Annotated in this window: 52 protein-coding genes (2 of these 52 running past the window's edge); 26 read left to right on the forward strand and 26 right to left on the reverse strand. The window is 63.4% G+C overall.

The window, feature by feature from the left end:
- The 7 genes from pxpA to BMY91_RS06895 all read left to right on the forward strand — a co-directional run.
- Nucleotides 1-355, forward strand: the end of a protein-coding gene (gene pxpA / locus BMY91_RS06865) for a 5-oxoprolinase subunit PxpA (RefSeq protein ID WP_090820232.1). The gene continues 455 nt to the left of window position 1, outside the view; 355 of the gene's 810 nt are visible here — the last part of the coding sequence; the start codon falls outside the window, past its left edge; it ends in the stop codon at nt 353-355.
- 49 nt (nt 356-404) lie between these two features.
- Entirely contained in the window at nt 405-644 is a 240-nt protein-coding gene (locus BMY91_RS06870) for an acetyl-CoA carboxylase (protein WP_090820234.1), read from the forward strand.
- A 9-nt stretch (nt 645-653) separates the two neighbouring features.
- Nucleotides 654-2,006, forward strand: a complete 1,353-nt coding sequence (locus BMY91_RS06875; protein WP_090820236.1) for an acetyl-CoA carboxylase biotin carboxylase subunit — start codon at nt 654-656, stop codon at nt 2,004-2,006.
- A complete protein-coding gene (locus BMY91_RS06880) occupies nt 2,003-2,908 on the forward strand; it encodes a 5-oxoprolinase subunit B family protein (protein WP_090820237.1) in 906 nt (301 codons plus the stop codon). The genes BMY91_RS06875 and BMY91_RS06880 overlap by 4 nt, the downstream gene beginning before the upstream one ends.
- A complete protein-coding gene (locus BMY91_RS06885; protein WP_090820239.1) occupies nt 2,898-3,878 on the forward strand; it encodes a 5-oxoprolinase subunit C family protein in 981 nt (326 codons plus the stop codon). The genes BMY91_RS06880 and BMY91_RS06885 overlap by 11 nt, the downstream gene beginning before the upstream one ends.
- 113 nt (nt 3,879-3,991) lie before the next feature.
- Nucleotides 3,992-4,384 carry a DUF1622 domain-containing protein gene (locus BMY91_RS06890; protein WP_090820241.1) on the forward strand — a complete coding sequence of 131 codons (393 nt, stop codon included), beginning with the start codon at nt 3,992-3,994 and terminating at the stop codon, nt 4,382-4,384.
- On the forward strand, nt 4,381-5,397 hold the full coding sequence (locus tag BMY91_RS06895; RefSeq protein WP_090820243.1) for an alpha/beta hydrolase: 1,017 nt from the start codon (nt 4,381-4,383) through the stop codon (nt 5,395-5,397). The genes BMY91_RS06890 and BMY91_RS06895 overlap by 4 nt, the downstream gene beginning before the upstream one ends.
- Nucleotides 5,398-5,400: 3 nt before the next feature.
- Here the strand turns inward: BMY91_RS06895 and BMY91_RS06900 are convergent, their stop codons facing one another.
- Nucleotides 5,401-7,836 carry a Tex family protein gene (locus tag BMY91_RS06900; RefSeq protein WP_090820244.1) on the reverse strand — a complete coding sequence of 812 codons (2,436 nt, stop codon included), beginning with the start codon at nt 7,834-7,836 and terminating at the stop codon, nt 5,401-5,403.
- 87 nt (nt 7,837-7,923) lie between these two features.
- Here BMY91_RS06900 and BMY91_RS06905 point away from each other — a divergent pair, with 87 nt between their 5' ends.
- The gene (locus BMY91_RS06905) at nt 7,924-8,220 is read left to right on the forward strand and encodes a hypothetical protein (RefSeq protein ID WP_090820247.1); all 297 of its coding nucleotides are present in this window, start codon (nt 7,924-7,926) and stop codon (nt 8,218-8,220) included.
- A 43-nt stretch (nt 8,221-8,263) separates the two neighbouring features.
- Here BMY91_RS06905 and BMY91_RS06910 read toward each other — a convergent pair whose 3' ends face one another.
- Nucleotides 8,264-8,698 (reverse strand): CBS domain-containing protein, encoded by a 435-nt coding sequence (locus BMY91_RS06910; protein WP_090820248.1) that lies wholly within the window; start codon nt 8,696-8,698, stop codon nt 8,264-8,266.
- Nucleotides 8,699-9,045: 347 nt separating this feature from the next.
- Here BMY91_RS06910 and BMY91_RS06915 point away from each other — a divergent pair, with 347 nt between their 5' ends.
- The gene (locus BMY91_RS06915) at nt 9,046-11,277 is read left to right on the forward strand and encodes a hypothetical protein (RefSeq protein ID WP_090820250.1); all 2,232 of its coding nucleotides are present in this window, start codon (nt 9,046-9,048) and stop codon (nt 11,275-11,277) included.
- 96 nt (nt 11,278-11,373) lie between these two features.
- Here BMY91_RS06915 and BMY91_RS06920 read toward each other — a convergent pair whose 3' ends face one another.
- Complete coding sequence (locus tag BMY91_RS06920) at nt 11,374-11,826, reverse strand: nucleoside deaminase (protein WP_090820252.1); 453 nt, start codon at nt 11,824-11,826, stop codon at nt 11,374-11,376.
- A gap of 97 nt (nt 11,827-11,923) precedes the next feature.
- Between BMY91_RS06920 and BMY91_RS06925 the strand changes: the two genes are divergently transcribed.
- Complete coding sequence (locus tag BMY91_RS06925; protein WP_090820254.1) at nt 11,924-15,541, forward strand: TM0106 family RecB-like putative nuclease; 3,618 nt, start codon at nt 11,924-11,926, stop codon at nt 15,539-15,541.
- Here the strand turns inward: BMY91_RS06925 and BMY91_RS06930 are convergent.
- The 12 genes from BMY91_RS06930 to BMY91_RS06985 form a co-directional block, all read right to left on the reverse strand.
- Nucleotides 15,516-16,313 (reverse strand): triose-phosphate isomerase family protein, encoded by a 798-nt coding sequence (locus tag BMY91_RS06930; protein WP_090820256.1) that lies wholly within the window; start codon nt 16,311-16,313, stop codon nt 15,516-15,518. The two genes, BMY91_RS06925 and BMY91_RS06930, sit on opposite strands and share 26 nt — an antisense overlap.
- A 6-nt stretch (nt 16,314-16,319) precedes the next feature.
- A complete protein-coding gene (locus tag BMY91_RS06935; protein ID WP_090820258.1) occupies nt 16,320-17,669 on the reverse strand; it encodes an MFS transporter in 1,350 nt (449 codons plus the stop codon).
- 172 nt (nt 17,670-17,841) lie between these two features.
- Nucleotides 17,842-18,606: an SDR family NAD(P)-dependent oxidoreductase gene (locus BMY91_RS06940; RefSeq protein ID WP_090820260.1), complete on the reverse strand. Its 765-nt coding sequence runs from the start codon at nt 18,604-18,606 to the stop codon at nt 17,842-17,844.
- A gap of 20 nt (nt 18,607-18,626) precedes the next feature.
- Complete coding sequence (locus BMY91_RS06945) at nt 18,627-19,607, reverse strand: 3-hydroxyacyl-CoA dehydrogenase family protein (RefSeq protein WP_090820262.1); 981 nt, start codon at nt 19,605-19,607, stop codon at nt 18,627-18,629.
- Between the two features lie 2 nt (nt 19,608-19,609).
- Nucleotides 19,610-20,092, reverse strand: a complete 483-nt coding sequence (locus BMY91_RS06950) for a ribose-5-phosphate isomerase (protein WP_090820264.1) — start codon at nt 20,090-20,092, stop codon at nt 19,610-19,612.
- Nucleotides 20,089-21,843, reverse strand: coding sequence for a dihydroxyacetone kinase subunit DhaL (dhaL, locus tag BMY91_RS06955; protein ID WP_090820266.1), 1,755 nt, complete (start codon nt 21,841-21,843; stop codon nt 20,089-20,091). Before dhaL ends, BMY91_RS06950 begins: the two co-directional genes overlap by 4 nt.
- A 3-nt stretch (nt 21,844-21,846) precedes the next feature.
- On the reverse strand, nt 21,847-22,848 hold the full coding sequence (locus BMY91_RS06960; RefSeq protein WP_090820696.1) for a sugar phosphate isomerase/epimerase family protein: 1,002 nt from the start codon (nt 22,846-22,848) through the stop codon (nt 21,847-21,849).
- Between the two features lie 209 nt (nt 22,849-23,057).
- Nucleotides 23,058-23,756, reverse strand: a complete 699-nt coding sequence (locus BMY91_RS06965; protein ID WP_090820268.1) for a GntR family transcriptional regulator — start codon at nt 23,754-23,756, stop codon at nt 23,058-23,060.
- Between the two features lie 197 nt (nt 23,757-23,953).
- Nucleotides 23,954-25,024: an alkene reductase gene (locus tag BMY91_RS06970; RefSeq protein ID WP_090820270.1), complete on the reverse strand. Its 1,071-nt coding sequence runs from the start codon at nt 25,022-25,024 to the stop codon at nt 23,954-23,956.
- A 103-nt stretch (nt 25,025-25,127) separates the two neighbouring features.
- Nucleotides 25,128-25,751, reverse strand: coding sequence for an SIS domain-containing protein (locus tag BMY91_RS06975; RefSeq protein WP_256212624.1), 624 nt, complete (start codon nt 25,749-25,751; stop codon nt 25,128-25,130).
- 26 nt (nt 25,752-25,777) lie between these two features.
- Complete coding sequence (locus BMY91_RS06980; RefSeq protein ID WP_090820700.1) at nt 25,778-26,317, reverse strand: hypothetical protein; 540 nt, start codon at nt 26,315-26,317, stop codon at nt 25,778-25,780.
- Between the two features lie 110 nt (nt 26,318-26,427).
- Nucleotides 26,428-26,850 (reverse strand): hypothetical protein, encoded by a 423-nt coding sequence (locus BMY91_RS06985; RefSeq protein ID WP_090820272.1) that lies wholly within the window; start codon nt 26,848-26,850, stop codon nt 26,428-26,430.
- 209 nt (nt 26,851-27,059) lie between these two features.
- Here BMY91_RS06985 and BMY91_RS06990 point away from each other — a divergent pair, with 209 nt between their 5' ends.
- Complete coding sequence (locus BMY91_RS06990; protein ID WP_090820274.1) at nt 27,060-28,235, forward strand: zinc-dependent alcohol dehydrogenase; 1,176 nt, start codon at nt 27,060-27,062, stop codon at nt 28,233-28,235.
- 17 nt (nt 28,236-28,252) lie between these two features.
- On the opposite strand, the gene BMY91_RS06995 is transcribed toward BMY91_RS06990, so the two are convergent.
- Nucleotides 28,253-29,278 (reverse strand): SDR family oxidoreductase, encoded by a 1,026-nt coding sequence (locus BMY91_RS06995; RefSeq protein ID WP_090820276.1) that lies wholly within the window; start codon nt 29,276-29,278, stop codon nt 28,253-28,255.
- A 122-nt stretch (nt 29,279-29,400) separates the two neighbouring features.
- Between BMY91_RS06995 and BMY91_RS07000 the strand changes: the two genes are divergently transcribed.
- Entirely contained in the window at nt 29,401-29,586 is a 186-nt protein-coding gene (locus BMY91_RS07000; protein WP_018777112.1) for a CsbD family protein, read from the forward strand.
- Between the two features lie 144 nt (nt 29,587-29,730).
- On the opposite strand, the gene BMY91_RS07005 is transcribed toward BMY91_RS07000, so the two are convergent.
- Entirely contained in the window at nt 29,731-31,455 is a 1,725-nt protein-coding gene (locus tag BMY91_RS07005) for a purine-cytosine permease family protein (RefSeq protein WP_090820278.1), read from the reverse strand.
- 195 nt (nt 31,456-31,650) lie between these two features.
- On the opposite strand from BMY91_RS07005, the gene bioB reads away from it, so the two are divergent.
- Nucleotides 31,651-32,685 (forward strand): biotin synthase BioB, encoded by a 1,035-nt coding sequence (gene bioB, locus BMY91_RS07010; RefSeq protein WP_090820280.1) that lies wholly within the window; start codon nt 31,651-31,653, stop codon nt 32,683-32,685.
- Between the two features lie 286 nt (nt 32,686-32,971).
- The gene (locus BMY91_RS07020; RefSeq protein ID WP_090820282.1) at nt 32,972-33,451 is read left to right on the forward strand and encodes a very short patch repair endonuclease; all 480 of its coding nucleotides are present in this window, start codon (nt 32,972-32,974) and stop codon (nt 33,449-33,451) included.
- Here the strand turns inward: BMY91_RS07020 and BMY91_RS23095 are convergent.
- A complete protein-coding gene (locus BMY91_RS23095) occupies nt 33,409-33,582 on the reverse strand; it encodes a hypothetical protein (protein WP_177179863.1) in 174 nt (57 codons plus the stop codon). The two genes, BMY91_RS07020 and BMY91_RS23095, sit on opposite strands and share 43 nt — an antisense overlap.
- 205 nt (nt 33,583-33,787) lie before the next feature.
- Between BMY91_RS23095 and BMY91_RS07025 the strand changes: the two genes are divergently transcribed.
- From BMY91_RS07025 to fdxA, 10 genes are all read left to right on the forward strand, one after another.
- Complete coding sequence (locus tag BMY91_RS07025; RefSeq protein ID WP_090820284.1) at nt 33,788-34,168, forward strand: Hpt domain-containing protein; 381 nt, start codon at nt 33,788-33,790, stop codon at nt 34,166-34,168.
- Between the two features lie 90 nt (nt 34,169-34,258).
- Nucleotides 34,259-34,858 carry a helix-turn-helix domain-containing protein gene (locus BMY91_RS07030; protein ID WP_090820286.1) on the forward strand — a complete coding sequence of 200 codons (600 nt, stop codon included), beginning with the start codon at nt 34,259-34,261 and terminating at the stop codon, nt 34,856-34,858.
- 163 nt (nt 34,859-35,021) lie between these two features.
- Entirely contained in the window at nt 35,022-36,362 is a 1,341-nt protein-coding gene (locus tag BMY91_RS07035; protein WP_090820287.1) for an MFS transporter, read from the forward strand.
- Between the two features lie 10 nt (nt 36,363-36,372).
- Complete coding sequence (locus BMY91_RS07040; protein WP_090820291.1) at nt 36,373-37,755, forward strand: FAD-dependent oxidoreductase; 1,383 nt, start codon at nt 36,373-36,375, stop codon at nt 37,753-37,755.
- Nucleotides 37,752-39,032, forward strand: coding sequence for a CaiB/BaiF CoA transferase family protein (locus BMY91_RS07045; protein WP_090820293.1), 1,281 nt, complete (start codon nt 37,752-37,754; stop codon nt 39,030-39,032). Before BMY91_RS07040 ends, BMY91_RS07045 begins: the two co-directional genes overlap by 4 nt.
- The gene (locus BMY91_RS07050; protein WP_090820295.1) at nt 39,029-39,835 is read left to right on the forward strand and encodes an enoyl-CoA hydratase-related protein; all 807 of its coding nucleotides are present in this window, start codon (nt 39,029-39,031) and stop codon (nt 39,833-39,835) included. Before BMY91_RS07045 ends, BMY91_RS07050 begins: the two co-directional genes overlap by 4 nt.
- 63 nt (nt 39,836-39,898) lie before the next feature.
- Nucleotides 39,899-40,843, forward strand: coding sequence for a dihydrodipicolinate synthase family protein (locus BMY91_RS07055; RefSeq protein WP_090820297.1), 945 nt, complete (start codon nt 39,899-39,901; stop codon nt 40,841-40,843).
- Entirely contained in the window at nt 40,843-41,655 is an 813-nt protein-coding gene (locus BMY91_RS07060) for an SDR family oxidoreductase (protein ID WP_090820299.1), read from the forward strand. The genes BMY91_RS07055 and BMY91_RS07060 overlap by 1 nt, the downstream gene beginning before the upstream one ends.
- A 27-nt stretch (nt 41,656-41,682) precedes the next feature.
- A complete protein-coding gene (locus tag BMY91_RS07065; RefSeq protein WP_090820301.1) occupies nt 41,683-43,158 on the forward strand; it encodes an aldehyde dehydrogenase family protein in 1,476 nt (491 codons plus the stop codon).
- 6 nt (nt 43,159-43,164) lie between these two features.
- On the forward strand, nt 43,165-43,485 hold the full coding sequence (gene fdxA, locus BMY91_RS07070) for a ferredoxin (RefSeq protein WP_090820303.1): 321 nt from the start codon (nt 43,165-43,167) through the stop codon (nt 43,483-43,485).
- Here fdxA and BMY91_RS07075 read toward each other — a convergent pair.
- The gene (locus tag BMY91_RS07075) at nt 43,482-44,225 is read right to left on the reverse strand and encodes a response regulator transcription factor (RefSeq protein ID WP_090820305.1); all 744 of its coding nucleotides are present in this window, start codon (nt 44,223-44,225) and stop codon (nt 43,482-43,484) included. The two genes, fdxA and BMY91_RS07075, sit on opposite strands and share 4 nt — an antisense overlap.
- Nucleotides 44,226-44,324: 99 nt before the next feature.
- Here BMY91_RS07075 and BMY91_RS07080 point away from each other — a divergent pair, with 99 nt between their 5' ends.
- On the forward strand, nt 44,325-45,995 hold the full coding sequence (locus BMY91_RS07080; protein ID WP_090820307.1) for a sensor histidine kinase: 1,671 nt from the start codon (nt 44,325-44,327) through the stop codon (nt 45,993-45,995).
- 32 nt (nt 45,996-46,027) lie between these two features.
- On the opposite strand, the gene BMY91_RS07085 is transcribed toward BMY91_RS07080, so the two are convergent.
- From BMY91_RS07085 to BMY91_RS07095, 3 genes are all read right to left on the reverse strand, one after another.
- Nucleotides 46,028-46,273 (reverse strand): PLDc N-terminal domain-containing protein, encoded by a 246-nt coding sequence (locus BMY91_RS07085; RefSeq protein WP_090820309.1) that lies wholly within the window; start codon nt 46,271-46,273, stop codon nt 46,028-46,030.
- 35 nt (nt 46,274-46,308) lie between these two features.
- Nucleotides 46,309-47,517, reverse strand: coding sequence for a 5-methylcytosine restriction system specificity protein McrC (locus tag BMY91_RS07090; protein WP_090820311.1), 1,209 nt, complete (start codon nt 47,515-47,517; stop codon nt 46,309-46,311).
- A 73-nt stretch (nt 47,518-47,590) separates the two neighbouring features.
- A complete protein-coding gene (locus tag BMY91_RS07095; protein WP_090820313.1) occupies nt 47,591-49,825 on the reverse strand; it encodes an McrB family protein in 2,235 nt (744 codons plus the stop codon).
- 67 nt (nt 49,826-49,892) lie between these two features.
- Here BMY91_RS07095 and BMY91_RS07100 point away from each other — a divergent pair, with 67 nt between their 5' ends.
- Entirely contained in the window at nt 49,893-50,180 is a 288-nt protein-coding gene (locus BMY91_RS07100; protein ID WP_090820315.1) for a chorismate mutase, read from the forward strand.
- Between the two features lie 39 nt (nt 50,181-50,219).
- Here the strand turns inward: BMY91_RS07100 and BMY91_RS07105 are convergent, their stop codons facing one another.
- The 4 genes from BMY91_RS07105 to BMY91_RS07120 form a co-directional block, all read right to left on the reverse strand.
- Entirely contained in the window at nt 50,220-50,822 is a 603-nt protein-coding gene (locus tag BMY91_RS07105; protein WP_090820317.1) for a DUF1349 domain-containing protein, read from the reverse strand.
- An 88-nt stretch (nt 50,823-50,910) separates the two neighbouring features.
- Nucleotides 50,911-52,848 carry a DUF5107 domain-containing protein gene (locus BMY91_RS07110; protein ID WP_256212625.1) on the reverse strand — a complete coding sequence of 646 codons (1,938 nt, stop codon included), beginning with the start codon at nt 52,846-52,848 and terminating at the stop codon, nt 50,911-50,913.
- A 2-nt stretch (nt 52,849-52,850) separates the two neighbouring features.
- Entirely contained in the window at nt 52,851-55,889 is a 3,039-nt protein-coding gene (locus BMY91_RS07115; RefSeq protein WP_090820319.1) for a glycoside hydrolase domain-containing protein, read from the reverse strand.
- A 150-nt stretch (nt 55,890-56,039) separates the two neighbouring features.
- Nucleotides 56,040-56,629, reverse strand: the 3' portion of a protein-coding gene (locus BMY91_RS07120) for a copper homeostasis protein CutC (RefSeq protein ID WP_090820321.1). 169 nt of this gene lie beyond the right edge of the window; only the last 590 of its 759 coding nucleotides appear in the window; its start codon lies beyond the right edge, outside the window — the gene reads right to left on this strand; the stop codon is at nt 56,040-56,042.

Raw genomic sequence — 56,629 nt, forward strand, 5'->3', positions numbered from 1 at the left:
GGAACTCATGGCCGCGGCTGCAGGCACTGCCAAGCTGTTCGGCGTCCCGTTCTTCGGCCTCGCAGGGACGGCGCATGAGTCCGTGTGCAGGGCCATGGGCGTGAAGTTCATCCCCGAGTTGTACGTGGACCTCAACTACGGTCCGGCCGGTGAACTGTTGATTCAGCGCCGCCCCGAGCCCACCAACCCGGAGGCAGCAGCCAACCGCGTACAAAAAGCGCTCGACGGCGGTCCCGTCCTGGCCGTTGACGGCACCAAATTGGACATCACCTTCGGCAGCATCTGCGTCCACTCGGACGCACCCAATTCCGTTGCGGTGGCATCGGCTGTCCGAGCCGTCCTCGATGCCCGCTGATTTTCCTGTTTTTCACGATCCCCCACCCCCTGAAAGCGAGAACACCCCTATGGGAACCATCGTCTCCCCACTCCCCGGCATCTTTTACCGCAAGCCCGGCCCGGGCAAGCCGCCGTTCGCCAATGAAGGCGACACGATCGAGGTCGGACAGACCCTGGGCATCGTGGAAATCATGAAGCAATTCACCGAAATCCAGTCCGACGTCGCGGGCGTCCTCGAATCGTTCGAGGTAGCCGAGGGCGACATGGTCAACCCGGGCGACCCCATCGTCGTCGTACGCGAAGGATAGGCGACCATCATGAAGAAGCTGCTCATCGCCAACCGCGGCGAGATCGCTGTACGGATCATCAGGACGGCACGGGACATGGGGATCAGCACCGTGGTTATTGTCAGCGAACCCGATTCCACCTCCCTGGCCGCACGAACCGCCGACGAATTCGTTGTGGTTGGCCCCGCCCCAGCCCCTGCCAGCTACCTCAATCAAGACGCGATCATTGCCGCGGCGCTGGACACCGGCTGCGACGCTGTCCACCCCGGATACGGCTTTCTCTCCGAGAACTCTTCCTTTGCCCGCAAAGTAGCGGACGCAGGACTTATCTGGGTGGGACCCGATGCTGACGCCATCGACATGATGGGCAACAAATCACTGGCACGCGAGTCCGCCCACAAAGCCGGAGTTCCCGTACTGCGCGGTTCCGACGGTCCCCTGGATCCGGAAGCGGACGCCGTAGCCATCGCTGCCGGTATCGGTTACCCCCTGGTGGTCAAAGCATCCGCAGGCGGCGGGGGCCGTGGCATCCGGTTCGTCAACAGTGAAGAAGAGCTGCTGGAAACCATCGACATGGCCCGCGGCGAGGCAGCGTCCGTGTTTGGCGACCCCACCGTGTACTTGGAACGTTTTGTTGAGCACGCACGCCACGTGGAAGTCCAGGTTCTGGGCGACGGCACCAACTTCATCCACCTGGGAGACCGCGACTGCTCCATGCAGCGGCGCTCCCAGAAAGTCATTGAAGAAGCTCCCGCACCAGACCTCCCCGATTCCGTGCGGGAGACCATCCGGCAGTCCTCCGTGGAACTTGCCAGACAGTGTGGCTACCAAGGAGCGGGCACGGTGGAGTTCCTCTACGACCCCCGGAACCACGAGGCCGCCTTCATCGAGATGAACACCCGCATCCAGGTGGAGCACCCCATCACCGAACAGATCACCGGAGTGGACCTTGTCCGGGAGCAGCTGCTCATCGCCGGCACCGGTTCCATGTCCCTGACGCAGGAGGACATCACGTTCACGGGGCACGCCATTGAGTGCCGGATCAACGCCGAAGACCCGGGCAACAACTTCTTCCCGAGTCCCGGACGCCTGAATTCCATCGAATGGCCCACCGGCGACGGAATCCGGATGGATACCGGTGTGGACACCGGATCCGTGGTGAGCCCCTACTACGACTCCATGCTCGCCAAATTGATAGTCCACGCTGCCGATCGTGACGCCGCCATCGCGGCCACCCTGGACGCTTTGGATCACGTGCACATTGAAGGCGTCAAAACCACTGTCCCGGTGCACAAAATGCTGCTGGCCCGTCCCGAGTTCGCCGCAGTCACCCATCATTCCAAGTTCATCGAGTCCGCTCCCGAGCTGTTGGAGGCGAAATGACCACCCCAAGCCCTGTCCTGAAGGAAGCCCGCTACACGTGGGGCGGCGACGAGTTCCTGTTCGTCGAAGTGGACGAATCCATGAGCCTGGCGGCCAACTTCAAAGTCATGTCCATCGCCCGGAAATTGTCGGACGCGGCCTTGGCCGGCGTCGTCGATATTTGCCCTGCCAACGCCTCATTGCTGGTGCGGTTCAATCCTGACGTGCTGCCGCCGTCGAGCCTTGAATCTTCTGTTCGGAACATCGAACTCGAGCTGCAGAACCACGACGAACAGTCGCTGGAAACTCGGATCATCGAAGTCCCCGTCTGGTACGACGACCCCTTCACGGCGGAGGTAGCCCAGCGATTCCGTGAAGGCTTCCACCAAGAACCGGACGGCACGGACCTCGACTACGCCGCAAAGGTCAACGGCCTGCAGGATGCCGCCGAGTTCATCCGCCGCCACCACGAACAACCGTGGCTTGTGTCCATGGTGGGCTTCGTGGCCGGGCTGCCGTTCCTCTTCCAATTGGTGGAGCGGGAGAAACAACTGCAGGTGCCCAAGTACCTTAGCCCGCGTACGGACACGCCAAAGCTGACAGTGGGTCACGGTGGATGCTTCGCAGCCATTTACTCCGTCCGGGGCGCCGGCGGGTACCAGATGTTCGGCGTCGCGGCAGCCCCGATCTACGATCCCGCGCAGTCACTGGCGGACTTCGAGGACTTCATGGTGTTCTTCCGCCCCGGCGACATCGTCAAGTTCAAACCGGTCACCGAAGACGAGTACAACGCCATCCAGGCTCAGGTTGAGGACGGAACCTACCGCTACCGCCAAGTCCCCGTGACCTTCGACGCATCCAAGGCCCTGTCCGATCCGCGGGCCTACAACCAGGAACTCATGGAGGCACTCAATGGCATTTGAGATCAAGAATCCCGGCCTGGCCACCACCGTCCAGGACCAGGGCCGCGTGGGCTATTACAACGTGGGCATCCCGCAAAGCGGCTCCATGGACCAGTACTCGGCCGAACTCGGGAACGCCTTGGTGGGTAACCCGGCCACGGATGCCGTCCTGGAATGCACCTACCTTGGTCCTGTCCTGGTGTCGGACGCCGATGCCATCGTGGCGATCACAGGTGCCCCTGTGGAGGTCAAGGTCAATGGTGAAACCCAGCCCCAGTGGACACGCCTGCAGCTCAGCGCCGGTGACGAGCTGAGCTTCGGAGTTATCCAGGGCGGCACGCGCTACTACATAGCGGTCCGGGGCGGGATCGACGTCCCCGAAGTTCTGGGGAGCCGGTCCACCTACACCCTTGGCGGCATCGGCGGGCTCAACGGCAGGAAGCTGGAAGCCGGGGACGTGGTGCCGGTGGGAGCGCCAGACGGTGATCTTCCGGCCCTCGAAGTGATGCCGGAGCCTTTCCGGCCGACGTTCGCCAAGGAACAAACGGTTCGGATTGTGCTGGGCCTCTACGACCACAGACTCACGGACACCGGAAAGGCCAACCTCCTGAACGGCGAATGGAAAGTCACTCCCGTGGCCGATCGGATGGGCCTCCGGTACTCGGGGCCGGGCGTGGAATGGAAGGAGCGCGAGCAGCCATTCGGTGCCGGCTCCGATCCTTCCAACATCGTCGATGCCGGCTACGCTGTGGGCTCCATCCAGATTCCCGGCGGAACGCAGCCCATCATCCTGCACCGCGATGCCGTTTCCGGCGGCGGCTACGCCATGGTGGCAACGGTCATCAGCGCCGACATGGACTTGGTTGCCCGCGCGGCCCCCGGCACGGTCACCAGGTTTGTTGCCGTCAGCCAGGAGGAAGCGATCGTGGCACGCAAGGGGCGCGCCGAACTCAAAACCAAGGCCTGGGAGGCCGTGGGCGCCAAGCCCTGATCTCCCGCGCTGACTTCAAGCAGGTGTGGCCGGCCTCTGGGTCGGCCACACCTTGCTGCGTGGTGCCCTCGCTCTGTGAGACGGTAAGGGCACGCAGCTACGCAGGGAGGGCCATGGATTTCCAACACATCATCGAAGAAGTGGGCCGGTACATGGACGCCGCCGGTGTGGCTGTCATGGTGATCGGTGCCTTGGTTTCCCTACCGTTGGCCCTGCGGGGATACCAGCCCAAACGTGCCAGCGGCCTGGCGCCGTTCTCCCCTTACCGCTCCTACCGCCAACTGTTGGGACGGTCCATCCTTCTGGGCCTGGAGCTCCTGGTGGCCGCCGACATCATCCGGACCGTCGCGGTCACCCCCACCTTTGAAAGCGTTGGCGTCCTGGCCATCATCGTGCTGATCCGGACGTTCCTCAGCTTCTCCCTGGAGCTGGAAATCACCGGCCGCTGGCCCTGGCAGAAGGAAAAAGAGCCGGACGCCGGCCAGCCGCTACGATCGACTTCATGACGCAGCCATGGACTCCGGACATTCTTGGCGAGGGCTTTGAACAGCAAACGCTAAACCTCGACGACGGTGCTGCCGCCACCTTGGTGCGTTACCTAGGCACCGGCCCGCAATGGCTGGAGGCTCCGGAAGGTGAACGCCTCAACGCGGACGTCCTCTACGTACATGGCTGGTCCGACTATTTCTTCCAACGCCATCTGGCTGAGTTCTGGCACCGTACCGGTGCCCGCTTTTTCGCACTGGACCTGCACAACTACGGCCGCAGCCTGCGTCCCGGGTTGGTCCCGGGCCTGGTCACCAACCTCTCCGACTACGACGCCGACATCGCAGCAGCCCTGGAAGCCATGGGCCGCACAGGAGATTCCGCCGGGCGGCCGCTCATTCTGCTGGGCCACTCAACCGGCGGACTCACCCTGAGCCTGTGGGCACATCGTCATCCAGGCATTGCCTCGGCCCTGATCCTCAACAGCCCCTGGCTGGAATTCCAAGCAACTGAACTTGGCAGGCGGGCCATTGCGCCCCTGGTTGGACTCCACGCAAGGCTCCATCCGCTGGCGCCCCTGCCACCAGTGGACCCGGGCATCTACACCCGTGCCGTCTCCGCGGCGCTGGATGGCGAATGGGAATACAACCTCGAGTGGCGGCCCGACAGGGGTTTCCCGATCACTCCGGCGTTCCTTGACGCGGTGTTCCGGGGCCAAGCCACCGTGGCCGCCGGGCTGGGAATCGAGGTTCCAGTGCTGGTGCTGCTTTCGGACAAAAGCTACCTGCAGCCGAAGTGGTCGGCGGACGCACTCACTGCCGACGTCGCACTGAACGTTGATGCCGTGGCCCACCGCTCGCTGTCCTTGGCGGACACCGTCACAGTGAGCCGGCTGCCGAATGCGTTCCATGACATTTTCCTGTCACCAGAACCCATCCGGCGTGAAGCCTTCCAACGCATCGGCCGCTGGCTTCCCACAGCACTGCAACCATCGGATGCAGTGGCGTGGGAAGCCAGGACCGCGGGCTTATAGGAGCTACTTGCCGAGTCCGGCCCTGCGCAATGCCTCGGCCATGGCCGTGTTGGCGGGGGCCACCGGAGCTTGCTGGGGCTTGCCTTGCCGCGCGCCACCCTGGCGGCGATCCCCTTGACCTTGCCGTGGAGCGCCCTGCCCCGGCTGCCCGGAACGCTCTCCACCGCGCTGACCTTGCCGGCCACCCGAGTCCCGGCCACCTGAAGTACGACCGCCCGGGCCGCGGCCACCCGCGGTGCCGGGTTCGTCGTCGAGCCTCAACGTCAACGAGATGCGCTTGCGCTCAGGGTCCGCTTCAAGCACTTTGACCCGGACCACCTGACCGGACTTCACGATTTCCCGCGGGTCCGAAACGAACTTGTTGGACAGGGCAGAGACGTGGACCAGACCGTCCTGGTGTACTCCGACGTCAACGAACGCTCCGAATGCGGCCACGTTGGTGACCGTGCCTTCCAGGATCATGCCGGGCTTGAGGTCGGAGATCTTCTCGATGCCTTCGGAGAACGATGCCGCTTTGAACGCCGGGCGGGGGTCGCGGCCGGGTTTCTCCAGCTCCGACATGATGTCCTTGACGGTGGGCAACCCGAAAGTGCCGTCCACGAAGGCCTGCGGATCCAAGGCGGTGGCAGGCCCACCGCTGGCGGCGACCAGGATCTTGCGTGCCACCGAGTATGCCTCGGGGTGCACGCTGGAAGCGTCCAGGGGTTCGGCTCCCCCGGTGATCCGGAGGAAGCCTGCGCACTGTTCAAACGCCTTGGCTCCCAGCCGCGGCACTTTCTTGAGGTCGCTGCGTTTGGCGAACGGCCCATTCTCGTTCCTGTAAGCCACGATGTTCTCGCTGAGAAGGGGCCCGACGCCGGCCACCCGGCTGAGCAGCGCGGGCGAAGCGGTGTTCACGTCCACGCCCACGGCATTCACGCAGTCCTCCACCACGGCATCCAGCGAGCGGTCCAGCTTCGCTGCGGTGACATCGTGCTGGTACTGCCCCACGCCGATGGACTTCGGCTCGATCTTCACGAGCTCGGCCAGCGGATCCTGCAGGCGGCGGGCAATGGACACTGCACCCCGGAGAGACACATCCATGCCCGGGAGCTCGGATGCCGCCAGCGCAGAGGCGGAGTACACGGATGCTCCGGCCTCGGACACCACCAGCTTCTGGATGCCCTTGGAGCCGGCGGCCTCCAGGGACTTGATGAGCTCCGTGGCCAGCTTGTCCGTCTCGCGGGAGGCCGTTCCGTTGCCGATGGCGACGAGTTCCACGTTGTACTGCTTGGCCAGACGAGCCAACGTGGCCAAAGCCTCGTCCCACTTCCTGGCAGGTGCGTGCGGGTAGATGGTATCCGTGGTGACCACCTTGCCGGTGCCATCCACAACCGCCACCTTCACGCCCGTGCGGAGTCCCGGGTCCAGGCCGAGCGTGGCCCGGTTACCCGCAGGAGCGGCAAGCAGCACATCACGGAGATTGGCCGCGAAAACCCGCACAGCTTCGTCTTCCGCGTCAGCGAACATACGCCCGCGAAGGTCCGTGGTGAGGCGATCCAGAATGCGGCCGCGCCACGCCAGCTGGGCAGTCTGTGTCAGCCACGCATCCGCCGGACGCCCCTGGTTGGCAACCCCGAGGCACGCGGCCACAGCGTTCTCGTACTTGCCGCGAGCGGCGGCCAGGGCGTCGTCGTCGGCGGGGTCAGCTTCGGCGAGATCCAACTCAAGGACGCCGTCCTTTTCACCACGCAGCAAGGCGAGCACCCGGTGCGACGGCATTCCTGACGGCACCTGGGTGAACTCAAAGTAGTCCTTGAACTTCTGGCCCTCGGCTTCCATGCCCTTCTTGACCCGCGACACCATGCGCCCCTGCTTCCAGAGCCGCTCGCGCAAGTCCTCCGCGAGATCCGGATCCTGCCCGACCCGCTCCACCAGGATGGCACGCGCCCCTGCGAGCGCCATGGTGGCGTCCTCGATGGAGTGCTCGGCGTTGAGGTACTTGGCGGCTTCGGCGGCGGGGTCCAGTTGCGGGTTGGCGAGCAGGACATCGGCCAGCGGCTCAAGCCCGGCTTCGCGGGCGATCTGGGCCTTGGTGCGGCGCTTGGATTTGAAGGGCAGGTAAATGTCTTCCAGTCGCGCTTTGGTGTCAGCCCCGACGACGGCGGCTTCGAGTTCCGGGGTCAGCTTGCCCTGGGCGGCAATCGCCTCAAGGACGGACTTTCTCCGCTCCTCCAACTCACGCAGGTACCTGAGGCGTTCCTCAAGGTCGCGGAGCTGGGTGTCATCAAGCGTCCCGGTGACTTCCTTACGGTACCGGGCGATGAAGGGGACGGTGGATCCGGCGTCGAGCAGTTCCACTGCGGCCTTGACCTGCCATGCCTTGACGCCGAGTTCTTCGGCGATCTGGGCGTGGATGGCAGAGTCAGCTGACTGGTGTTGGAGATTTGAAGTCACCATGACAGTTTGCCTCACATGGCCGACAGTTTCAGCGGAACGTAGGGCGAAGGCCTATCCCGGGGGCGCTGTTAGTGCTGTAGTTGGACCATGCAGGAACTGCTCATCATCCTTCAGGACGGGTTCGTTTCCGATGACGTGACCGTGACCGTCAACGGCAAGGAAGCCGTCACTGAGCGTGGCATCTCCACCAAGATGCTGTTGGGAATGGCCGACGAAATCACGGTGGAACTGCCGGCCAAGGGCGCCACGGTGGGTGTGGAGGTCAGCAGCAGAAAACTCAGCGCCACGAAGAAGCTCGCGGGTAAACCGAAGAGCCTGATCGTCTCGATCGAAGACGGCGAACTCGTGTTGCGCGAAGGAACGGGCCGCGAGGCTTTCCTCTAAGGGAGGGCCTCGCGGCGGCTGGATTGGTTGCCGGTTTTGGGCCTCAGTGGGCCATGTGCTCCTTGGCCGAGATGTGCTCCACCATCTCGCCGAGGCGCTCTTCTGCATAGTGGTTGCGGGCAATATCGCCCTGGCTGATGATCCCTACCAGTTTGTGGTCGCTGATCACCGGCAAGCGGCGCACCTGATGCTCCTCCATCATGGTCACGGCCTCGTCAACGTTGGCGTCGGCGTCCACCCAGTAAGGCTTGCCGGTGGCCAGCTCACTGGCACGGACCTCGCGGGCATCCCTGCCTTCGGCCAAACACTTGACCACGATGTCGCGGTCTGTGATGAAGCCGGTGAGCTTGCCGTCGTGGCCACAAATGGGGAGTGAACCGCAGTCCAGGTCCCTCATGAGCATGGCGGCTTCCTGAAGAGTCTTGTCCTCTTCGATGCACTGGGCATTGGTTGTCATGAATTCACGTACGACACTCATGGATCCTCCTTCATCGATTTGGGGCATCGACGCGGGGCCTTCGGCAGGAGTCGTTCGGCTCCGGCGCCGATGATGCCAGCCTACGCCCGGCGGCAAGGGCTGACCAGACGCTGCGGGCCCTCCACGACCTCTGGAGGAAAAGAAACCGCTTGATTTCTCTGGATATAATCCATTCGCTGGAGTATCCTCAACGTGGGTTACACACGGCTTCTGGGCATTGGCCATTCCGACTCGTTTCGAGCATCCCCACGCGCACCCGCCCCGCCCTGAACCGTCATGCCGTCCATGCGCCACAGCGCGTGGACGAACGCATATTGACTGCTTGCAGAGCGAGAAAGAACACCCTCATGGACACCCCCAACGTCCCCAGTACCAGTAACCGCTACATCCCTGCCCCCGGGAACCCGGCTTCCCTTCCTCTTCCACCCCAGACCACGTCCTTTTCCTGGCCCTCTGAGGACTGGTGGCGCTGCTGGCGATCCGCAGCCCTGAGCGGCCGCTATGAAGGGAATCAAGCCACCAGCGGCCCGATCGGAAGCGCGCTGGACCTCCGCCTGGATGTCGATCCACGTCAGGGTGTGGAATCACCGGTCCTGAACAAAGTCAGCGGTGACCTCTACAGCACGCGCATGGTCAAGGTGGCGGGCGTGAACCAGTTCGTGAAAACGTACGTGGAATCGTGGATCGTGGATGCGCCCGTTATCACCACTACCCACTCCGACGCCCACATATCGGGTGCTGTCCGGTTCTGGAAGGGCGTGCATCCTGCCACCACCGTGGAGATCGTGGTGTCCTGGTCGCACGGAGCCATCACGGGCGCCGTGGCCACGTTCGCGGTGGGCGGTGTGGCTGGACCGCCGTACGCTTGCACCTACCGCTCGGACTGTTTCCGCGACGTCAACTTCGAATTCGACTACTGCGCCTCTGTGGACATCGAACCCAAAGTTCCCGTCTACAACAGCCACGCACACAACAACCGCCCGGCCGACCTTTCGGACCGGAACATCTCCATCGAGTCTACGTACAAGGACGCCGGGATCGCCGTCACTGTTGATCCAGTGCACACGGTGATTGACGACAGCGCCGCCGGCTTTGCTTCCTGGAACGTGGGCGAACTCCACGACGCCATGGAAACCTCGTTTGGCAAGTTCACTTCAGGTTGGCCGGCGTGGAACCTCTGGGGCATTCAGGCAGGCATTTTCGACAGCGCCGGAGTCGGCGGCATCATGTTTGACGCCGCTGCAGGCTTTGGCGGTGCAGGTCGCGGACCCGACCGCCAGGGTTTTGCTGTCTTCCGCAGCCACTCCTGGTTCACCAACCTGGTCTCCGACCCCACCACCCAGGACCAGGCGTGGGCCATGCGCCATTTCCTCTATACCTGGGTGCACGAGGCCGGGCACGCCTTCAACTTCCTGCACGCGTGGGACAAAGCCCGGCCGGACTCCTTGTCCTGGATGAACTACGACTGGAAATACGATCAGCGCAACGGCGCCGATACGTTCTGGGGCAACTTCCGCTTCAGGTTCGACGACGACGAACTCCTCCACATGCGCCACGGCGACCGCGCCGCAGTGATCATGGGCGGAGACCCGTGGGCCTCCGGCGGCCATCTCGAGTCCCCTCCTGGCGCAATGACCGTGTCCGGGCCGGGCAGTGACCTGGAGTTGACGCTCTCTGGCAAGGACTACTTCGACTACATGGAACCGGTGGCCCTTGAGTTCCGGCTGCGCAACACCAGCGACGCGCCGCTTCAGGTGGATGGCCGGCTGGATCCCCGGTACGGAAACACGTCCGTGTACGTTCAGAAGCCGGACGGGACCGTGATCCTGCACCAATCAGTGGTGTGCTTCTATGGCATCCCCGAACTTGTGACGTTGTCGCCGGCAGCTGACGGCACTGATGGCAGTGACAGGTACAGCCAGTTGGTCCAGTTGGCCTATGGCACCGGCGGCTTTGCCTTCGATGAGCCCGGCCAGTATTTGATCCGGGCCGTGTATTCCACGGACGGGATCGTCCAGGCTTCCAACACCCTGCCAGTGCGCATCGGCTTCCCGGTGACCAAGGAAGAGGACAGGTTCGCTCCGGACTTCTTCACCCGGGAAGTCGGCCTGACCCTTGCGTTCGAAGGGTCCATGTCGCCGTATCTCAGCAAGGGACTGGACACTCTCACCGAGGCAGCCGAGCGGTTCAGTGGTGAGCCTTTGGGCGTGAAGGCGGCTACCGCCGTCGCGCAGTCCGTGGGAGATGACTTTTACCGCCGCAAGGACGACAAAATGGTCAAGCACCACAGCGCTGACCCCCAGCGGGCACTTGCGCTGACGGATACCGGTTTGGCGGGTTACCAGCAGGGAGCGGGAGCCAGCAGCAACCTCGCGTATCGCGGCCTGGTGGAATTGCGCAGCGAACTGCACGCCAAGGCGAACAACACCGCGGCGGCAAAGTCCGAGGTGGAAACCCTCGCCAAGGATCTGGGCACCCGGGGCGCCAACGCCACAGTGCTTGCCCAGGTCAAGGAACTCATCCCAACAACTCCGGCGGCCCGTTCCCGCCGGTCGGCTCCGAGGAAGCCTGCCAAATAGCCGTCGGATGGCTCTTTGGTCTGCGGCTCCTCCGCAGCCGGCGACGGCGGCACCCCGCCCTTGGTGCCGCCGTCGCTCCCTAAGCTCCTGCCGCCTTTACTCGGCGATGTCCTCGGCCCACAGTTCCGGGTGTTCGTCCTGGAAGGTCCGCATCATGTCCACGCAACGGGGGTCGTCCAGGACCACTACGTCAACGCCTCGTGACCGCAGGAGGTCAAACTCGCCCGGGAACGTCTCCGCCTCGCCCACCACCACCCGCGGGATCTTGAACTGAATGATGGTTCCGGTACACATGGCGCATGGCGCCAGGGTTGTGAACAGCGTGGTGTCGCGGTAGCTTTTTTGCCGCCCGGCAGCCCTCAGCGCCGACATCTCGCCGTGGGCAATGGGGTCACCGTGCTGGACCCGCTCGTTGTGGCCGCTCGCGATGACCTCACCGCCGCGGGCCAAGGCGGCCCCAATGGGGATGCCGCCTTCGCTGAGGCTCTTTTGCGCGGCCTGGTATGCGGCTTCGAAGGCTGGATCTGCAATGCGGGCTGTTTCCGTCATGGGTGCAGTCTAAAGTGCCGGCGCCTTATATTGTCCGGGACCGCTGATAGCTTGGCTACAACGGTTTAACCACGGCACGGAAGGCAGGTGGGTCGCGGTGTTCTTTCTCGATCCGGAGACAGCAGGAGCCCCGCAGGACCTTGTCTTCTCCGCCAGCGACCTCGTTATTGCTGCCACCTGCGAGTACCAGCTGCTCCGGAAACTCGACGAAAAACTCGGCCGCACGCCAAAACCGGACTTCGCACCGGACGCCATGCTGGATCGCACAGCCGCCTTGGGCGATGTTCACGAGCATAAGGTTCTGGATGAATTTGTGGCCGAGTTCGGGCCGTGGGATCCGGCGACGGGAAAAGGCGTTTACGACGTCGTCCCCGCCGCAGCGATGGACCGCGCCACCCTGTCGGGCAAGCATGCGGAATCCATCAGCGCTTTGGGATCCGGTGCGGATGTCGTCTTCCAGGCAGCGTTCTTCGATGGACAGTTCCACGGCCGCTCCGACTTTCTGGTGAAACGCCCCGGCGGTCAGTACGCCGTCTTCGATACCAAGCTCGCCCGGCATGCCAAGGTCACGGCCCTGTTGCAGTTGGCGGCCTACGGAGATCAACTCATCCAGGCAGGGATCACACCGGACCCTACCGTCACCCTGGTCCTGGGCAACAGGGTCCTCAGCAACCATCCCCTCTCCCAGATCCTCCCTGTGTTCAGGGAACGCCGGGGGCGCTTCCTGGAGATGACCGCAGCGCATATTTCCGGAGCTTCGCCGATCGTTTGGGGCGATCCCCGCTACTCCGGGTGCGGCCGCTGCGATTACTGTGCTGAACAGGTCACGCTGCACCGGGACCTCCTCATGGTGGCCGGGATGCGCATCAGCCGCCGAAAGAAGCTGATGGAGGCCGGGATCACCACCATTGACCAACTGGCAGCTTCCCCAGCAGCAGGTGATCCAACGTCCCTGCGGCTTCGCGAGCAAGCCCGGCTGCAGACCGGAACGGGAACGCCTGACGGCACGGTGAAGTACACGGACAAATCCGGAGAAGCCAAGACCGTCAGCTACAACGTTTTGCCGGACAACACCCTCGGCAGGCTGCCCGTGCCGGATCCGGGCGACATCTTTTTTGACTTTGAGGGCGACCCCCTGTGGCAGGACCCTGCCACCGGCACTTGGGGGCTCGAGTACCTGTTCGGCGTCATCGAGAACCCCGTGGAACCGGGCGCCCACCCCGTATTCCGGCCCTTCTGGGCCCACTCCCGGGCTGAGGAAGGCCGGGCGTTCGTTGACTTCCTGGACTACGTGGACAAGCGCCGGGCACAGTATCCGGGCATGCACATTTACCACTACGCCGCCTATGAAAAGACGGCCTTGAGGAACTTGTCCCTGACGCACGTGGTGGGCGAAACCGCCGTCGACGACCTCCTGCGGCAAGGCGTGCTGGTGGACCTCTACGACACCGTCCGGCACAGCATCCGGGTCTCTGAGAACTCGTACAGCATCAAGAAGCTGGAACCCCTTTATATGGGACAGCACCTGCGCTCGGGCGAGGTCACCGACGCCGGCGCTTCCGTGGTTGCCTACGCGGACTTCTGCACTGCCCGGGATAACGGGGACGCCGGTGAAGCCGCTGTAATCCTGGAAGGCATCCGGGATTACAACGAGTACGACTGCCTGTCGACGCTGGAACTGCGTAACTGGCTCCTGGCCCGGGCAACAGAGCGCTCCATCGTTCCGGGCAGTGTGGCAGAGGACGTTGCCGCGTCGGAGGAACCGCAGCCCAAGTACGAGGCCGCGCCGGAGGAAACAGCGCTCCATGACTACCTGGCAGGGTTACCAGAGCAGGACCAGGCCTCGGCCGACGCCCGGGCTGTAGGAATTGTCGCGGCCGGTGTCGGGTACCACCGGCGCGAGGACAAGCAGCACTGGTGGGGTCACTTCGATCGTTTGGAAAAGCCGGTCTCACAGTGGGAGGACGGTCGCGACATCTTCACGGTGGAGCGTGCCGAGGTGCTCCAGGACTGGGCGAAACCCGGTCCGCGCAAGAATCCGGTTCGAATCTCCACGCTCATCGGCCGTTCCGGGGACGGCTCAGGATTGGAACCGGGCAAGAAGTATTTCCGTATGTTCGATTCCCCTCTGCCCCAGGCCTTGGCGGCCAAAGAGTCGTCCGTCCTGGGCCGCGCCGGTTGGAGCGGAACGGAGGTGGTGGAGGTTGGAGAGACGGACGACGCCGAGACGGTCACCATCTCCGAACGGCTCCCCCGCGGCGCCGCGGAATACAGCCAACTGCCGATGGCATTGACCCCTGACAGCCCCATTTCCACCGACGGCCAGCGGTCTGCTTTGGCTGCTTTGGCTACGAAGCTCAGCGCTGCACTACCTTCCTGGCCCCGGGATTGTGCCTTGGACTTGGTACGCCGGCAACCTCCGCAACTCCGCACGCTCCCGACCCTTCCAGCCGTCGGCGCCGGACCGGATGGCTACATTGATGCCATCACTGACGCTGTCATGGACTTGGACAGCTCCTACCTTGCCGTCCAGGGGCCTCCCGGCAGCGGCAAAACCCATGTCGGCTCCCACGTCATCGCACGTCTGGTCACAGCTGGGTGGAAAGTGGGCGTCGTGGCGCAGTCCCATGCTGTGGTGGAGAACATGCTGTGCGCTGCGATTCAGAAGGCCGGCGTCGATCCTCAACGGGTAGCCAAAGAGGTCAAACACGACGACCCTGTGCCATGGACGCAGTGCGGCAAAGGCGACGTCGAAGAGCTCTTGTCCCAGCCCGGTGGAGCCCTGATCGGCGGCACCGCGTGGACCGTGGTGGGCAGCTCGGTTCCCGCAGGATCCTTGGATCTCCTGGTCATCGATGAGGCCGGGCAGTTCTCATTGGCCAACACCATGGCAGTGAGCCGCGGTGCCCAGCGGCTGCTCCTCTTGGGTGATCCTCAGCAGCTACCCCAAGTCACGCAGGGAAAACACCCCGAACCCGTCGATGAGTCGGCACTCGGCTGGTTGTCCGCGGGATACAACACCCTGCCAGCAACGCTGGGATACTTCCTGGCGTCATCCTGGAGAATGCATCCGGATCTGTGCAGCGCGGTGTCAGCACTGTCCTATGACAACAGGCTCGAGGCAGCCCCGGCAGCGAAGGAACGCCATCTGGAAGGGGCCGCCCCGGGGATCTCCTGTGTCTATGTCCTGCACACCGGCAACTCCACCAACTCACCCGAGGAAGCCGAGGAGGTGGTTCACCAGGTCCAGGCCCACCTGGGTCTAGGGTGGCTGGATCCCTCCCAGCCCACTGATGCCCAGCGCACTGAAGGCCAGCCCACTGAAAGCCGGCCCCTTGAGGAAACCGACATCCTGGTGGTCGCCGCGTATAACGCGCAGGTCCAACTGATCAAGCACCACCTTCGTGCCGCTGGGCTTGGCCGGGTGCGTGTGGGTACCGTGGACAAGTTCCAAGGCCAGGAAGCGCCTGTGGTCATCGTGTCCATGGCAGCTTCCGCCGCAGGAGAAGTCCCACGCGGCATGGAGTTCCTGCTGTCCCGTAACCGCATCAACGTGGCGGTCTCGCGCGGGCAGTGGCGTGCCGTCGTCGTGCGTTCGCCCGAGCTGACCAACTATCTGCCGACGCATCCGGAAGGCCTGGAAAACCTGGGCGGCTTCGTGGCCCTCTGCCAGCGGAGTTTGTGTACAGCTAATGCCCTTGAGAAGCCGCTGTAGTGGCATCTGCTGTACAAAAACCCAGGGCTTCGTCCAGGACCCGTCCGAAGTTCGCGGCGTCATGGGCAAAGCGGCCCAGGAAAAGCCCGGACACCCCCTCCAGCTGCGGCAGCAGCCCGGGTTTGGCAGACCCCCCGTAGATGACGGGAATCCCGGCCACTCCGTGCGGTGCCAGCAATTCCCTCAACGCGGCCGCGACACGCGAAACATACCCTGCCGACGCCGGCTCCGGAGCGCCGATCGCCCACACAGGTTCGTAGGCGATGACCAACCGATGAGCAACCGACCAGTCGCCCGACACAGCTGCCTTGATCTGCCGGAACACCGTATGGGCCGCAGCCTGGGGTTCGCTGCTTTCCCGCTCCCCCACGCACAGCAGCGGGGTCAGTCCGGCGTCGACGGCGGCACGGACCTTCAGCGCAATCATCGCCTCGTCTTCGCCGAAGTATCGACGCCGCTCGGCATGGCCGATCTCCACCAGCCCAACCCCGAGCTCCGCAAGCAAGGACGGTGAAACCTCGCCGGTCCACGGACCGTCTGCCCAGCTACAGTTCTGGGCGCCCACCACAAGCGGCGTGCCGTCCACCAACCGCGCGGCTTCGGGCAACACCGGGAACGACGGGATCACAAACGGGACCACCCGCCCGGCCGCGAGGGCCGGACGGGCGTCCACTTCCACCAGCAACTGCTCCAACCATGCCAACGACTCCGCGTAGCCCATGTACATCTTGGTGCTGACCCCAACGAGCAGGGTGCCTGGAGCAGAAAGCATCACGGTTTACTTCCCCAGCAGTTCATCGGCCTTGTTGCTGAAGCGCTTGGTACCGAACATGAGCAGCGCCGCCACGAACGGCAGCACACCCAGCGCATAGACACCCATGGTTCCCGTGTCCGACGCCGTGACCTGATTGACCGTGGTGCGCAGGATCGGGGCAACGAATCCACCCAGGTTGCCCAGCGAGTTGATCAACCCGATTCCCGCAGCGGCGGCAGTTCCGGTGAGGAACGCCGTCGGGTATGACCAGCAAATGGGACCTGTGGACAGGAAACTGCACACCGCCAGGGTAATGAAGATGACGCCGAGCGCCGGCAACTGGTTGGCGCCCGCCCAAGCGGAGCCGAAGATGCAGAGGCCTGTGGAGATGAACAGAGCCGTTCCCCAACGGCGACGACGCGCCACGGTGTTCGCGGCCTTGCCAATGAAGTAACAGGCGAAGATGCCGAAGAACCACGGGATGGCTGCCAGGAGTCCGACGGCGATGCCCACCTTTTGGCCGGTCAGCTGCGCCACCTGCTGCGGCAAGTAGAACGTCACTCCGTAGACCGCTACCTGCAGGCAGAAGTAGATGACCGTGAAATACCAGACCCGGCCGTTGCGCATGGACGCCAGGACACCGCGGGGACCGGTCTCTTCCTTCACAGTGTCTTCCAACGCCATGACGTCGGACAGCGCAGTCTTTTCTTCCTTGGTCAGGAACTTGGCGTCCTGGGGGCTGTTGATGAGGAAGAAGTAGGCTGCCACACCGGCCAGGACGGCGAGCATGCCTTCGACGAAGAACATCACCTGCCAGCCTGCGACGCCGGGAACCTGGTCCCCGATATTGATGAGCCAACCGGACAGCGGCGCACCCATCATCTGGGAGAACGGCTGGGCCAGGTAGAAGATGGCGAACATCTTCACGCGGACCTTGTTGGGGAACCAGGCCGCAAGGAACATAATGACGCCGGGGAAGAGACCGGCTTCGGTTACACCCAGCAGGAACCGCAGGATGATGAACGACGTCTCACCCTGAACGAAGGCGAAGCACGCCGACACGATGCCCCAGGTAATGGCGATGCGGGCGAGCCACACCTTGGCGCCGAATTTGGTGAGCAGCAAGTTGCTGGGGATCTCGAACAGTGCGTAGCCGATGAAGAAGATACCGGCGCCCAAGGCGTAGGCTCCGGCGGTGATGCCTTTGTCCACTTCCAGCGCTGCTTCAGCGAAGCCAACGTTGGTGCGGTCCAGGAAGGCCACCACGTACAGGATGACGAGCATCGGCATAAGCCGCCGTGATGCTTTGGAAATTGCCGATTTGAGGACCGGCGTATCCAGCAACTCCTTAGTGGAATTGGTGGCAACAGACATTGAAACTCCTCTTTGAGTGACAGGAAATGACTAATGCAGTGCGATCAGCCGCGGTCTCCGCGGAAAGAATCAGCGCGGGAAGAAGATGAGCACCATGCCCACTGCGCAGGCGAGGATGCCCACGGCAAGGTAAATCTTGCGTTCTCGTGTCCAGGTCTTCATGAACAAGCGCCTAGTGCATGTACAGTCCGCCATCCACATTCAGCGTCTGGCCGGAGATGTATCCGGAGTCCTCGCTGATGAGGAAGGCGATGGCGGCCGCGATGTCACGGGTGGAACCCACCCGGTTCACCACAAGGTCCTTGGTGAGCTCATCCTTGCGTTCCTGGCTGAGCGTGCCGCCCATGATGTCGGTGTCGATGGGGCCGGGAGAGATGGCGTTGACGGTGATGTCGTACTCACCCAGCTCGCGGGCAGTTGCGCGGGTCAGTCCGATGACGCCGGCCTTGGCTACGGAGTAGGGAGTTTTGGAGAACGTGCCTCCGCCGCGCTGCGCGGAAACGGAGGAGATGTTCACAATGCGGCCGATCCGGTTCTTGACCATGGACTCTGCCACACGCCGGGTGGCGTAATGGACGCCGTTGAGGTTGATGTTCAGGACCCGGTCCCACTCTGCCGGTTCCAGTTCCAGGTAGCCGACGGGCGAGCTCACTCCGGCAACGTTGGCCAGTGCGACGATCTGCGGGAGCTCATTCTCGAGTTCGTCGATTGCGGCACGGACCTCGGATTCGCTGGCGACGTTGGCGCCTACGCCGTGGGCCTGCACGCCGTATTCAGCGGTGATTTCCTTGGCTGCGATCTTGCAGGCGGCGTCATCAAGATCGATGATGCCGATGTTCCAGCCTTGGGCGGCCAGGTAGTTGACGGTGGCTCGGCCGATGCCTCGTTCGGATACGGCGCCGGTGACGATTGCGGTGCGTTCTGCGGGGAAAGTCATGTGGTGTCTCCTGGAAAGAGTTAGTTGATGGGTGCCGGGCCGAGCTCTTCAATGAGCTTCTGCATGGCGACGTAGGCCTTGTTGCGGTAGGCGATGAGTTCCGGGGTGCGCTCGGCGGGGACGTTGAGGAAACCGGCGCCGGTCTTGGTGCCGAGCTTGCCCGCTTCCACCAGGTCCGAGAGGATCTTCGGCGTCGCGAATCGTTCCGGGAAGCCCGTTTGCAGCGACTTGTAGCAGAAGTTGTACACGTCCAAACCGGCCATATCCGCGATGGCGAACGGACCAAAGAAGGGCAAGCGGAAGCCGAACGTGGTACGCACCAGGGTGTCGACGTCGTCCGCTGTTGCGATGCCCTGCTCCACCAGCTGCGCTGCCTCGTGGAACAGCGCGTACTGCAGGCGGTTCAGCACGAAGCCGGTGACGTCCTTGACCACGGCGGTCTGCTTGCCGGCCGCGTGCACCAACTCGCGCGACGCTGCCACAGTTGCGGCAGAGGTTTCAGCGTGAGGGATGATCTCGACGCCGGGAATGAACGGCGACGGGTTGGAAAAATGCACACCCAGGAAGCGTTCCGGATGGGTGACAGCTTCAGCGAGGGACGCGATGGAAATGGTGGACGTGTTGGAACCGATCACGGCATCCGGGCGGGCCGCCGCGCTGATCCGGGCAAGGCTCTGGTGCTTGATCTCCAAAACCTCCGGAACACATTCCTCGATGAAGTCCGCGTCCGCTACGGCTTCCTCAATGTCCTTGGCAGCCCACAGGTTCTGCTTGAGGATCTCGGTGGACCCCTCGGGGAAAAGCCCATCCGCGATGAACTGATCCGACTCCACCAGCAGGCGGTCGTAGTTCTTCTGCGCCACCTCGGCAGAAACATCGGCAAGCGCAACACGCGCACCGCCAAGCGCCAGGACCTGCGCGATGCCGCCGCCCATGTAGCCGGAGCCGACGACGGCGATCTTCCGGGCTTGCGTGCTTTCGGTTGCTTCAGAAATGGTCATGATCAGACTGCCTTCGTATAGTCGGGCTCGTACGAGCAGATTGCGTCCACCTTGGCGGCGGAGGATGAGGTGTGGTCGAAGGTGTGGCCCAGCCACTCCCCTACGAGCTTCTTGGCCAGTTCCAAGCCAATCACCCGCTGGCCCAGTGTGAGGACCTGCGCGTTGTTGCTGAGCACAGACCGCTCCACGGAGTAGCTGTCGTGGGCGGTGACCGCGCGGATTCCAGGAACCTTGTTGGCTGCAATGGCCACTCCGAGTCCGGTTCCACAGATCAGGAGTGCCCTGTCCGCATCGCCTTCGGCCACCTTGCGGGCAGCATCGACGGCGACGTGCGGGTACGCGGTGGAGTCGTCCAAGCCAACGCCGACGTCGGTCACTGATGCCACGCGCGGGTCTGCCTCCAGCAACTCTTTCAAGGCGTTCTTGTATTCAACGCCGGCCTCGTCATTGCCGACGACGATGCGCCAACCTGGGGTGTTACTCATGCTTGGGCTCCGTTTCCGGCCGATGCCGCTGACGTAGCGGAGGCCAGTTGTGAATTGATGAACTGCGAAATCCTGGCGGTGATCAGACCAAAGGAGACTGCACCGGGATCGGGATGGCCGAGGCTCTTTTCCGCAAGGGGACGTGCCCGGCCTTTGAGGGGACGCAGATCCGCGGTCTTCGCGGCAGCGGACTCAGCTGCCGCAGCGGCAACTGCCAGCGCCCGGTCAACGGGAGCACCGGCGTCGAGCTCTGTCAGGAAGGTGTCCCGGAACGGCAGGAGCGCGTCCACCATGGTTTTGTCCCCGGGATCGGCTTTGCCCAGTTCGGTGATGGCGCGGACGAAGGCCTTCACCGCTGCTGCCGCGTCCTCTGAGGTGTAGGTATCGCGGTTGCCCAGCGACTGGCCGGCTGCGATGACAGCCGAACCCCACAGCGCTCCCGAGGTGCCACCGGCTTTCTCGCTCCAGGCCTCTCCCGCTGCCGCAAGGACACGGGCCACCGATGAACCGGGTGCAGCCAGGCCGGCCGCCGCAGCAGCGTCGACGCCGCGCCGCATGCCGATTCCGTGATCGCCGTCGCCTGCGATCGCATCCAGCTTGCCGAGCTCCTCTTCGTGGTCAACGACGACGTCCCGGACCTGGGCGAGGATGGCCACGGCGTGCCGCCCGAGTTCAACGGCGGCGGGGGTGGGCTGTTCGACGTCGGCGATTTCGGCGTCGTCGATTGCTGCCTCAGCCCGAGGTGCGCGGGGCGACATACTGCCCTTGCGGAACGCCGGAGTGTCAGCAGGCGCAGCCCAAAACTGTTCCAGTTCCTCGTCCAACCACAGCAGGGTCAGGGACAGCCCGGACATGTCCAGGCTGGTCACCAGCTCGCCGCACTCGGGTTCAACCACGGTGAGCCCGGCTGCAGTGAGGAGCTTCTCCACCTTGCCGAACAGCAGGAAGAGTTCGTCGTACTTCACGGTGCCCAAGCCATTGACGATTGCCACCACACGGTGGCCTGCATCCTCTGGCTTGTCGGCCAGAAGCTTGGAGACCAAGAGATCCGCCAGTTCGGAAGCAGTGGGCATGGGGTGCTCGGAAATGCCGGGTTCGCCGTGGATTCCCAGGCCCAGCGACATCTGACCCGCCGGCACGTGGAAGAGCGGATCCTTGGCGCCGGGGAGCGTGCAACCGTCAAAGGCCACGCCCAGCGAGCGCGTCCGGTAGTTGGTCTTGAAGGCCAGGCGCTCGACGTCGTCAAGGTCCAGTCCCGCCTCGGCGGCGGCGCCCGCAATCTTGAAAACGGTGAGGTCCCCCGCAATGCCGCGGCGTTTCCCCAGCTGGTCGATCGGAGCACTGGCGATGTCATCCGTGACGGTGACGGTGCGGGTTTCTATGCCCTCAGCGTTCAGCCGGAGCTGGGCCTGGCCGAAGTGAAGGACATCGCCGGCGTAGTTGCCGTAACTGAGCAGGACACCGCCACCGGCGTTTGCTGCCTTGGCTACGCGGTACACCTGCCCGGCAGCCGGGGAGGCGAACATGTTGCCGCATGCCGAACCCGTGGCCAAGCCTGGACCCACCAGCCCGGCAAAGGCCGGGTAGTGTCCCGAACCACCGCCAACCACCAGGGCCACTTGTCCGGAAGAGACTTCAGTGGAGCGAACCACGCCACCATCCACGCGGGCCACGTAGCCGCGGTTGGCAGCAACGAAGCCATCCAGCGCGTCATCGGCAAAATCTGCCGGATTGTCGAAAATCTGGGTCATTTCCTAGACTCCTGCAAATTCAGCTGCGGGCTGCTGCCGTCCCTGCGCAACCTGGCTCTTGCCCAGCACGTAGCCGTCCGTCTTCGGGAGGACGTGCCGGCGAAGGTAGTCCTGGTTGCTGGCGGTGACGCTCAGGCCGTCGCCTCCGTAGTGCTCAGTGCAGAGGATGCCCTGGAAGCCCACGGACAGCGCGAGCTTGAAGGCTTCGCGGTAATTGATGAGTCCGCTTTCCATCGGTGCCGGCATGGTGATGTAGCTGTCGCGGGCCACGTCTTCGTCGCGGATGTAGTTCTTCATGTGCCAGTAGTTGGAGTACGGCAGCGTCTTCGCCACCATCTCGCGCCAGTCCTCAATGGGCCGGTGCAGGCGGATCAGGTTTCCCAGGTCCGGGTTGAGGCCCACGTTGTCCAAACCGATGTCCTGCACCAGTTGAACTGAGGAATCAGCAGTGCCGAGGTACGTGTCCTCATACATTTCCAGGGAAACGAGAATGCCGGCATCTGCCGCATGTTGGCCGAGTTCACGGATGCGGGAGACGGCGTTGCCCCACGCTTCCTTGTCCCCCACCGGGTCCTTATAACCTTCAACGGTCCAGAACCACAGCTGCTTCTGCTGCTCCGGGGTGATGGCCTGGTGCAGACCGAAGGACACCACTTCGCAGCCGAGCTCGGCTGCCGCGTCAAGGGTGCGGTGGCTGTAGGCGAGGTTGTCCGCCCAATCAGTGGCGTGAATGACGCTGCGGCGGATGGCCGAGATCACGGGCACGCCAATGCCTACTTCATCAGCGGTCTGCTTGAACTCGGCCAGACGGTCCTTGCTGAGGTCACCCGGGCGGACCCAGCTGTCGGTGAGATCCGCGTTGGCGAAACCTGCGTCCTTCACTTCCTGCAGAACAGACGCCCAAACGGAAGCATCGGCGTCGTTAATGTGCTGCCCCGCAGCATCGGTGCCGGGGAACTGCAGGAGGGCCGCGGTGATGGGCCAATTCTCGGCGGTGTACGCCATGATGATCACTCCTTCGTGGAATCCTGTTTCCTATAGGATTTACGAACCAAACAAAGCTGTCAACCCTTTTCGCGAAACTTCCTAGATCCTATATGTCTTACATATGCATGTGAAGGGGGTCGCTGGAAGCACAAAACCCACCGGCATCGCCAGTGGGCCTTGATTTAGGTGGGTCCTGGGTTCAGGTGCGGCTCTGGTCCTCGGGGGCCTTAGTCTCCGGGGGCGTCGGCCATCGCCCGGCCGCGCACCTTCTCCACGTGCTCGGTCATCATGTCCGCGGCCTTCTCCGGATCGCCGCTGGCCATGGCGTCGAGAACGGCCTGGTGCTCGGCAATCGCCTGCTCTGCGTCGGTGATACCCACTCCCCCGAACAGCCGGAAACGCTGGATCTGCCCGCCTAGAGTGTTGTAGGCCGCGAGCAGGAACTGGTTGTTGGCCTGCGCGGCAATGAGTTGATGAAAACGTTCGTCTGCCTCGAGGTAGCTGCGATATTCGGCAAAGGTACCGCCCCTGGGCGCCGTCTTGAGATCTTCGACAGCCTGCTTCAGCGCGTCCAAGCCGTCAGGCGTCATGCGCGAACAAGCCAACCTGGCGTTGACGGGCTCAATGGAAAGGCGGGCTTCCATCAGCTCGGCGAAGTCTTCCCGGGTGAAGACGGGAGCTACCCGGTAGCCTTTCAACGCGACGCGCCGCACCATGCCAGTGTGCTCAAGCCGCGCCAACGCTTCCCGCACCGGAGTTGGCGAGACATCCAACTCCCGTGCCATTCCGTCAATGCTCACTGCGGCTCCAGGCTCCAACCGGCCGTCCATGAGCCACTCCAGCAGAGCCTCATAGACGTGGTCGGCCAACACCTGGCGGCTGACAGGGAAGCCAGCGCGGGCAGCGGACGGGGAAGGAGCAGGCATGGCACAAATCCTATAGGAACGCAGGCGCGTGGTGGGGGAAGCGCCCTTGTCACATTCCCCAACTAGCTCGCATTAGTGGTTGTTATCAGGGCTCAGAACAACCACTATTGCCAGCCAGTTGGGTGGCCACACGTTAAACCACGACGTCGGCACTCTGGTGAGTGCCGACGTCGTGAAATTACTGAGGTGCTGTGCGCCTAGTTGGCGTAGAACGGGTAATCCGTGTAGCCCTCGGCGCCGTCAGCGTAGAACGTGGCAGCGTTCGGCTCGTTGAGCGGCAGGCTGTCGCGCCAGCGACGGGCGAGGTCCGGGTTGGCGATGGCCGGGCGGCCAACCACCACAGCGTCGGCGAGGCCATCTTCAACAATGGCGAAGGCTTCCTCGCGCGTCGTGATCTCGCTGAAGCCCGTGTTCACCAGGAACGTTCCATTGAAACGGTCGCGGAGGCCCTGGACGAGGGCGCTCTTGGGGTCGTGGTGCAGGATGCTCAGGTACGCCAGGTTGAGCGGTGCAATGGTGTCCACCAGGACCTCGTAGGTCGCACGGACGTCGGCGGCATCGGTTTCTGCGATTCCCTGGACGTTGTGTTCCGGCGAAATCCTGATGCCGACGCGGTTGGCACCGAGGGCTTCAACCACCGCGTTGACGGTCTCGATCACAAAGCGGGCGCGGTTCTCCGGGGAGCCACCGTAGCTGTCCGTGCGGACGTTGGAGTTGGGGGCCAGGAATTCGTGCAGAAGGTAACCGTTGGCGGAGTGGAGTTCCACGCCGTCGAATCCTGCCTCAATGGCGTTCTTGGACGCGGTGACGATCTCCTGAATGACTCCCGGCAGTTCGTCGGTTCGGAGTTCGCGCGGCACGGGGTACGCCTGCTTGCCGCTGGGGGTGCGGACCTCACCGTCGATGGCGACGGCGCTGGGACCAACGATCTCGTGGCCACCCGTGATGTCTGAGTGCGAGACCCTGCCCCCGTGCATCACCTGGGCAAACATGCGGCCGCCCTCGGCGTGAACGGCGTCGGTGACCGTCTTCCAGCCGGCGATCTGGTCCTCGGTCACAAGCCCGGGCTGGCCCGGGTAGGACTGTCCCGCCGGCGTGGGATACGTTCCCTCGCTGACGATCAGTCCGAGGGAAGCCCGTTGGCGGTAATGCTCGGCAATCAAGGAACCCGGCACCCCTTTGTCACCAGCGCGGAGACGCGTCAGAGGTGCCATCACCAGTCGGTTGGAAAGTTCAAGCTCGCCGAGGGCCAAGGGGGAAAACAGCATGCGCAGTTCCTTTCAGAGTGAAACAGGTTCACCTTGGGCAACTGCATGGCGTCTGCAACTATTCCGGAAGAGGTGCAGATCACACGTCGTGTGAGTGCGCTGACTACTCCGGCTTACGCTCCTTCAGGGCGTCGTCGAAGCACTCGCACAGCGCCAGGACGGCAACGAGATGGGCTTCTTCGGCATGGGCCGGATCAGTGTTGACGCAAATGGCTTCATTGACCGATTGCGCCAGATCCTTGGATTCCTTCCCGGTGAGTGCCCACACACGGGCACCACCGGATTTCGCCGCGGCAGCAGCATTCCTGAGATCGTCGGTAATACCCTTCGCTGCCAGCAACACCACAATGTCTCCCCGGCGTACTTGTTCCGCGATCTGACCGGTGATGCCTCCAGCAGTGCCATCAGTTCCACTGGCACTTTTGGGGACATAGATGGCTTTGAAGCCGGAGCCGTCCCCGGGATCGTGGGCCGCGAGCTCAGAGGTGAACCGCTGGGCCTCGTGCGAGGACCCGTCACTCCCCGCGGCAAAGACAGTTCCACCGCGCAGCCTCACAAGCGCCAGCTCCTCCCCCCACTCGGCAAGCCTGGAAGATTCACGGCGCAGGGCCGCCACGGCCGGACCGATCTCGCCCAGGTGGCCCAACACCACGTCAACCGCGTGGCGGTTCGCCTTCGACTCAGCCGAGCGCACCACTTGCCCTGTCCGCCTCACCACGATGCTCACTTCCTGCCTCCGTTTCCTGCTCGAAGCTAGAGCTTCCTTTCACCGTCTTGCGCCGAACCATCATGAGATGAACCCTCACGCGGCGATCCGTTGCGCGCGGAACGGTCCCGCGTCAGGCGTTCCCCTTCAGCAGCATTCGGAGTGCCCGCATCTCCGGCACGATTCGTATCCCCGGCACGATCCTTGTCGCGGGCAGGGTTCGCATCCGCGGCACGGCCCCTGTCGCCGGCACGGGTATCAACGTGTGGATCAAGTTTGTCCGCGTGACGGAGATGCTCCTCGACGCGGTCGTGGGCTTCGCTGGCTTTCCCGGCGTGGCGTTCGGCTTCCTGCCGGAGGCGGTTGGCTTCCACTTCGGCCCGCAGCGCATCGGCTTCCGCCTGCGCAGATTCTGCTTTCGCCTGTTGGGCGCCGATGGCCTCTTCGGCCGCTTTCTCCCGCAGTTCTTCTGCCCGGTGGTGGTTCGCCTCGGCCTTCTTGCGGCGTCCTATGACCACCGCAACGATCACAGCAGCAATGACAACAACCGCCAACACGATGATCAATACCAGTTGTCCTGTATCCACGTGGATTTCCTCCCTGGTGAGCGGCTTCTCCGGGCGCCGCTCGTAGCCCATGCTGTGGCTTGCACTCGGGGCGTACCCCGATCAGGGCACCCCCAAACGATGGTGGTCTCTCATGCCGGCAGCTCCATACGGAAACCACACCGGCACTGAATCACGCGCGTCTTCAGGTAAACGTCCAGCAGGCCATCGTCCACCTCCTCGGTGGACATGGGGGCATAAACGCTCCGCGCCGAGGATTGTGCATACTGCATGGGTTCGCCGCAGTGGAAGTACTGTCCGCCAAATTGCAGCAAACCGGATCCGCTGCCCTTACGGTTCAGTGCCGCGGCGACATCCTGGAATGCGACAGTGCGCGTTGAGGACGCCCCGCATCCCCTGCAGGTGTAGGACACGGACACCAGCAGGTCTCCGGGATGGGGGTCAATGGATTCGATTGCTTCCAGATCCAGCTGATCGGAAGATCTGCATCCAGGGCACTGAAGGGGCTCGGCCTGGGGACGGGTTGCATCCCCTGGAAACAGAGGGTTTTTCATCAACGACAACGCGGACGCTCCTCGGTCAACTCTGCCCGAAACTCTCCCTTGCCCACCATGTTAACACCGTTGGTCAGATTGCTTACTAGTTTTTGCGGGCAGACTTTTACGTGGGCTGCGCAGCCTTGTGCCGTGGCACAGACTCTGGTTCGCTGGGATGGTCTCCTGCAGCGCGGGACAAACCCCAGCCGTAATGCAGGGAGAACACCATGAAAGCCGTGACATGGCAAGGCCGCCGCTCGCTCAGTGTCAATGACGTCCCTGACCCCACCATCCAGGAACCTACGGACGTGATAGTCCGGATTACCTCTACCGCAATCTGTGGTTCAGACCTTCACCTCTACGAGGTGCTGGGCCCGTATATGCACAAGGGCGACATCATCGGCCATGAACCCATGGGGATCGTGGAGGAAGTGGGCTCGGAAGTCCATCGCCTGAAAAAGGGCGACCGTGTGGTGATCCCGTTCAACATCTCCTGCGGCCACTGCTTCATGTGCAACCAGGGCCTGCAGTCGCAATGCGAAACCACCCAGGTCACGGCCAAGGGCTCCGGGGCGGCGCTGTTTGGCTACTCGGAGCTTTATGGATCCGTTCCCGGCGGGCAGGCCCAGTACTTGCGCGTTCCGTTCGCCGATTACGGCCCGATCAAAATCGATTCTGATTCCCCGGACGAAAGGTACCTGTTCCTCTCCGATATCCTGCCAACGGCTTGGCAGGCGGTGGAGTACGCCAACGTTCCTGAAGGCGGCACTTTGGCGGTACTCGGGCTCGGCCCCGTCGGCCAGTTCGCCGCAAGGATCGGCATCCACAAGGGATTCCGGGTGATCGGAGTGGACCCAGTCCCGGAGCGCAGGGCCATGGCTGAAACGCGCGGAGTGGAGACAATGGACTACAGCTCCCATGTGGCCGAGCAGATCCGTGAGGACACCCTGGGCAGGGGTCCGGACTCCGTAGTGGATGCAGTGGGCATGGAAGCTCACGGTTCCCCGGTGGCGTCCTTCCTCCACAAAGCGGTATCGCTGCTTCCCGACAAGCCGGCCCAAGCAGCCATGGAAACCATGAGCGTCGATCGGCTTGCCGCGCTGCACACGGCCGTGGCTCTGGTGCGGCGCGGCGGGACCATCTCCCTGAGCGGCGTGTACGGCGGCCAGGCCGATCCCATGCCCCTCATGACCATGTTCGACAAGCAAATCCAGCTACGAATGGGGCAATGCAATGTGCGCAGCTGGACTGACCAGCTGCTCCCCTTGGTAGAGGACGACGCCGATCCGCTGGGAGTCATGCATCTGGTCACCCATACCGGATCCCTTGATGAGGCTCCCGCCCTCTATGAGAAGTTCCAGAAGAAGCAGGATGGCTGCATCAAGGTTGTGCTCAAGCCCTGACCTCACTCCACAGCGCGTCAGGCCAGATGCTTGCCGCCGGTTACGCCAATGACCGAGCCGGAGATGTAGCTGGAATCTTCACTGGCCAGCAGTACGTAGGTGGCAGCGAGTTCGGCAGGTTGACCGGCTCGGCCCAACGGAGTGTCCTGCCCGAACGTCCGGATTTCTTCTGCGGGCTGGGTGGGTGGCTGCAACGGCGTCCACACTGGGCCGGGCGCCACTGCATTGACCCTTATTCCTTGCGGGCCCAGTGATTCTGCCAGCGAAAATGTCATGCTGTTGATGGCCGCGTTGCTTGCTGCGTAGTCGATCAGCCTCGGGCTGGGGTGGTAGCCCTGGATGGACGACGTGTTGATGATCGCAGCACCGGCCCGCAGGTACGGAAGCGCAGCTTTGGTGAGCCAGAACAGAGCGTAAACGTTGGTCTTGAAAGTCCGGTCGAACTGTTCCGGATCAAGGTCTTCGATACCCCTGGTGGTGGTCATGTGGAAACCGGCGTTATTGACCAGAACGTTGAGCCCCCCGAACTCGGCGACGGTCTGGGCGATGATTTCCTGGCAGAATTCCTCATCTTGCAGGTCGCCGGGAAAGGCCAGCGCCCTGCTGCCGGCATCCTGGATCAACGCGACCGTATTCTCGGCATCCTGTTCCTCTTCAGGCAGATAGGTGAAGGCGACGTCAGCACCCTCACGGGCGAAGGCAATGGCCACAGCTTTTCCTATCCCGCTGTCCCCGCCGGTAATCAGGGCCCGCCTGCCCAGCATGCGGTTGTGCCCCACGTAGCTTTGCTCGCCGTGATCCGGGCGGGGATTCATGGCGTCCGTCCATCCCGGGTAGTCCCGGGACTGCTGCTTGGACTCACCGGACGGGTATGTGGTGCGTGGATCCTGGTTCTCGTCGTTGAAGTCAGCAGCACCGCTGGGGTCAGCAGGCTCCTCGGACTCCCCGGCGCTGGTGATCGCACTGTTCACCAAGGACATGGCGACGTCTTCATCGAGCTCGGTGGATTGTTCGGCATCTTCGCGCCCAGCGTCCTGAACCATGCGCACAGTCTAAGCGTGCTCACTTTTGCCGGGAACGAGTGCACGGCCGACGTTCAGGAAGTACCCAGAATTGCTCGATAGCCTAGCAATTGTCAGTGTTGGATTACATCGAAGGAGATCACATGGGACTCGGCGACAAGATCAGCAACAAGGCCCAGGAAGTCACCGGCAAGGCGAAGGAAGCCTTGGGAGACGCCACCAATAACGAGAAACTGCAGGCAGAAGGCGTCGCTGATCAGGCGGCTGCCAAGACCAAGCAGGCGGGCGAGAACGTCAAGGACGCCGCGAAGGATGCGTTCGATAAGTAAGCCCCACAGCACTAACCACACAGCATTAACCACACAGCACAACGCCCCGGCTCCCCTGATGGGAGGCCGGGGCGTTTGCGTCAACCCAAGCAGGTGTCAGATGAAGCCGTCGCGAACTCTCTGCGACGCAATTGGGTCGGGGGGCTACTTTTGGGCCGGGAGCACCAGCTCGCCGGACTTATCCGTGGACAAGGCGAGGGACGAGATGTACTGGGGTTCGCCGTCGGGCCCGTCCTGACCTGAACGGAGCATGTCCGGGCGTTCGAACTCAAGTCCGGTGACGTGGCAGAGGAGCTTGGCGTCGCTGGGGTTGCCGTCGGCGTCGAACATCGGAAGGTCGATGCCGTCGTCGGTACGCCGGAGGTAGTAACGGCCCTTGGTGGCCAAAGCCAACACCGGCGGCAGCACCAAGGCCAGACCCACAGCGAAGATCGGCGAAAACGGCTGGACACCGGAACCAAACGCGCCGAAGAATACCGCGATGGAAACTCCTGCAGAGACCAGCATGGACACAAAGCCCACCGGGTTCACGGCGTAGAGCATCCCGCGCCGGAACTCCGGAACTTTGGGCGAGATCTTCAGCAGGTACTTGTTGATGGCGATGTCCGAGGCCACTGTGACAACCCAGGCCATGGCGCAGTTGGCGTAGAAGCCCAGAATGGTGTTCAGGAACTCGAACATGTTGGACTCCATGAGGACCAGCGCGATCACCAGGTTCACCACCACGAACACCATGCGGCCCGGGTAGCTCTTGGTGATGCGGGTGAAGGAGTTGGTCCAGGCCAGCGAGCCGGAGTAGGCGTTGGTGACGTTGATCTTGATCTGCGAAATGACCACCAGCACCACAGCCAAGGTCATCGCAAGCCACGCGGGCATCATTTCTTCGTAAACACCCAGGAACTGGTGGACCGGCTCATTCGCTGATGCAGCAGCTGCGGGGTCGAGCTTGGCAATGAGGTAGATCGCAATGAACAGGCCGATGATCTGCTTGATGGCACCGAAGATGACCCAGCCGGGGCCGGCGAGGATTACTGCACGCCACCAGGCACCCTTGTTTTCGGCGGTCTTGGGCGGCATGAAGCGAAGGTAGTCGATCTGCTCGGCAATCTGCGCCATGAGGGACAGGCAGACGCCGGCGGCCAGCATCACGGAGGCCAGGTTGGGGCCACCCTCGCCGGATGCACCCGTGAAGGCGAAGAAGGCATCAATGCTTTCGGGGTGGGACAGGAGAAGGTATCCCACCGGAACCACCATGAGCAGCAGCCACAGGGGCGTGGTCCACACCTGCAAAGTAGCGAGCGTCTTCATTCCATAGATCACCAGCGGAATGATGATGATGGTGGACACGGCATAGCCGATCCACTGCGGAATGCCCAGGCCCAGCTGCAGCCCCTGGGCCATGATGGAACCTTCGAGGGCAAAGAAGATGAACGTGAACGTGGCGAAGATGATGTTGGTGACCACTGAGCCGTAGTAGCCAAAGCCCGAGCCACGCGTGATCAGGTCCAAATCAATGTTGTAGCGGGCTGCGTAATAAGCCAAGGGGAAGCCGGTGGCGAAGATGATCACTGCGGCCACGATGATGCCAAAGATCGCGTTCACCGTTCCGTACGCGATGCCGATGTTGGCGCCAATGGAGAAGTCGGCCAGGTAGGCAATGCCACCCAGGGCGCTGGTGGCCACCACGCCGGCGCTCCACTTGCGGTAGGAGCGCGGTGCGAACCGGAGCGTGTAGTCCTCCAGGCTCTCCTTCGCCGCACTCATTGCATCGGCGTTGCCTTGCGCCGCTGAAACGGAGCCGGTCCCGACGGCGGTGCTTGCCGCCGTCGTCGGCTCCAGTGTTGCGGTACTCGTCTTGTTCTCACTCATTCGTGGTCGCTTTCGTCCGGGGAGGGTGCCTCGCCCACGACGCTAGTAACGCGACGCGTCAATTCAGTCACGTCCATGTTTCACAGCTGTAACTTCTGAATCAGCCGCCCCGCGCAGCCAGCACCAAAATCCAGCACGGCAGTTTGTGCGCACCCCACAAAATCGCCCTCCACCTGCGCCTATACCGTCAAGGACATGAGCACCCAAGCACACCGGGGAACCCGGGAAACATCTGCCTACGCCATCCTGGACACTGCCAGAGAGCAAGTCCTCGGACGCGGAGAGGGACTGAACGAGGCACAACTCGTCCAGGTCCTTGAGCTCCCCGACGACGCCATCCCCGCAGCACTGCAGCTGGCCCATGAAGTCCGCCTGGAGCACTGCGGTGAGGACGTTGAGGTGGAAGGCATCATCTCCATCAAGACCGGCGGTTGCCCCGAAGACTGCCATTTCTGCAGCCAGTCCGGCCTGTTCGACTCCCCCGTTCGTGGCGTCTGGCTGGACATCCCCGAACTCGTTAAGGCGGCCAAGGAAACCGCTGCCACCGGAGCCACCGAGTTCTGCATCGTCGCAGCCGTGCGTGGCCCCGACATCAAACTCATGAACCAGATCAAATTCGCGATCGACCGCATTAATGAAGAAGTGGACATCAACATCGCCTGTTCGCTCGGCATGCTCACGCAACGCCAAGTGGACCAGCTGGCCGAATGGGGCGTGCACCGGTACAACCACAACCTGGAAACGGCGCGCAGCTACTTCCCCGAGGTAGTGACCACCCACAGCTACGAAGAGCGCCTGGATACCTGCGCCATGGTCAAGGCCGCCGGCATGGAACTATGCTGCGGTGCCCTGATCGGAATGGGCGAATCACTGGCGCAACGAGCAGAGCTGGCCGCACAACTCGCTGCCCTGGAACCGCACGAGGTCCCGCTGAACTTCCTCAACCCCCGCCCCGGCACGCCCTTGGAAAACCAAGGAATCATGGACGGCAAGGACGCCCTCCGCGCCATCGCCGCGTTCCGGCTCGCCATGCCGCGCACCGTCCTCCGGTACGCCGGCGGCCGTGAACTGACCCTCGGCGACCTCGGTACCCGCGAGGGTCTCCTCGGTGGCATCAACGCCGTCATGGTGGGCAACTACCTCACCACGTTGGGCCGACCCGCCAACGCTGACCTCAACCTCCTGGTGGAACTGAACATGCCCATCAAGGAATTCCAGAAGTCGCTGTGAGCGCTGCGGTGTCACAGCAGTTCTGCGGTCACTGCGGCGGCGCTTTCGCCACCAGCGGTGAGGGCCCGACGTCGGACGCTCACCAAAGCTGCCAACAGCACCTGGCGATGGAGCCGCCGCGCTTCTGCCCGCAGTGCCGCCGACGCATGAAGGTGCAGGTCACACCCTTGGCATGGACTGCGGAGTGTTCCCGCCACGGCCTGACAAGTTTTTGTACAGATACCGCCCCAAAAAACGCATCATAAGGGCGGTATCTGTACAAAAACTCCCTGGGTAGGCTGGATTCATGGGCGAAAGCCGGGACCTTCTGACGCAGGAGCAACGCAGCCGCAATATGTCAAAAATCCGCGGAAAGGACACCAAACCTGAGCTGCTGGTCCGCAAACTCCTGCACGCGAAAGGCTACCGGTACCGGTTGCACGGACAGTCAGGGGCAGTGAAACTGCCGGGCCGCCCGGACCTGGTGTTCGCGGGCAGGCACAAGGTCATTTTCGTCAACGGCTGTTTCTGGCACTTCCATGACTGCAAAGTTGGCCGGCACGCTCCCGCGGCCAACGCGGAGTTCTGGGAGGCCAAGCGGAGCCGCACCCGCGAACGCGATGCGGTGCAGCGGTACCAGCTGGAGGCTGCCGGTTGGGAGGTCCTGACGGTGTGGGAGTGCGAACTGAAGGACCGGCCGGTTCTTGAGGCGAGGCTTACGGCGTTCCTCGAATCCGGCTCGGCCTACGGCGCGGAGGTGGCGGACGGGGCGGACTCGACCGTCTGACCGGCACCTGCGCCGTGGGAGCTCTGTTCCCACAAAGCGAATGCCGCCGTCCCACCGATTCCCAGCAGAACGGTCATGCAAAAGACGATGATGACCATGAGGCCCGGAGAGGGGCGCACACTACTGTTCATGCTGTTTACCGTTCCTTGATTCAAGCCTGGAATCCCCCAGATCCGTGATCTTTCATCTGCTTCTCCCCACTTTCGGGGCCACCAATCAAGACTCCCTCTGAGTCCGCTCAAGATTGGATCAAGCTTTGGATTTCTGGCGCTTGGGCCGTTCCACGGGTCCTACTGTTGAATCGTGAATCTATTGTTTGGAGGCGGGAGGAGTCTGGTGTCCGAGTATGACGAGTGCACAGACTCCCTGGTGGACCGCACCGTCCTCACTGACCTCCAGGCCGAACTTGGCGGAGACCGCGCCATCATCTGCGCCTTCGTCCGGAACTATGTAGCACTGCTCCCGTGGCGGGTCTCCCGGCTCCACCGCGCGGTGGAGAACCTTGACATGGAGGACGCCATGGACGCGGTTCTCAGCCTCAAGACGTCAAGCCACATGGTGGGGGCCATCTGCATGAACCGTCTGGCAACGGAGCTGGAGATCAGCATCCGCCTCTTGCCCAACGCGGATCACCTCGATGAGCTGAGGCCCCAGATCGTGGAGATCGAACAGTTCGTTTTTGGGACCATTTCCGAGCTTGAATCACCGATTCTGTAAAATTCTTCACCTTAGTGAAGAAAAATCATTGACTCGCTAAAGAACTTCACTATAGTTGTGTGAGTTAGCTCACCAACGAAGGATGCGGCAATGACCACCGAGACTCCTGCTCCACCAGCCACCAGCGAACTGCTGGCAACTGTTGGAAACAAGGTGCGCACCATGCGCAAGGCAAAAGGCATGACCTTGGCCCAACTCTCGGACATCACCGGGCTCAGCCAGGCGATCGTCAGCCAGATCGAACGCGGCATGGCCAACCCATCCTTCACCACGCTGGCTCAGCTGGCCCACGGCCTGGATATCCCGGTGGGGAGATTCTTCATCGGCCAGGACGAATCCAAATCGCCCGTGGTCCGCAGGTCCGAACGACGCAACCTTAAGAACGTCACCCGCGAATCCGTGGGCGAAGCAGTGCACGAGCTGCTCACCCCGAACCGCGACGGAAGCATCGAAGCGCAGTGGATCAGTACGCCCCCAGGGCACGACACCAGCGACACCCCTTTTACCCACAGCGGTGAAGAGTTCTGCTACATCATCTCCGGCCGTAAGGACGTCTTTTTGAACGGCGTCTGCTACAGCCTCGAAGAGGGCGACTCCATCACCTACTCCTCAGAGATCCCCCACTGGTACAAGAACAGCTACGAAGAGGTATGCGTAGCCATCTGGGTCAACGCACCACACGCGTGGTAACCCTGCCGCCCCCACACGGCGCCAGCGTTTTCCCTTAACTGTCCGGACACGAACCGTGGCCGCAGACACTCCTTGCCACTTTCGCATCAAACGCCTCCTCCAACAGGCGTTCCTGCGTCATACCCTCCCACGCCCTCCGGGGCGTCAGCGTAAGGACAAATCCATGCTCGACACCCAAGCGACGGACAACGTTGTCCCGTCCCCCAGCACCACCCACTCATCCCCCAGCAACGCCGGCAAAAACGCCAAGTTCACGCCCGAAGTCCGCAAAGGCCTCCTGGGCCTGGGGCTCGGCAACGCCTTGGAATGGTACGACTGGATGGTCTTTGGCCTCCTGTCAGCCTTCATCGGGCCGAGCTTCTTTCCCAACACCGATCCCCTGTCCGCAACATTGAATGCGCTGGCCGTGTTCGCCGTCGGATTCGCCTTCCGCCCCTTGGGCGGCATCCTCCTCGGAACCCTGGCGGACCGCATCGGACGCCGCCGGGTCATGCTGCTCTCCATCATGTTGATGGCCGGCACCACCCTGATCATCGCCATCACCCCCAGCTATGAAACGATCGGCCCGGCGGCAGGCATCATCCTGCTCATCTGCCGCGTCCTGCAGGGTATTTCCACGGGCATCGAGGCTCCACTTTCCACCTCGCACGCCGTGGAACTCGCTCCGGAAGGCCGCGAGGGCTACGTCGCCGGCATCATGTCTTTCTACGTGAACATCGGCATCCTGTTGGCGTCGCTCATCAGCTTCCTGTGCAGCCTGGTCCTGGGCGGTGCAGTGATGGCCGAGTGGGGCTGGCGCGTACCGTTCATCATCGGCGCCCTGTTCGGCTTCGTGGTCCTCTACCTCCGCCGTTCACTGCCGGAAACCCTCAAGGCCGAGGAAATGGCCACCAACACTCCCCGGGCTGTGTGGTCCGGAGTCCGGAAGCATTGGCTCTCCGTCCTGGCCATCATCTTCGTGGTGGGCGCAGCACAGGCCTACAACTACGCCTGGAACGTCGGCCTCCCCAGCGCAGCACGCAGCGGGTTCAAGGAAGATCCCACCGCAGTCTTCGCCCTCACCACCATCCTGGGCGTCATCCTGGTGGTGGGCAGCTGGATCATCGGCAAACTGGCCGACGGCAAGGCGATGTCCAAGTGGTTCCTGGTGACCCGCATCCTGGCCATCCCATCAGTGTTCCTCATGCTGATGTACGTCCAGCCAGGCATCGGCGGATTCGCAGCAGTCCTGTTGGGCGGCTCCATTGTGCTGGTCCTGAACATGACGCTCTACAACGTGGTCAGCTCGTCCCTGATGCCCAAGAACATCCGCGGCACCGGGGTAGCCCTGGGCTATGGCATCGGAGTCGCACTTTTCGGCGGCACCGCCTCCTACCTGCTGGTCTGGTTCCAATCCCTGAACATCAGCTGGGTCTTCCCGGTCTACGTGGCCGCACTCTCCATCCTCAGCATCGTCTTCTACCTCGCAGCCCGCCGCTCCAACGGCATCTTCGTCGGAAAGTAAGGACTCCCCCATGAACTCCCTGGAACTCAGCACGTCCCTTGAACTCAGCACCACGACGGCGGACCTCACCGCCCCTGTCATCTCCCGTTCCAATGTCCTGGTGGTTGGTGGTGGCCCCGCAGGCGTGGCCGCTGCCGTCACCGCAGCCCGTTCCGGCGCCAAGGTGACGCTCCTGGAGCGCTACTCATCCTTGGGCGGTTTGGCCTCCGGCGGCATGGTCCTGGTGCTCGATGACATGATCAACGGCCAGGAAATCACTGTCACCGGCATCGTCTCCGAGTATGTGGAACGCCTGCAGAAGCTGGGCCTGGCAATCGTCCCGCCTGCCGATGACCGCAAGACCTCCGAGGAACTCTGGAACAAGTGGGGACGCTACGGCACCTTCGATTTCCACTCCCACACCAACCCCAAGCCCATCTGCTACGCCGCGGCGTTCGATCCCGATGGCTGGAAGCGTGTCTCCAACGACCTCGTCCGTGAGGCCGGCGTAGACCTCCGACTGCACTCATGGTTCTCCCGGCCCATCGTGGACAACGGCGTGATCAAAGGCGTCATCTGCGAAACCAAGCTTGGCCCGCAGGCGTTCATGGCCGACGTCGTCATCGACACCACCGGTGACATCGACGTCGCATCCCGAGCCGGCGCCAGCTACGCCAAGGACAACTACCTCACCACGCTGGTCTTCCGCCTGGGCAACGTGGACACCAATGCCGCAGAAGCCTTCGAACAGGCCAATCCCAAGGAAGCCCGCGCCATCAACCGCAAGATCAAGCGGCTCCTCGGTGGAGCCTGGGAGCTGTGGTGGCTCAAGACCCCCATCGACGGCGTGGTCTGGTGCAACGCCCCGCACATGTCCGGCTTCGATGGTGTTGATCCCGCAGACATGACTGCCGCCGAGTTCGCCGCACGGGATCGCATTTCCGAGGCCGTGGACTACGTCCGCGCCAACCTTCCCGGCTTCGAAAACTGCTACATGCTGGACGTCGCCTCACAGATGGGCGTCCGCCAGACCCGCCTCCTGCAGGGCGAGTACGTCATGACCAAGGACGACGTCACGCAGCGCAGGCACTTCGAGGACACCGTCGCCCGCGGCCGCGACTACTACTACCCGTACCGCTCGCTCCTGCCCAAGGAAGTGGACCAGCTCCTGGTGGCGGGCCGCCACTACTCCGCAACACCGGAGGCGCAAAAGATGTCCCGCGAGATCCCGCCGTGCATGGCCATGGGCCAGGCCGTCGGCGTCGCTGCCGCCCTCGCTGTGGAGAACAACCTCCTGGTCCGTGACGTCTCCGCGCTGGATATCCAGCAGGGCATGCGCCGCCACGGTGCAGACCCGGGCGACGTCCCGTCGTCGAACGCCACCGTGGACGCAACCGCAGCGGTGCCGGCATGAGCACCGTGACCCTGGATACCGCGACCTTGGACCAGCCGGCAGGCGAAACGACGGAAAGCACGACGGCGGCACGCACCACCGGAGCGCCCGCGCCAGTGCCGCTCCCGCTGGACGGCATCAAGATCGTGGACTTCACGCAGGTGTTCATGGGCCCGTCCTGCACACAACTGCTGGGTGATTACGGCGCGGACATCATCAAGGTTGAACGCCCTGGAGCCGGTGACATTTCGCGCAACTCCTTCCCGGATCAGGACGGCCAGGACAACCCGATCTTCCTGTCCATCAACCGGAACAAACGCAGCGTCTCCGTGGATACCCGCACCGAAGAAGGCCGCGAGGTCCTGCACCGTCTAATGGCCGACGCCGATGTAGTGGTCAGCAACTTCCGGTCCGGCGTGATGGAACGCATGGGCTTTGGTTACGAGGACCTGAAAGCCACCAACCCAGGCATCATCTGGGCCTCAGGCACCGGATTCGGGCCTGTTGGTCCGTACTCGCACAAGGGCGGCCAGGATGCGATCGCGCAGGCCTACTCCGGTGTGATGTGGCGCAGGGAGTCCGAGGACACCAAACCAGCCATCTACCCCACCACGCTGTGCGACTACATCACCGGAATGCACCTCATGCAGGGCATCCTGTTGGCGCTGCGCACCCGGGAATCCTCGGGCGCAGGCCAGAAGGTGGAAGTGACCATGTACGACTCCATGTTGCACCTGCAAATGCAGGAGGCATGCATGCAGCTCAACCGCGGCTACGAGGTCAACTGGGGTGCCATGCCGCTGAGTGGTGTGTTCGAAACCACCGACGGCGCCGTGTGTATGGTGGGTGGCTTCACGCCGGACCCCCTGGCCCGGATCTCTGATGCGCTGGACCTGACCGAGGACCTGACGCAGCGTCCGGAGTTCTCCAACCTGGAGCAGCAGTTCAAGAACAAGCCGGCGTTGCAGGCAATCTTCCGCGAGCACATCGCCACCAACTCCACCGAATATTGGACCCACCAGCTCGAGGAACAGGGACTGCTCAACGCCCCGGTGCACACCTTGGAACAGGCCCTGGCGGATGCGCAGACCGAAGCCAACGGCATGATCGTGGAAGCTGAGCATCCCACAGTGGGTACGGTCCGCATGCTGAACGCGCCCATCCGACTCTCCGCGACGCCTCCTACCATCCGTCGTGCTGCTCCCCGTTTGGGCGAGCACAACGTGGAGGTGCTCCTGGAAAACGGCTTCGACCAGGAAACCATTGAACGCCTTCAGCAGCTGGGGGTGCTCCGATGACCGCCTCGGTTGAAGAGCTCGTTGACACCGTTACCCTCACCATCGAAAACCATGTGGCAACAGTGGTCATCGACCGCCAGCACGTGCTCAACGCCGTGGATGCCACCGCCCAGGCCCGGCTCAACTCGATCTGGGACCAGCTGGAAGGTGATCCCTCCGTGCGGGCGGTGGTCATCACGGGTGCCGGATCCCGGGCCTTCTCCGTTGGTGCGGACATGTCCGCGTCCGCCGTGGACAAGACCGGCCTGGAATACTGGGCCAACCTTGATCCCAACGGTTTCGGAGGCCTGAGCCTTCGGACCACCTTGGACATTCCGGTGATCGCCCGGGTCAATGGCTACGCCTTGGGCGGCGGCCTGGAAATGGTGCTGGGAGCGGACATTGTGGTGGCGGCCGATACCGCGAAGTTCGGCCTGACGGAGCCTCGCGTTGGGCGGTTGGCTCTCGACGGCGGCATCCACCAGTTGGTGCGGCGGATCCCGCACACGCAGGCCATGGGAATGCTGCTGACCGCCCGCAAGGCAGGCGCCGCGGAAATGCAGTCCATGGGGCTCGTCAACGAGGTGGTGCCCGCTGAAGAACTCGATGCCGCCGTGCAGCGCTGGGTGGACCAGATCCTTGCCTGCGCCCCCACCTCGGTACGGGCAGTGAAGCAGATGGTCACGCAGACCGCCCATCTCACGGCCAAGGAGGCCCGCGGCCTTCGCCTGCCGGCACTCATGGCTGCGCTGGACAGTGAGGATTCAGCCGAAGGCGTCCTTGCTTTCCAGGAGAAGCGTCCCCCCGTCTGGCCTGGTCACTAGGAAATCCGGGCACTAAGTAATCAGTTTCCGCGTACCTGCGGTTTGCACTGAAAGGAACCAACCATGACTCAATCTTCTGCGCCCAAAAACCGAGAATCTCTGCTGGCTGGCGTGTGGGGCGTTGTTGCCACACCGTTCCAAGGCAGCACCCTGGATGTGGACCTGGACAGTTTGGCCGAGCTGGTGGAGCACTATGAATCCATTGGCGCCACCGGGCTCACGGTACTGGGCGTCTTTGGGGAAGCTGTCGCCCTGACCGCAGAGGAGCGCGGCCAGGTGCTGGAAACTGTGGTGGAGTCCACGTCGCTCCCCTTGGTAGAGGGAGTGACCGCTTTGGCCACCCGCCCGGCCATCGAAGAAGTCCGCGCCGCCCAGGAAATTGCCGGGACACGGCTTGCAGCAGTGATGGTGCAAGCCAACTCGGGCAATCCCCAGACGGTGATTGCCCACTTGGACGCCATCCACCGCGCGACCGGCGCCAACGTTGTCCTGCAGGATTATCCGCTGGCAAGTGGCGTCAGCATCCCCACCAAGGCCCTGATCTCTGTGGTCAACGCCTGCGAGTACGTCGTAGCCGTCAAGGCAGAAGCGCCGCCCACCAGCGTCGCGATCGCGGAGTTGAGTGCCGCCGTCGAGGTTTCAGTTTTTGGCGGGCTGGGCGGACAAGGACTGCTGGATGAATTGGTGGCCGGCGCGGCGGGAGCCATGACCGGTTTCTCCTACCCGGAAGCCCTCATCGCCTGTGTCCGGGCCTGGCAGGAGGACGGCTACGAGGCCGCACAGCGTGAATTGCTGCCGTTCCTGCCCTTGATCAACTTTGAGCAGCAGGCAAAGGTGGCACTTGCCATCCGCAAGGAGTGCCTGCGTGAACGTGGCCTCATCAAGGACTCCGGGGTCCGTGCACCAGCGGCGGGTTTCCCGGAGGACCTGCGCACGAGCATGGCCACGCACCTTAGCGAGGCCGCTGCTGCCCTGGAAAACGCCAAGATCCCGGTACGGAGCTTCTGATGAATCTGGGAATCGCAGGAAAGACTGCCCTGGTTGCCGCCTCCACCGGCGGGCTGGGCTTGGCCGTTGCCCGCGCCCTGGCAGCAGAGGGCGTGCGGGTAGCGATTGTGGGCCGTCGTCGGGACCGTGCCAAGGAGATCGTCGCCGAACTGCAGGCCGCGTACGGAAGCGGCGCACTGGGGACCACCGGGTTTGACGCGGTGGCCATTGAAGCAGACCTCACCACCCCCGAAGGCATTGAGTCCGCCGTCGAACAGACAGTGGCGGACCTGGGGGCCATCGACATCCTGGTCCTCAATGGCCCCGGCCCCAAACCGGGTGCCGCGGCGACACTGAGCTCCGATGACATGGCTGCGGCCTTCGATCTCCTGGTCAAGCCCCACCATGCGTTGGTATCCCACGTCCTCCCGGGGATGCGGGAACGGCGGTGGGGCCGCATCCTGGCCATCGGATCCAGCGGCGTCACGGCGCCGCTGCCCAACCTGGCGGTCTCCAACACCGGTAGGGCCGCCTTGGCCGGATACCTCAAGACCCTCGCCGCCGAAGTGGCCTTGGACGAGGTCACCGTCAACCTGCTCCTCCCGGGCCGGATTGCCACGGATCGCGTAGCCCAGCTGGACCATGCAGCAGCTAAACGTCGCGGCACCACCATGGAAGACATTCAGCTCGAATCCCGCAAGACCATCCCTGCCCGCCGCTACGGAGAACCCGCCGAGTTCGGTGCAGCTGCTGCGTTCCTGTGCAGCGCGCCGGCGTCGTACATCACGGGAGTCGCACTCAGGTGCGACGGCGGCCTGATCCGCAGCCTCTAAGCCCAACCACCTTTCGAAGGAAAAACAATGACGTCAGCAACCTTGGAAACCACGCTCGGACAACACGCCACCATCACCGCCCAGCACCTCATCAACGGTCAGTGGCTCGGCGAGGCGGACACGCAACGGATGAACCCGGCACGTCCGGATGAGCTTGCTGCCCGCTCCCCCAGCGGCACTGCCCAGGAGGTGGACGCTGCCATCACCGCCGCAGCGGCCGCGCAACCCGGGTGGGCGGCACTGCCCGCTCCGTCCCGCGGGGCCATCCTCATCGCGGCCGGCAACCTGCTGATCGAACGGCAAACGGCCATCGCCGAGGACCTGGTCCGGGAGGAAGGCAAAACCCTGGCCGAGGCCAAGGGAGAGGTCAAGCGGGCCTCTGACGTTCTGCGCTTCTTTGGCTCCCTTGGCTGGGCCGCTACCGGCGAAGTATTGCCCAGTGGCCTGCCGGACACCACCATCACCACCCGCCGCGAAGCATTGGGCGTCGTCGGACTCATTACGCCCTGGAACTTCCCCATCGCCATTCCGGCGTGGAAGACAGCCCCGGCGCTGATCAGCGGCAACACCGTGGTCATCAAGCCCGCCGAGCTCACCCCCTTGTCCGCCACCCATCTGGCCCGCGCCCTTCAGGACGCCGGACTTCCTGCGGGCGTGTTCAACGTGGTCCACGGCAAGGGCCGCGTGGTGGGCGACGCCTTGGCCCGGGACCCCCGTATCGCCGGCCTGTCCTTCACTGGTTCCACCAACGTAGGCCTGGGGCTGCAGGAAATCCTGAATGCCCGCCGGGCCCGCGTCCAGTTGGAGATGGGGGGCAAGAACGGCGTCCTGGTCCTGGACGACGCCGACGCCCGTAAAGCTGCCCAAGTAGTCGCCGCAGGCGCCTTCGGATTGACCGGGCAAGCCTGCACGGCGACGTCCCGTGTCTACGTGACGCCGGGCATCCGCCCGGCATTCCTCCAGGCCCTCACGGAAGAGGCCGCTGCCTACAGCACTGGAGACGGTCTTGACGCAGATGCCCGGATGGGCGCCGTGGTGAGCAGGCAGCAATTCGAGCAGGACCAGGCCGCGGTGCGCACCGCCGTCGAACGCGGCGCGACGCTCCTGCACGGAAGCCACGACGGCGACCCCACCGGGCCGCTGTTCTTCCCCGCCGCCGTGCTCACCGGGCTCCCGTTCGACGATGCAGCGGTCACCGAGGAGATCTTCGGGCCCGTTGTGGCTGTGCTTGACGTGCCCGACTACGAAGCCGGCCTCGCTGCCATCAACGATTCCCGCTACGGACTCACCGCCGGGATCTGCACGGACTCGCTGGCCCTCGCTACGGATTTTGCCGCCCGCGCACAGGCCGGCGTGGTGAAGGTCAATCGCCCGACGGCGGGACTGGACCTCAACGTGCCTTTCGGCGGGGTGAAGGACTCCTCCACCAACACCTTCCGTGAACAGGGCCGGTCCGCCCTGGACTTCTTCACGTGGGGCAAGACCGTCTACACAGGTGTGTAGCGCGCCATGAGCTACGTGATCGCCCAGCCCTGCGTGGATGTGAAGGATAAGGCGTGCATCGAGGAATGTCCGGTGGACTGCATCTACGAGGGCGAGCGCTCGCTCTACATCCACCCGTCGGAATGCGTGGACTGCGGAGCCTGCGATCCTGTGTGCCCTGTGGAGGCGATCTACTACGCGGACGATGTACCTGAAGAGTGGGCAGACTACGTCAGGGCAAACGTGGAGTTCTTCGAGGACCTGGGCTCACCGCAGGGTGCGGGCGGGCTGGGCAACCTCGGCCGCGATCACCCCGTGATCGCGGCCGAGCCGTTGCCGGTTGCCTAGTTGTTGTTTGAGGCGGGTGCCAGGCGGTATCCGACGCCGCGGACCGTCTCAAGCCAACGGGGTGCCTGGATGCTGTCGCCCAGCTTCTTCCGCAGGTTCCCCATGTGGACCTCCACTGCGCGTTCGTCCGCGTCGCTGACATAACTGCCGACGTCGTACGGTTCATTGCGCAGGCGCCGGGCGAGATCGGACTTGGTCCGCACGATCCGTCCGGTCTCAAGGAGCGCGAGCAAAAGGTCGAATTCGGTACGGGTCAGCTTCAGCTCCGTGCCATTCAGGACCGCCGTGCGGGACCCTGCAGAGACGGCCAGACCGTTGTGGCTCACCTCGGGGTCTACAGCTTCCGGAACGCTCTTGGAGTCCGACGACGCGCGCGGCCTTCGCATCATGGCCTCAACCCGGGCGCGCAGTTCGCGGGGCCGGAACGGCTTGGTGAGGTAATCGTCGCCACCCGCCTCAAGGCCCATGAGGGTGTCGAGCTCTTCGGCGCGTGCCGTCAGCATGATGATGTAGGCGTCCGAGGATTTCCGGATTTGGCGTGCCACCTCAAAACCGTCAATATCGGGCAGGCCGAGGTCCAAAGTAATGACATCCGGATTCAGCTCACGGGCTGACGTCACACCTGCAGATCCCGTGGACGCAACGTGCACATCAAATCCCGCTTGGGATAGAACCACACGCACCAATTCGCGAATATCCTGGTCATCTTCAATGACCAACCCCACACGTACTTCACTCATCGCAGCCCCTCAGCCCCTTCGATAACCTCAGAAGTATATCCATTATGGTTAGGCTGATCTTATGAACCGACTTTCTTCCGCATCCTTGGTTGATGTGTCATGACCGACCCCTCTTTCTGGGATATTGGCGAAAAGAAGAAACTGTTGGTGTTTCAGCGCTCCTTCCACGAACATACCCTGCGAATGCGCGTTGTCCTGAGTCAATTGCCGTTGTCTGTCTGCGTCTGTCTTTCGGCCATTCTGGTGTGGCTGTTTTTCCCGGCCACCCTCGAAAATCCGTTGTTCCTGATTTTCCTGCTCAGCCAGGCATTCCTGCTGGCTCTGTGCATCATCGTTCCGTGGCACCGGCTGCCCTTTGCCAGCTTCCTCATCATCCCCGTACTGGACATGGTCTCGATTGCCTTCGGACGTGAAGGGGGCCAAGAGGCACTGACGGGCCTCAGCGTCCTGGTGGTCCTGCCCGTGATCTGGCTATGCGCATCAGGTCTCTACCCCAGGCTCGCGATCGTCCTGTCCTTCCTGGGTCCACTGGGAATTGTCTGGGTTCCGCTGTTCATCCGGGGCACCATCAACGAACAAGCTCTCACCAAACCGCTGCTTTTCCCCATCCTCATCCTGGGGATCGGCGTTTCCGTCAGTGTGCTGACGTTGAGCATGGTGCGGCAGCAGCGTGCCTTGGAGCAAAAGGACGAGGCCCTCAAGGAAATGCTGGATGCCAGCACCAAGCAGGAGCGTCTGCTTAATACCGTCATGGAAGCCCTGCCGCTGGGCGTGGTGGCCGTGGACGGCAACGGGCACGACATCCTCATGAATCGTCGCCAGCGCCAAACGCACATACTGGCGACGCCTCCGGACAATGACGATCCCAACGAGTCCGAGCTGCTGGTCTTCGACACGGACAGGACAACACCGCTGGTGGCGGACCGACGCCCTGTGCGTCGCGCCGTCCTGGGCGAACGGTTCACCGACCAATTGGTGTGGCTCGGAACCGGACAAGAACAACGTGCCTTCACCGCAAGCGCCCGCCCCATGATGGACGATGCCGGAAAGTTCGCCGGCTCTGTGGTGGTGTTCAGCGACGTCACGGACCTGGTGAACGCGCTGGCTGCCAAAGACGACTTTGTTGCCAACGTTTCCCACGAGTTCCGCACTCCGCTGACCTCCATCCTGGGCTACGTGGAACTGATCCTGGATGATCCTGAGGCACTGGAGGCATCGTCCCGCAAGCAGCTGGACATCGTCAGGCGCAACGCTGAAAGGCTCCTCACCCTGGTCTCCGATCTCTTGGCCGTCAGATCCGGCCAGATCGTGATCCAGCCCCACGCCGTGGACGTAGCGGAATTGGTGCGCGGCAGCGTCACGTCCGCCGAACCCCGCGCGGCCAAGGCCGGGATCCGGCTTTCCATGGACCTTCCCGACGCTTTGGAAGCCCACGTGGACTCCTCACGCATCGCCCAGGTGCTGGACAACCTGGTGTCCAACGCGATCAAGTACTCCCCCGACGGTGGCGACGTGGAAGTAGCGGCCTGGGAAGACGAGGATTTTGTTTTTTGCCGGGTTACGGACACCGGCATGGGCATGAATGAAGAGGAACAGGCCGAGGCCTTCACCAAGTTCTTCCGCGCGGGCGGCGTCCGCAACAGCACCATCCCGGGCGTCGGGCTTGGGCTGCCCATCAGCAAGGCAATTGTTGAAGCCCACGGCGGCACCATTACGTTGGAGAGCCAACCCGGCCGGGGCACCACGTTCACAGTGAAGGTGCCCGCTTAGCGTTCTCCGGCGCGGTTCTCCGGCCCGGATATCTAGCGCACAGTCGTGGGCGCCGCTGCGTCCCGCTTGCGCCCGAACAGGAAGTAGCTCACCGGGCCAAAGAAGTTAATGAATGCGACAGCCCGCCAGACTGCCTTTTTGCCCCTGATATCAGAGTCCGGGGTCTTGGCGAGGCTGCGCTGGGCGGCAACCAGCAGCGCCAGATTCATCACTCCGCTGACCAGGACGGAGATCCGCTGGCCTTTGCTCATATCGCGCCACGTCTTCTTGCGGGCCATGATGCCTCCAATTGGCGAACGGTGTATGTATCAGGCTAGTCCGACGCCGGACGACCCGCCACAGCCTGGCGTACTACTTCCCCCCACGATTGCTCAGCAAGGTCCGCCACCGCTGCAAGGATTTCCGACGGCGGCAGCGACAGGTCCAGCGGATACTCAACGATGTCGATGTCCGTATTGAGGATGCGCCGCAACTTCACTTCCCCGGAACCGGCGTACACCAGCCACGCGGTGGGGACCCGGAGCGCCGTACAGTACGCCAGCAGCTGGTAGTGGTCGGCACTCAGTGAGGCGCCGGCGTCGGAAGCTGCTTTGTACTTGGAGTCGTACACCACCACGGGCCGGCCGCCCAGGAAGTGGACGGCGTCGGGACGGACGGTGAGACGGTCCGAGTCGTTGACGGCCTCATTGAGCAACGCACCGTACTGGAGCCGCATCTCCCCAGGGTGGACAGCCATGGCACCGCGCAAGGCTGTCCCCACGAACTCCTCGAAGACCTGGCCCATGTCCACCACGAAGGATGCCGATTGTTGCTTGCCCACGCCTGCCTCGGCCGAGGCATTGCGCAGGATCACCTCGGAGAGGCGCAGCACGGCGTGGTACCTGACGTTCATCCGGCTGGCCCGCCACGGCGGCAGGGGTGCTCCGGACTGCAGGCGGGTGACGGCGTCGAGCTTTCCCTTCAGCTGCCGCAGGCGGCTCAGGACGTCCGGCCGGACTCCGGGGACCTGCCCCATCCGTTCCAGGGCTGCCCGCAGGATGCGGTTCTCGGCAATGTCCTCCGTGAATTCGTCGTAGGACACCTCCAGCGGCACCATCATGCCTGGACGGCGGGAGATCTGGTCCGAGATCCTGATGCGGCCCTTGACGGTACGCAAGGATTCGTCCACGGTCAGGTACCCCTGCAGGATGCCTCGGCTGAGCGCTCTATCCGCCAACTGGGCCAGCGACTCAGCCAGTGCGCTCCACAGATCAGGGTGCTCCACAGCCTCCACGGATTGGTCCCGGAAGCCCTGTTCGCCCGCGTAGCTGAGCAGGAAAAGCAGGCGATTGAGGCCAAGACGGTCCTTGGGCCGTACCTCCAGCTGGACCGTAGCGGTGCGCACCGAGCCCACGTTGCCCACTGGTTCAATCCGGTAGAGGCCCATGCCCATGGGTGAGGCCTTGGCCAGGCCACTGGCGTTGATGAAGGCTGCCGATTGGGGGTCGAGCTTGTCCACCACGCCGCCGGACAGCTCATCCATGACGATGTGCCGGGGGCCCGCGGGGACCCGCCGGGCACTGGCAGGCGCCCTGCCGGGCCGTGGCGGGATGCCGCTAGCGGGCCGCAAGACGTCCCAACAGCTGTTCCAGGCCGAAGCGTTCCTCCAACTGCGCCCGGTTCAGCTGCCCGTGATAGTGCTCTTCCAGCAACGGCATGAGCTCGTACTTCCAAATGCGGCGCAGGCCAACGGGATTCTGGGCGGCGTTCTTCATGAAGTAGGACGGCCCGATCATCAGGTCCCTGTCCCAGTCATCAATGGCGTTATTGAGTGCGTCCAGGAGATCTGCGTTCAGCGTGTCCAAACCGCGGGCCTCCAGGAAGCGTCGCAGCGAACCACGGACAGGCTCCACTTTGGGGTGCAGTTCGATGAACGCGAAACGGCGGCGGATGGCTGCGTCCATCATGGCGATGGAACGGTCTGCCGTGTTCATGGTGCCGATGATGTAGAGGTTGTCCGGCAGGCTGAACGGCTCATTGGGGCTGTACTGCAGGTTGATGCGATCGTCCCGGTACTCCAGCAGGAAGTACAGCTCGCCGAACACCTTGGCCAGGTTGGCGCGGTTCATTTCGTCAATGATCAGGAAGTACGGTTTGTGCGCGTTCTCCGGCTTGGCCGCTTCCTCCGCGAGGCGACGCAATGGTCCGGCGACGAGCTTGAAGGAGACTTGGCCGTCGTCTGTCTTGTCCGGCCTGTAGCCCTCAAAGAAGTCCTCGTAGGCATACGACGGGTGGAACTGCACCAGCTTCACGCGTTCGTCCGTGTGGTCCCCGGCGAGCTCGGCAGCGAGGTGCTTGGCCAGATAGGTCTTGCCCGTACCTGGCGGACCGTAGAGGACCAACTGGCGGTTCTCTTCGAGCAGCTCCGCGATCTCCTTGAGCGGCTCCAGGTCCATGTGCAGGGACGCGGCAAACTCTTCCGTCAGGGGACGGAAACCCTGCTGGACAACCTCGACGACGGCGGTGGGCGGCGCTTCGTCCTCACCATCGGTTTCGGCTTCTACCGGGAGCAATTCCTGGAGGGCCTGGATAACCCTGGTGACATCCACGAGGATGCCGGGGGTGGACAACTGCCGCTGGGCGTGGCGTGGAAGCTCAGGAATGGCGTAGCTGTCATCAAACCAGCGGACCTTACGGCGGATGCGCCGGTTGTCCTCATGGTGCTCAGGTTCACCGAGCACCACGCCTACGCGCACGCGGCCGGCGTGCTGGTAGAGAGTGAGATCGCCAGGCTTCATCACGGTCAGGAAGGCGAAAACGGCCGTTTTGGTGTCTTCGCGTTCCACATAGCCAAGGTGCTTGTAATCCTCGTCCACAGCATGCTGGACCACGCCGGCCGTCACGCCTGCGGTCAGTGCTCGCAGGTGCTGCACATCAAGAGTGGCCTTTTCCTCAGCTACCCAGGCGGCCAGGAGGTCCGCATTGTCGTGGTGGGTGCGCAGGAGCCAGGAGCGACGACCCGGGTCTCCCACCTTGCGCCACTGGCTTACCAGCTGACGGGCGTACCAATCGATGCGTTGACCGGCCTGCTCATCCAGATGCAGGCGGATGCGGTGGATGTCCGCGGTGATGTCCTCGTCCGAGTCACCCTTGGCACCACCCACCAGTGATGCAAAAGCGTCCCGGATCTCCTGCCGTTCAACGTCTGCCACCACTGGCTCAAAGTAGCTGGGCCACACCAGGTATTCGATGCTGCGACGGAGGGCAGGCTGGTCCTCGGGGGTGCCTGCCGCGAGTTCGTGAAACAGCAGAGGATCTGCCAGGGCCTGGTTGATGGTGGCCGTGCTCTGGCTGTCCACGTGCGCCACAAAGCGGCACAACCACTTCAGGTGGTCCCAGATGGTCCAGTTGAATTCCGCAGTGCGGTCGCGGATCACGCCGTGGTCCGTCATGCCCTCATAGAGCTCTTCGGGCAGCTCGATCTGCGGCTCAACCCAGGAGGCCGCCTCGGCAACGCGGGCGCGCTTGACCCTCAGCGACTTGACCTCGTGCGCAAGAGGCAGGGACTGCAGAAACAGCAATTCCACGGCAAGCAGCTTGGCTTCCCGTGAGGCGCCGTCAAGGTTCTGCCGCAGGTTGGTCATCATGGGGGCCTTGGAGTCTTCCACCCCGCGCTCGAGCCGCTCAAGCAACTCACCGGCAGCATCCGACGTCCATGTCAGCGTGCTGCCGTCCAGCGCCGAGGGTCTGCCCTGCAGTGCCGGGCCGAGCACATACCAGGCCGCGTCCTCGATCTCCTTGGAGATTCCGGGGGCACGGTCAATGGCAGGCTTCACGGAGGGGGTCACCATGCCAACTTACCTTGTTTGTTTTATCCAAGCATCTGGAAATCCACAGGCCCTCAGTAGAGTTGACGGAATGACGAGTACCGGAATTGAGAGCATTCGAGCTGAGATTGACGAGTTGGACCGGCAGATCGTTGGGTTGGTGGCCCGGCGGCAGCACTGGGTGGTGGAGGCCGGCAAGCTCAAGGCGGATCGGGCCGCAGTCCAGGCACCAGGTCGGGTGGAGAAAGTCATCGCAAAGGTACGGGACCTCGCCGAGGAGTCCGGCGCGGCACCTGAGGTGGTGGAGCGAACGTATAGGGCCATGATCGCAGCCTTCATCGACCTGGAATTGTCAGTTCACGAGGAGCACAAGCCTTAACCGCAGCATGGGGATGGCGGCAGCACTTTCTGCGGCAAACTAACTGCCGTCGCGCAGGTTCTCCGGTGATGTCTCCGAGAATTCGATGCTGTCGAATCGTGCTTCGCAACTGTCCCCCATGGGCGCCTGCGACATGAAACCAACGTGCACCGGTTTCTCCGTATCCAGCCGGAACAACCGGACGAAGGACCACTCCCGGCCGTCAGCGGACGAGTGGAAGGCCCACGCCGGACCTACCCTGCTCACACGGAGGTAGACCCACGGCGCGGTCCACACAGGCCCATTCGAATCGTCGGAGTATTGGTTGGTCACCACGCTGACCACCATGGCCTCCCCTTGAGGAGAATACTCAAAACAGAGCTTGGCCCAGTGCTCGCTGTCCGCCCACAAAGCCAGCACTCCGGCGTCGAACGTTGTCCTGGGCGAGGAGACCAGCACCCGTGCCGAGAGCGAGAAGGCCGACGGGGCCCTGAAGCCCAGCGCCGTGGCACCGTGCTGGGCTTCCCCACCGAGGGAGTCGTTGGTCCAGTCGACGCCGGGAGCGGCAGTGAGCGTCAGGGTTCCCTCCGTTTGGTCATAGCTCGCGTGGCCAGGCGATGAGGTCCATTCCAAAGGTGGAAGTCCGGCTACTTCGGGAATCAAGGCGTGCTCCGTTCATCGTTTCTGTTTCGTCCAGAACACGCTTTCAGAGGTTGCCCCGGATGTGCGGGAGGCCACACCGGGGCACCCGTCAATGCATTCCGAACTGGTACGCGGCTGGCACGTCTTCGCCGGGGCACACCTCTTCCCAGAGATCAGCGAGCGCGTCCTCCCCTTCCCGGAGGTCCGGAATCTCCACGCCTTCGCGCAGGATGCCCGCAGCTGCCGCGGCGTTCCCGGTCTTTGCGAGCGCCAACGCCTTAAGGAACGTCAAGCGTCCGACGCCGGGACCCGCCTTGGGTGCCGTGTCGTTCAGTTCCAGCGCCATTGCCGGGTCCCCGTGCCGGATGCTGAGGGTGATGGCCTCCGTGAGCAGCGCCGTGTTGGCCGGGTCAGCCTCCACTCCCTTGCGGAGTTCCGAGAGTCCTTCGGCGTCCTGCCCCGCAGCCAGAAGGGCCAGGCCCAGCCCCCGGTGCGCGAGCGCTTTGTTGGCGGGAGAGCCGCTGCCGACGGAAATCACCTTGCCATACAACTCCTTGGCTCCTGCCAGGTCCTGCCGGGCGTGCTTGGCCGTAGCCAGTTGGAAGTGTGCCTCCGGACCATCCTGTCCTGCCAGCAACGTCTCCCAATCAGCCCCGGAGACGAAACTGGGCGCGCCGTCGAACGTTTGCCCATGCAGCAGTCCCAGCCATGGTTCCTGTTCTTCTGTGAGGCTCTCGTCCACGAACGGAGTTCCGCTTTCATCCACCCAGCTTTGGCCCGAGGCGAGCCTGCGGGCACGTTCAACCACACCCCAGCCGCTGCCTTTCAGCAGCATTTTGGACGGCGGCGCATCGGCGTCGGTGACCGCGGCGGACAGCATGGACTCGAGTTCTTCGTGGGGCAGGAGCTGTTCCAATCGGTCACCGGCGTGGGTCACGGCGGCGTCCCAATCGGTGCCGTGCGAGGTATCCGGGTCCAGGTGCCCGTTGCCGTACGCCTCCACCCAGGACCATTCCGCACCGGCGGGCATCACCAGGTGTTCAAACTGTGTCTGCGCGAGGCCGGCCTGGATCTCTGCGTACGGGCCAGCTCCGGGACTCAGCCATTCCTGCCAGCGTTTACCGCCCTGACCTTGGCCCCACACGAACAGCTTCTTTCCCCGCAGGAGTCCTGTGGACAGCATCGCCAGCCCGTCGCCGTCGTGGTCCGCTGCCACAACCCAGCGCCGCTCTGAAGGGTCGATATCGAAAAAGAAGTCCGCCGCGTGGGGGCTGTTGACCGGCCAGGTGCCGTCATAGCCTTCGTGATCGGTGGGCCGGACGCGGGTGATGTCCGTGGTGTAGTCGCTGCCGAAGGCCTCGTCAGCCGGTGCAATCACCCGGGTGCGGTCAGTCTCGGGGATAGCGGCGTTGCTCCACCAGTACATGGGGACGTCGTGGCGGTTGGGGTTGCGGATCCGCACCGCGGCAAACACCACAGGCGAGTCCTCGGGCAGCCAGATGTCCACCTGGAACACCACCTCGCGCAGCCTCTCGAATTCCCACATACGCAGGATGTGCTTTCCGTCCGGCGTGTGCACGATCGCCGTGTGCAAGGGATCGCAGCTGGTGGGTGAGTGCCCGCGGGTTCCGATGTTCCACTCCAGCCCGCCCGCGAACCACGCCTTGCGCAGCGCAATGTTGGCCAGTTGCGGGGCATCGTGGGTGTGGAGCAGTTGCTTGCCGGTCGCTTTGTCCAACAGTTCCCAGATGCGCCCACCCAACGACGGGATGACCGTCACCCTGAGTTTGCTGTTTTCCAGCACGACGGCGGGAAATTCCCGGGGTGCCGCCTCGCGGCTGTAGCCGTCCTGCATCAGATACGGGTACACATTGGGAACCACCCCGTACCGGGCCGATGCCTGGAGTTCCTCCGGGACACCTTCGCCCACCGTGTAGGGCTGGTCGAGCTCGGCCGCGACTACCGGCAGCGGGTTCAAGGAGCCGAGCTCCGCCATGGTCAAGGAGATGGTGGTGACGGTGAGGTTGGAGGTTGCTGTGTCTGCCACGTTCAGAATCCGATCACGAGAAGGAGGCCGCGCTGCGGCGCGAGGGTCATGAGGTGGCCCGGCGCATAGGCCGCGGCTGATTGGAAGCCGCGGATTGCCGGGGCGTCCATGCGGGTGGCGGCGGCAGCTTCGTCGTCGAATATCAACGTCACGTCCTCAGTGTGCTCGGCCCATGACGCCAGCGCCACAACCATTCCGCGGTCAGTCATCCAGGTAGTGGCAAGGACGTCCGGGTGGCTGGTCCGCACTGGTGCTTGGGGGTCCCAGAAGCCAATCATCTGAGCATGCTCAAGGTCATTGGCTGCCCAGAACTCCCACAGAGGGCGGTTGTCCACGGCGGGCGCCCGGCCAGTCATGCCAAACACCATGCCCCGCCACGGGTTGCCTCCGCCCTCCAACATCTCGCCCATGAGGCCAAAGGGAATGCCGGACAACTCCACCAACCAATAGTCGGGATCCGTGGTGTCATAGTCGAAGTACTCCCCCAACCACAGCCTGTCCACATAGGGCAGCTGTTCCATGTACAGATTGGCCGACGACGCGTACCCGTCGTGCGCTGTGAACTGGTTGGCTGAGTGGAGGTCGATCTCAGGGCCGTCCACCCCGCGCTCCACGCAGGCACGCTCAAGGACCTTGCGGACGCGCAGCATGGCGTGCCGGTCATAGGCAACGTCATCCAGGTAGATGCCGTCGATCCCGTCCTCACCCGTGGCCAGTTCCTGCAGGCTGCGTACATAGAAGTTCTCCCAGCGGGATTCTCCCGTGGTGACCACGGCTATGTCCTCCACATTGGGAGCGAACCACGCGGACACGTAACCGCTGCCGGCATGTTCCTGCAACCAAATGTGGCCTGCCCCTGGACCGTCGCTGAAGATCTCGTGGTCCAGTTGGAGCAACGGCAACAGCTCCGGGCTATGGAACGTCAGCTCGCGGACCGTGTTGTAGATCTTGGCCCTGAGTCCTTGCCGATGGCACCTCGCTACATACTCCTTCAACGAATCCTGAGAAAGCAGGGGGTCGTTGATGTACGGCGCCGGTGCTGTGGCGTGGTGGATGTTGACCACTGTGGCGCCCGCGGTCTTGATGATGGCCGGGTGGGCGGGCTCATGGAAGTAGCGCTTGGACAGATGCTTGCCGGGTTCGATCGGTTTGAAAGGAGTCAGCAGCAGACGGAAGGTGAAGTCCAGGGTCTCTCCCGCACGGAGGGTTCGGGCACCGCTGAAGGCATGCAGCGTCACGGCGTCCTCCGTGGTCTGTAACGTAACGCCTCCCCGGACCCCGTCCTCCTGTCGATGAGCCCACGACTTTGGTTCCACCAGCGGCTTCTCCCGGTAGAAATTGGTATTCAGTGGCCGCTGGTAACCGTCATCCCGCAACGACAACTGAAGTCCGGCGTTCACCCCGCCCAACCAGAGCGCATCCTGGTTCTTGCTGGCAACGTCCCAGGCCCAGTGGAGGGTTTCGGGCCGACGCCCGCCCGGAACGCCCAAGCCCATGGCCAGGGGAACCGCGGACTTAAGGAACCTGAGATGCAAGCCGACGTCGTTCACGTCAAGAGTCTTCCCAGGCACCAGGCGGAGAGCGTACGTGACTGCGCCATCGGCGTCGAGGACTCCCGTCAACTCCAGCGCCACCGCCGCGGCACCGTCCCGCCGGCCAGTCCAATGGCAGCGCCACGTCACCCGCGCCGCACCGTCAACGGTGAACCCGATCGGCGAGAATTCCCAAGCGATCCCGTCGATGTCCAGCTTCATTGGAGTGTCAAAAAGCTCGACGGCGGGACCATCCGTGGAGGTCACAGCTGCCGTGAACGTGGACGTCACCTGGGCCGGAAGCCCCGATTCCGCCAGCCGCAGGGTCCTGCCCAGGATTCCCAGCGTCGCGGACGATTCATCCACCGTAATGGCGGTGAACGGCGCCACAAGCTCTGCATCCTGGGCCACAGCCGAGTCCAGCCATGCAAGGCGCCGCAGGAATCGGGGATCGCCGAAGCCACCTTCAAGAACCGCCGGATCTGAATCTTCGCCGGCCTCCACGTCCAGCGTGACGTCGATGGTCCGGGGCGGCTCCCCCGCTGCATGGATGGTGACCACCGCCGAATACGTGGTTCCTGCCGCGTCCCGCGGGACCGGGAGGACCACGTACAGAGCCCGCACCGTTCCGGCCGGAACGCTCAAGGCCCTGCGCCAGGGTTGGCCCAAGCGGTCCACTCCGTCAGTGTTGATGCAGTGCCCGCCCTCCGGCGAGTCCACCTCGACGCAGATGCCATGAAGTTCCTTCTGCGCATACAGTCCCAGCTGAACCACATAGTCCTCGCCGGCCCGGGCGGTCCCGTGGAACGTGTCCGAGGGGCCGCCAATCACCCAGTGCGCCGGCAGGTCCGACTGCATCGACACTGCATTCAGGCGGTCTTCGGGGAACACCAGGAATGCTTCCTCAGAATGATCCGCCTGGAGTCTTTCCAGTTCGTCCACGCGGGCCGTGAAGTTCATGGGAGCGAAGGAGTCGCGCTCGCTGGCGGCCTCGTAACGGAGGACCGTTGCTTCGGGCAGCCCGGCTTGCCCTGCAGGTGCCCAGGGAGAACGGCCGACGGCGGCGGCCCATGCAGGGTCCGCAGCCGGGCGTTGCGGGAGGTACTGCGCCTGGGGATAGTGGGGCTTCCCCAGCATCGCGTAGGGCAGGTAGTAGGCGAAATAGATTCCGGGGCCGTCTATGGCTTGGAAGACGAGGGTTCCGGACTCCTTGGTGGCCCGTTCCACAACGACGTTCCGGACCCTGGTTCCGGAGCTTTCGGAGACAACAATGACCTCCACCGCTGCAGGATCCTTGTCCTGCCGCCGCCATGGCAGCACCACGCTGTGGGCTTGACCCACTCCGGCTCCCTCACCCAGGACTTCCATGACGAACCGGTGGTTTCCGTAGAGCAGTTTGTCCCACTCTCCGATACCGCAGGCCACCTCCGGATGGCCTGTTGTCCTGCTGTTTTGGGTACGAAGTGTAGGGGACATGACGGCCGGTGAAACCGGCGAGGGCAGCGGCATCGCTGGGACTCCTGAAGGTAGCTTCCGGGGCTTTCCACCGAGTTGGTGAATCCTTACATCATCCCGGCGTTCCACGGAATCGTAAAGGGTCATTACGATGCGTACTCACTGGCATTTGCCCGCCCTTTTGACTGGACGGGGAGGGTTGTTTCAGCGTGCCAGATTCAGGGCGTTCACCATCGCCCTGGCGGCCCGGACAACCTCGCGGTCGGTGACTGTGTAGGCCGTGGGATCGCTGCCGTCCTGCGCTCCGAGGGAGATGGCTCCTTCCCCGAGGGTGGAAACGGTCTTCTTGGCGGAAAGGTGCACGGCCGACAGGCCTGCACGGTGCATGGCCGGGATATCGTCCAGGGATAGCCCGCCTCCGGCCATGATCTGCAGGGCACTTCCGGCACGCTCTGCCATGGTGGTCAACGCAGGCAATCCGGCCCCTGCCGTGGCTTCGTGTCCCGAGGTGAGCACCCTGGTGAAGCCGAGCTCGAGCAACTGATCCAGGGAAGCCATGGCGTCTCTTGACTGGTCAATGGCCCGGTGAAAGGTCAATTGGGCTTCCGGGTTGGTGTTCCGGGCGGAATCAACCAAGCGCCGAACGGCTGGAACATCCACGTCTCCTGCCGGAGTGAGGGCTCCCACTACCACCCCGTGGGCTCCTTGGGCCAACAGGTGCCGGATTTCATGCACCATGGTGTCCACGTCGGATGCGGAGTACTGGAAATCGCCGGGCCTGGAGCGAATGAGTG

Origin of the sequence: Arthrobacter sp. yr096 (genome assembly GCF_900108925.1) — a bacterium.
GTDB lineage: Bacteria > Actinomycetota > Actinomycetes > Actinomycetales > Micrococcaceae > Arthrobacter.

What these genes read in the sequence shown, in the direction of transcription:
- BMY91_RS06870 (WP_090820234.1), top strand. Translation starts at nt 405, where the DNA reads ATGGGAACCATCGTCTCCCCACTCCCCGGCATCTTTTACCGCAAGCCC.
- BMY91_RS06875 (WP_090820236.1), top strand. Translation starts at nt 654, where the DNA reads ATGAAGAAGCTGCTCATCGCCAACCGCGGCGAGATCGCTGTACGGATC.
- BMY91_RS06880 (WP_090820237.1), top strand. Translation starts at nt 2,003, where the DNA reads ATGACCACCCCAAGCCCTGTCCTGAAGGAAGCCCGCTACACGTGGGGC.
- BMY91_RS06885 (WP_090820239.1), top strand. Translation starts at nt 2,898, where the DNA reads ATGGCATTTGAGATCAAGAATCCCGGCCTGGCCACCACCGTCCAGGAC.
- BMY91_RS06890 (WP_090820241.1), top strand. Translation starts at nt 3,992, where the DNA reads ATGGATTTCCAACACATCATCGAAGAAGTGGGCCGGTACATGGACGCC.
- BMY91_RS06895 (WP_090820243.1), top strand. Translation starts at nt 4,381, where the DNA reads ATGACGCAGCCATGGACTCCGGACATTCTTGGCGAGGGCTTTGAACAG.
- BMY91_RS06900 (WP_090820244.1), bottom strand. Translation starts at nt 7,836, where the DNA reads ATGGTGACTTCAAATCTCCAACACCAGTCAGCTGACTCTGCCATCCAC.
- BMY91_RS06905 (WP_090820247.1), top strand. Translation starts at nt 7,924, where the DNA reads ATGCAGGAACTGCTCATCATCCTTCAGGACGGGTTCGTTTCCGATGAC.
- BMY91_RS06910 (WP_090820248.1), bottom strand. Translation starts at nt 8,698, where the DNA reads ATGAGTGTCGTACGTGAATTCATGACAACCAATGCCCAGTGCATCGAA.
- BMY91_RS06915 (WP_090820250.1), top strand. Translation starts at nt 9,046, where the DNA reads ATGGACACCCCCAACGTCCCCAGTACCAGTAACCGCTACATCCCTGCC.
- BMY91_RS06920 (WP_090820252.1), bottom strand. Translation starts at nt 11,826, where the DNA reads ATGACGGAAACAGCCCGCATTGCAGATCCAGCCTTCGAAGCCGCATAC.
- BMY91_RS06930 (WP_090820256.1), bottom strand. Translation starts at nt 16,313, where the DNA reads ATGCTTTCTGCTCCAGGCACCCTGCTCGTTGGGGTCAGCACCAAGATG.
- BMY91_RS06935 (WP_090820258.1), bottom strand. Translation starts at nt 17,669, where the DNA reads ATGTCTGTTGCCACCAATTCCACTAAGGAGTTGCTGGATACGCCGGTC.
- BMY91_RS06940 (WP_090820260.1), bottom strand. Translation starts at nt 18,606, where the DNA reads ATGACTTTCCCCGCAGAACGCACCGCAATCGTCACCGGCGCCGTATCC.
- BMY91_RS06945 (WP_090820262.1), bottom strand. Translation starts at nt 19,607, where the DNA reads ATGACCATTTCTGAAGCAACCGAAAGCACGCAAGCCCGGAAGATCGCC.
- BMY91_RS06950 (WP_090820264.1), bottom strand. Translation starts at nt 20,092, where the DNA reads ATGAGTAACACCCCAGGTTGGCGCATCGTCGTCGGCAATGACGAGGCC.
- dhaL (WP_090820266.1), bottom strand. Translation starts at nt 21,843, where the DNA reads ATGACCCAGATTTTCGACAATCCGGCAGATTTTGCCGATGACGCGCTG.
- BMY91_RS06960 (WP_090820696.1), bottom strand. Translation starts at nt 22,848, where the DNA reads ATGGCGTACACCGCCGAGAATTGGCCCATCACCGCGGCCCTCCTGCAG.
- BMY91_RS06965 (WP_090820268.1), bottom strand. Translation starts at nt 23,756, where the DNA reads ATGCCTGCTCCTTCCCCGTCCGCTGCCCGCGCTGGCTTCCCTGTCAGC.
- BMY91_RS06970 (WP_090820270.1), bottom strand. Translation starts at nt 25,024, where the DNA reads ATGCTGTTTTCCCCCTTGGCCCTCGGCGAGCTTGAACTTTCCAACCGA.
- BMY91_RS06985 (WP_090820272.1), bottom strand. Translation starts at nt 26,850, where the DNA reads ATGAAAAACCCTCTGTTTCCAGGGGATGCAACCCGTCCCCAGGCCGAG.
- BMY91_RS06990 (WP_090820274.1), top strand. Translation starts at nt 27,060, where the DNA reads ATGAAAGCCGTGACATGGCAAGGCCGCCGCTCGCTCAGTGTCAATGAC.
- BMY91_RS06995 (WP_090820276.1), bottom strand. Translation starts at nt 29,278, where the DNA reads ATGGTTCAGGACGCTGGGCGCGAAGATGCCGAACAATCCACCGAGCTC.
- BMY91_RS07000 (WP_018777112.1), top strand. Translation starts at nt 29,401, where the DNA reads ATGGGACTCGGCGACAAGATCAGCAACAAGGCCCAGGAAGTCACCGGC.
- BMY91_RS07005 (WP_090820278.1), bottom strand. Translation starts at nt 31,455, where the DNA reads ATGAGTGAGAACAAGACGAGTACCGCAACACTGGAGCCGACGACGGCG.
- bioB (WP_090820280.1), top strand. Translation starts at nt 31,651, where the DNA reads ATGAGCACCCAAGCACACCGGGGAACCCGGGAAACATCTGCCTACGCC.
- BMY91_RS07020 (WP_090820282.1), top strand. Translation starts at nt 32,972, where the DNA reads ATGGGCGAAAGCCGGGACCTTCTGACGCAGGAGCAACGCAGCCGCAAT.
- BMY91_RS23095 (WP_177179863.1), bottom strand. Translation starts at nt 33,582, where the DNA reads ATGAACAGTAGTGTGCGCCCCTCTCCGGGCCTCATGGTCATCATCGTC.
- BMY91_RS07030 (WP_090820286.1), top strand. Translation starts at nt 34,259, where the DNA reads ATGACCACCGAGACTCCTGCTCCACCAGCCACCAGCGAACTGCTGGCA.
- BMY91_RS07035 (WP_090820287.1), top strand. Translation starts at nt 35,022, where the DNA reads ATGCTCGACACCCAAGCGACGGACAACGTTGTCCCGTCCCCCAGCACC.
- BMY91_RS07040 (WP_090820291.1), top strand. Translation starts at nt 36,373, where the DNA reads ATGAACTCCCTGGAACTCAGCACGTCCCTTGAACTCAGCACCACGACG.
- BMY91_RS07045 (WP_090820293.1), top strand. Translation starts at nt 37,752, where the DNA reads ATGAGCACCGTGACCCTGGATACCGCGACCTTGGACCAGCCGGCAGGC.
- BMY91_RS07050 (WP_090820295.1), top strand. Translation starts at nt 39,029, where the DNA reads ATGACCGCCTCGGTTGAAGAGCTCGTTGACACCGTTACCCTCACCATC.
- BMY91_RS07055 (WP_090820297.1), top strand. Translation starts at nt 39,899, where the DNA reads ATGACTCAATCTTCTGCGCCCAAAAACCGAGAATCTCTGCTGGCTGGC.
- BMY91_RS07060 (WP_090820299.1), top strand. Translation starts at nt 40,843, where the DNA reads ATGAATCTGGGAATCGCAGGAAAGACTGCCCTGGTTGCCGCCTCCACC.
- BMY91_RS07065 (WP_090820301.1), top strand. Translation starts at nt 41,683, where the DNA reads ATGACGTCAGCAACCTTGGAAACCACGCTCGGACAACACGCCACCATC.
- fdxA (WP_090820303.1), top strand. Translation starts at nt 43,165, where the DNA reads ATGAGCTACGTGATCGCCCAGCCCTGCGTGGATGTGAAGGATAAGGCG.
- BMY91_RS07075 (WP_090820305.1), bottom strand. Translation starts at nt 44,225, where the DNA reads ATGAGTGAAGTACGTGTGGGGTTGGTCATTGAAGATGACCAGGATATT.
- BMY91_RS07080 (WP_090820307.1), top strand. Translation starts at nt 44,325, where the DNA reads ATGACCGACCCCTCTTTCTGGGATATTGGCGAAAAGAAGAAACTGTTG.
- BMY91_RS07085 (WP_090820309.1), bottom strand. Translation starts at nt 46,273, where the DNA reads ATGGCCCGCAAGAAGACGTGGCGCGATATGAGCAAAGGCCAGCGGATC.
- BMY91_RS07090 (WP_090820311.1), bottom strand. Translation starts at nt 47,517, where the DNA reads ATGGATGAGCTGTCCGGCGGCGTGGTGGACAAGCTCGACCCCCAATCG.
- BMY91_RS07095 (WP_090820313.1), bottom strand. Translation starts at nt 49,825, where the DNA reads ATGGTGACCCCCTCCGTGAAGCCTGCCATTGACCGTGCCCCCGGAATC.
- BMY91_RS07100 (WP_090820315.1), top strand. Translation starts at nt 49,893, where the DNA reads ATGACGAGTACCGGAATTGAGAGCATTCGAGCTGAGATTGACGAGTTG.
- BMY91_RS07115 (WP_090820319.1), bottom strand. Translation starts at nt 55,889, where the DNA reads ATGCCGCTGCCCTCGCCGGTTTCACCGGCCGTCATGTCCCCTACACTT.